The organism is Dechloromonas denitrificans, from assembly GCF_020510665.1.
GTDB lineage: Bacteria > Pseudomonadota > Gammaproteobacteria > Burkholderiales > Rhodocyclaceae > Azonexus > Azonexus denitrificans_B.
The window spans coordinates 3,016,710-3,074,380 of sequence record NZ_CP075187.1 but is presented as its reverse complement, the minus strand read 5'-3'; the positions used below and the strand labels follow the sequence as shown (position 1 = coordinate 3,074,380).

40 protein-coding genes and 2 pseudogenes (2 of these 42 cut by a window edge) are annotated in these 57,671 nt (G+C 55.8%); 20 read left to right on the top strand and 22 right to left on the bottom strand.

The features are described 5' to 3' along the window. Positions 1–1,528, bottom strand: the 5' portion of a protein-coding gene (locus KI614_RS14505; RefSeq protein ID WP_226406510.1) for a hypothetical protein. Its footprint begins 53 nt before the window's first position; only the first 1,528 of its 1,581 coding nucleotides appear in the window; it begins with the start codon at positions 1,526–1,528; its stop codon lies off the left edge, out of view. A 599-nt stretch (positions 1,529–2,127) separates the two neighbouring features. Here KI614_RS14505 and KI614_RS14500 point away from each other — a divergent pair. The 3 genes from KI614_RS14500 to KI614_RS14490 all read left to right on the top strand — a co-directional run bounded on the left by KI614_RS14500 (position 2,128) and on the right by KI614_RS14490 (position 5,089). Then, complete coding sequence (locus KI614_RS14500; RefSeq protein WP_226406509.1) at positions 2,128–3,141, top strand: hypothetical protein; 1,014 nt, start codon at positions 2,128–2,130, stop codon at positions 3,139–3,141. A 155-nt stretch (positions 3,142–3,296) separates the two neighbouring features. Next, positions 3,297–3,452 (top strand): hypothetical protein, encoded by a 156-nt coding sequence (locus tag KI614_RS14495; RefSeq protein ID WP_226406508.1) that lies wholly within the window; start codon positions 3,297–3,299, stop codon positions 3,450–3,452. 56 nt (positions 3,453–3,508) lie between these two features. Further along, positions 3,509–5,089, top strand: a complete 1,581-nt coding sequence (locus tag KI614_RS14490; RefSeq protein WP_226406507.1) for a hypothetical protein — start codon at positions 3,509–3,511, stop codon at positions 5,087–5,089. Positions 5,090–5,269: 180 nt separating this feature from the next. Here the strand turns inward: KI614_RS14490 and KI614_RS14485 are convergent, their stop codons facing one another. Together KI614_RS14485 and KI614_RS14480 are read right to left on the bottom strand one after the other, a co-directional pair. Beyond that, a complete protein-coding gene (locus KI614_RS14485) occupies positions 5,270–6,358 on the bottom strand; it encodes a TniQ family protein (RefSeq protein WP_226406506.1) in 1,089 nt (362 codons plus the stop codon). Continuing rightward, positions 6,327–6,917, bottom strand: coding sequence for a hypothetical protein (locus KI614_RS14480; RefSeq protein ID WP_226406504.1), 591 nt, complete (start codon positions 6,915–6,917; stop codon positions 6,327–6,329). The genes KI614_RS14485 and KI614_RS14480 overlap by 32 nt, the downstream gene beginning before the upstream one ends. Before the next feature lie 106 nt (positions 6,918–7,023). Here KI614_RS14480 and KI614_RS14475 point away from each other — a divergent pair, with 106 nt between their 5' ends. After that, complete coding sequence (locus tag KI614_RS14475; RefSeq protein ID WP_226406502.1) at positions 7,024–8,196, top strand: TniQ family protein; 1,173 nt, start codon at positions 7,024–7,026, stop codon at positions 8,194–8,196. Positions 8,197–8,444: 248 nt separating this feature from the next. Here KI614_RS14475 and KI614_RS14470 read toward each other — a convergent pair whose 3' ends face one another. Both KI614_RS14470 and KI614_RS14465 read right to left on the bottom strand, forming a co-directional pair. Next, positions 8,445–12,242, bottom strand: coding sequence for an ATP-binding protein (locus tag KI614_RS14470; protein WP_226406495.1), 3,798 nt, complete (start codon positions 12,240–12,242; stop codon positions 8,445–8,447). Positions 12,243–12,478: 236 nt separating this feature from the next. Continuing rightward, complete coding sequence (locus tag KI614_RS14465; RefSeq protein ID WP_226406490.1) at positions 12,479–13,219, bottom strand: hypothetical protein; 741 nt, start codon at positions 13,217–13,219, stop codon at positions 12,479–12,481. A 54-nt stretch (positions 13,220–13,273) separates the two neighbouring features. Between KI614_RS14465 and KI614_RS14460 the strand changes: the two genes are divergently transcribed. The 7 genes from KI614_RS14460 (at position 13,274) to KI614_RS14430 (ending at position 25,094) form a co-directional block, all read left to right on the top strand. After that, a complete protein-coding gene (locus KI614_RS14460; RefSeq protein WP_226406488.1) occupies positions 13,274–13,567 on the top strand; it encodes a DNA-binding protein in 294 nt (97 codons plus the stop codon). Positions 13,568–13,661: 94 nt separating this feature from the next. Then, complete coding sequence (locus KI614_RS14455) at positions 13,662–14,363, top strand: hypothetical protein (protein ID WP_226406486.1); 702 nt, start codon at positions 13,662–13,664, stop codon at positions 14,361–14,363. A 356-nt stretch (positions 14,364–14,719) separates the two neighbouring features. Continuing rightward, on the top strand, positions 14,720–18,082 hold the full coding sequence (locus KI614_RS14450) for a hypothetical protein (RefSeq protein WP_226406484.1): 3,363 nt from the start codon (positions 14,720–14,722) through the stop codon (positions 18,080–18,082). Positions 18,083–18,488: 406 nt separating this feature from the next. Next, positions 18,489–18,695, top strand: coding sequence for a helix-turn-helix domain-containing protein (locus KI614_RS16435; RefSeq protein ID WP_226409366.1), 207 nt, complete (start codon positions 18,489–18,491; stop codon positions 18,693–18,695). Between the two features lie 186 nt (positions 18,696–18,881). Beyond that, positions 18,882–19,931, top strand: a complete 1,050-nt coding sequence (locus KI614_RS14440; RefSeq protein WP_226406482.1) for a DNA cytosine methyltransferase — start codon at positions 18,882–18,884, stop codon at positions 19,929–19,931. 148 nt (positions 19,932–20,079) lie between these two features. Beyond that, a complete protein-coding gene (locus KI614_RS14435) occupies positions 20,080–23,049 on the top strand; it encodes an ATP-binding protein (RefSeq protein ID WP_226406480.1) in 2,970 nt (989 codons plus the stop codon). Further along, a complete protein-coding gene (locus KI614_RS14430) occupies positions 23,046–25,094 on the top strand; it encodes a response regulator receiver domain (RefSeq protein ID WP_226406478.1) in 2,049 nt (682 codons plus the stop codon). The genes KI614_RS14435 and KI614_RS14430 overlap by 4 nt, the downstream gene beginning before the upstream one ends. 34 nt (positions 25,095–25,128) lie before the next feature. Here KI614_RS14430 and KI614_RS14425 read toward each other — a convergent pair. Next, positions 25,129–25,443, bottom strand: a pseudogene (locus KI614_RS14425) (transposase); the annotation flags it as partial. A gap of 122 nt (positions 25,444–25,565) precedes the next feature. Between KI614_RS14425 and KI614_RS14420 the strand changes: the two are divergent. After that, positions 25,566–26,919, top strand: a pseudogene (locus KI614_RS14420) (IS5 family transposase). A gap of 94 nt (positions 26,920–27,013) precedes the next feature. Here the strand turns inward: KI614_RS14420 and KI614_RS14415 are convergent. The 4 genes from KI614_RS14415 to KI614_RS14400 form a co-directional block, all read right to left on the bottom strand. Further along, complete coding sequence (locus tag KI614_RS14415) at positions 27,014–27,958, bottom strand: VTT domain-containing protein (RefSeq protein ID WP_226406476.1); 945 nt, start codon at positions 27,956–27,958, stop codon at positions 27,014–27,016. 9 nt (positions 27,959–27,967) lie between these two features. After that, positions 27,968–28,516, bottom strand: a complete 549-nt coding sequence (locus tag KI614_RS14410) for an NADPH-dependent FMN reductase (protein WP_226406474.1) — start codon at positions 28,514–28,516, stop codon at positions 27,968–27,970. 99 nt (positions 28,517–28,615) lie between these two features. Continuing rightward, complete coding sequence (gene ccoG / locus KI614_RS14405; RefSeq protein WP_226406472.1) at positions 28,616–30,022, bottom strand: cytochrome c oxidase accessory protein CcoG; 1,407 nt, start codon at positions 30,020–30,022, stop codon at positions 28,616–28,618. 154 nt (positions 30,023–30,176) lie between these two features. Next, the gene (locus KI614_RS14400) at positions 30,177–30,728 is read right to left on the bottom strand and encodes a DUF1439 domain-containing protein (protein ID WP_226406469.1); all 552 of its coding nucleotides are present in this window, start codon (positions 30,726–30,728) and stop codon (positions 30,177–30,179) included. Positions 30,729–30,959: 231 nt separating this feature from the next. On the opposite strand from KI614_RS14400, the gene KI614_RS14395 reads away from it, so the two are divergent. Beyond that, the gene (locus KI614_RS14395; protein WP_226406467.1) at positions 30,960–31,265 is read left to right on the top strand and encodes an amine oxidase; all 306 of its coding nucleotides are present in this window, start codon (positions 30,960–30,962) and stop codon (positions 31,263–31,265) included. A gap of 118 nt (positions 31,266–31,383) precedes the next feature. After that, positions 31,384–32,292 (top strand): tRNA glutamyl-Q(34) synthetase GluQRS, encoded by a 909-nt coding sequence (gluQRS, locus tag KI614_RS14390; protein WP_226406465.1) that lies wholly within the window; start codon positions 31,384–31,386, stop codon positions 32,290–32,292. Here the strand turns inward: gluQRS and clsB are convergent. The 10 genes from clsB to nadA form a co-directional block, all read right to left on the bottom strand. Next, positions 32,267–33,478 (bottom strand): cardiolipin synthase ClsB, encoded by a 1,212-nt coding sequence (gene clsB, locus KI614_RS14385; protein ID WP_226406463.1) that lies wholly within the window; start codon positions 33,476–33,478, stop codon positions 32,267–32,269. The genes gluQRS and clsB overlap by 26 nt on opposite strands. Beyond that, positions 33,468–34,157 carry an endonuclease/exonuclease/phosphatase family protein gene (locus KI614_RS14380; protein WP_413464160.1) on the bottom strand — a complete coding sequence of 230 codons (690 nt, stop codon included), beginning with the start codon at positions 34,155–34,157 and terminating at the stop codon, positions 33,468–33,470. The genes clsB and KI614_RS14380 overlap by 11 nt, the downstream gene beginning before the upstream one ends. 142 nt (positions 34,158–34,299) lie before the next feature. After that, a complete protein-coding gene (pelG, locus tag KI614_RS14375) occupies positions 34,300–35,673 on the bottom strand; it encodes an exopolysaccharide Pel transporter PelG (protein ID WP_226406461.1) in 1,374 nt (457 codons plus the stop codon). 2 nt (positions 35,674–35,675) lie between these two features. Then, positions 35,676–37,208, bottom strand: a complete 1,533-nt coding sequence (pelF, locus tag KI614_RS14370; protein ID WP_226406459.1) for a GT4 family glycosyltransferase PelF — start codon at positions 37,206–37,208, stop codon at positions 35,676–35,678. Further along, positions 37,205–38,221, bottom strand: coding sequence for a hypothetical protein (locus tag KI614_RS14365; protein ID WP_226406446.1), 1,017 nt, complete (start codon positions 38,219–38,221; stop codon positions 37,205–37,207). The genes pelF and KI614_RS14365 overlap by 4 nt, the downstream gene beginning before the upstream one ends. Continuing rightward, complete coding sequence (locus KI614_RS14360; RefSeq protein ID WP_226406444.1) at positions 38,181–39,620, bottom strand: PelD GGDEF domain-containing protein; 1,440 nt, start codon at positions 39,618–39,620, stop codon at positions 38,181–38,183. The genes KI614_RS14365 and KI614_RS14360 overlap by 41 nt, the downstream gene beginning before the upstream one ends. 7 nt (positions 39,621–39,627) lie before the next feature. Then, positions 39,628–40,161 (bottom strand): hypothetical protein, encoded by a 534-nt coding sequence (locus KI614_RS14355; protein ID WP_226406442.1) that lies wholly within the window; start codon positions 40,159–40,161, stop codon positions 39,628–39,630. A gap of 21 nt (positions 40,162–40,182) precedes the next feature. Then, positions 40,183–44,022 carry a tetratricopeptide repeat protein gene (locus KI614_RS14350; RefSeq protein WP_226406440.1) on the bottom strand — a complete coding sequence of 1,280 codons (3,840 nt, stop codon included), beginning with the start codon at positions 44,020–44,022 and terminating at the stop codon, positions 40,183–40,185. Beyond that, the gene (locus KI614_RS14345; RefSeq protein ID WP_226406438.1) at positions 43,982–46,768 is read right to left on the bottom strand and encodes a bifunctional glycoside hydrolase 114/ polysaccharide deacetylase family protein; all 2,787 of its coding nucleotides are present in this window, start codon (positions 46,766–46,768) and stop codon (positions 43,982–43,984) included. Before KI614_RS14345 ends, KI614_RS14350 begins: the two co-directional genes overlap by 41 nt. Positions 46,769–46,899: 131 nt before the next feature. Next, positions 46,900–48,000 (bottom strand): quinolinate synthase NadA, encoded by a 1,101-nt coding sequence (nadA, locus tag KI614_RS14340; RefSeq protein WP_203467734.1) that lies wholly within the window; start codon positions 47,998–48,000, stop codon positions 46,900–46,902. Positions 48,001–48,054: 54 nt separating this feature from the next. On the opposite strand from nadA, the gene KI614_RS14335 reads away from it, so the two are divergent. Genes KI614_RS14335 through KI614_RS14325 form a run of 3 tightly spaced genes read left to right on the top strand, consistent with a single transcriptional unit; the run spans position 48,055 to position 52,401 of the window. Then, complete coding sequence (locus tag KI614_RS14335; protein ID WP_226406436.1) at positions 48,055–51,189, top strand: CHAT domain-containing protein; 3,135 nt, start codon at positions 48,055–48,057, stop codon at positions 51,187–51,189. A 10-nt stretch (positions 51,190–51,199) separates the two neighbouring features. Then, positions 51,200–51,643, top strand: coding sequence for a hypothetical protein (locus KI614_RS14330; protein ID WP_226406433.1), 444 nt, complete (start codon positions 51,200–51,202; stop codon positions 51,641–51,643). Then, positions 51,643–52,401 (top strand): hypothetical protein, encoded by a 759-nt coding sequence (locus KI614_RS14325; protein WP_226406431.1) that lies wholly within the window; start codon positions 51,643–51,645, stop codon positions 52,399–52,401. The genes KI614_RS14330 and KI614_RS14325 overlap by 1 nt, the downstream gene beginning before the upstream one ends. A 6-nt stretch (positions 52,402–52,407) precedes the next feature. Here the strand turns inward: KI614_RS14325 and KI614_RS14320 are convergent, their stop codons facing one another. Beyond that, positions 52,408–52,860 (bottom strand): rhodanese-like domain-containing protein, encoded by a 453-nt coding sequence (locus tag KI614_RS14320; protein WP_226406429.1) that lies wholly within the window; start codon positions 52,858–52,860, stop codon positions 52,408–52,410. Positions 52,861–52,907: 47 nt separating this feature from the next. Between KI614_RS14320 and KI614_RS14315 the strand changes: the two genes are divergently transcribed. The 3 genes from KI614_RS14315 to KI614_RS14305 all read left to right on the top strand — a co-directional run bounded on the left by KI614_RS14315 (position 52,908) and on the right by KI614_RS14305 (position 56,255). Beyond that, on the top strand, positions 52,908–54,080 hold the full coding sequence (locus KI614_RS14315; protein WP_226406428.1) for a cation diffusion facilitator family transporter: 1,173 nt from the start codon (positions 52,908–52,910) through the stop codon (positions 54,078–54,080). 192 nt (positions 54,081–54,272) lie between these two features. After that, entirely contained in the window at positions 54,273–55,688 is a 1,416-nt protein-coding gene (gene glnA, locus KI614_RS14310) for a type I glutamate--ammonia ligase (protein ID WP_203467728.1), read from the top strand. A gap of 105 nt (positions 55,689–55,793) precedes the next feature. Then, positions 55,794–56,255, top strand: coding sequence for a DUF4124 domain-containing protein (locus tag KI614_RS14305; protein ID WP_226406427.1), 462 nt, complete (start codon positions 55,794–55,796; stop codon positions 56,253–56,255). Here KI614_RS14305 and KI614_RS14300 read toward each other — a convergent pair whose 3' ends face one another. Then, positions 56,256–57,671: the 3' end of an efflux RND transporter permease subunit gene (locus tag KI614_RS14300; RefSeq protein WP_226406426.1), read on the bottom strand. The gene runs 1,731 nt beyond the window's last position; the window shows 1,416 of its 3,147 coding nt (coding positions 1,732–3,147); its start codon lies beyond the right edge, outside the window — the gene reads right to left on this strand; its stop codon occupies positions 56,256–56,258. It abuts the gene before it with no gap.

Below are 57,671 nucleotides of genomic sequence, written 5' to 3'. Positions count from 1 at the left end.
AGCTATAGCGCTCGGAGCACATTCGGAGTGCTATAGCGACCGGTTGATGCTCGGCTCGGCGATCCTCACCGTACCGAAGCACATCCTCCCACTGAGTGCAGCCACAGGATCGCCACTGGGCGTTGTTGGCCGTTGAAACCGGGCCATGCTTCCAGTTATGTGTGTTCGTCTTGCGCGGATAGCTGCTGGCCGCTGTACGCTCAGACGGCGGAGGGATAATGCGTTGCAAGCTCTCCGGGATTTTCCGGAACTTTTCCTGCTCGACTTCTTGTTCCCGGCGTTGCTCGATCTCACGATTGCGCTCCGAGGCCAGTTGGGAAAGCGTGACTGCCGCTCCCTGACGCAGCAAAACCTCGGCGGGATGATAGAGCCAGCGTTTCCCTGCTACTTCATCAACCACGAGCCGGGCATATTCGCCGCGAGATACCTTGCCGCCCAACTGGCGAATGTCGATTTCCAGCGTCGGCAAATTGTTGTGCCGAATCCGCTGCATCCGTTCTTCAGTGATCGCATTCGTGACCGTCACTTCAATCAGGATCGGCCCTGCCTCCCATGGAAATGATTCACGCATCTGGGCGATCACGTCGGGGCGGGTGCGGCCCATATCTTTCTCCAGTGCTACCTCGTCCAGTTGAACCATTGCTCCGGGATAGCTCTTGCTGGCCGTCAAAGATTCGCCATCCTGAAGCGTAGTGCGTGCCGTCCCGGTCAGGTCTGGCAATCGAATCCGCTTCTCTTCTTCCAGAATCTGCTTGGCGATCAGGTGCAGCAATGTTTCCCGGTCGGCTGCGCCCCAGTCCAATGCTTGCCTGGCCTCATCCACTGCTTTGTCTTCGGCTTCCTTGGCCAGCTTCTCGTCATTCCAGTGAGAGCACCACAGTGCATGCTCGGAAATGATCGTGATCCGTTTGCGCAGTTCGTCTGGTGGCATCCCCGCAAGGGCTGGATCGTCGATGGCCATCACAATGGTTGGAATTAGCGAGGTCGTACCAGCGTCTTGCTGCTGGGCGGCAATCGAGCCCTCAAGCACGGCCCTGAAGGTTCTGCCATCTTCTAGCGTGATAATCGCCGCGGTTTTGTCCCGAAACTCGAAGCGGGCGACACGCACCGTTTCAGTTGGGGCAACGGCCCATGCATTGTGGTACTGCCCTGACAAACCCTGAACGGCTCCTTTTATTCGCCGCATCGGTAATCGGAGATTGCCTTCCCGTTGCAGCATTTCCAGTGCAGCGACTCGCGCAGATAGGATCAGGCATTCATCCTTGGCCGCGCCGGCTGGGTGCCGAAATGATGGGCGGCGCTTGTAGTCCGGGTTTCCGGCATTCACCGCCTGCAAGGGCAGGCCGCAGCTATAACACTCACAGTTGCACGCAGCACCTGTCTGGTGAGCCTTTAGTTCGCCGATGTAGCGCGGCTCACCAGTGGAGCGATCCCGCGCCCATGCCATTACCAAATCGTCCAGTAGAGGACGGTGGGGATTCTCTTGACCTGATTCAACCATCCAATTGTCGGAGGTGCTTGTATTCATGTTTGCTGACCAAGTGTGGTGGTGGGCGTTGTATCGGAACTGATAGAGGATTTTGCTGGTTTTGCTTCAAATAAGGCTAAGTACTGGAGTGGGATATGGAAGTTAGTCATGTCAGTTATTCCGTATCGTCCTTTGCCGACGCTTGGCTAATTACCGGTATCCGTCGGCAATGCATCGAATACCGCTCCTTTCCAAGTCGATGCTTAGCTTGATCAGCTTTGATGAGCTTTCCTGCTTGGACGTCTAGCGCCCACGTGATGCAGGCAGGGAGTCGGCTCATGGTGCGCTCCCGATCTTGGCGAGCTCTGCCGATACCAGAGCTACGCAATGCGCTTTAACGATCCAGTTGTTGAATTCGGCTTGCCAATATCCGCGACCACGACATAGCGGCTCAACAATGGCTTGGACTTCCGCGTTAAACGGGTGCCAAACAGCCAAGTCTCCCGATGGGAGGCGTCTTGTGAAGACGGCCACACCCTGTACCAAAAATTTCTGCTGCATAATTCTGACTCCATGGTTTGAACACGAAGTCAGGTTAGAAAATTCATCCTCGAAAATTCACTCAACAACCCTGACATTACCCTTGAGCAGGGAAATTAATGCCAAATAATCAGAATACTAATAGCAGCGCCGAGAGCACTACCGAATGCCACGTACTGGCCATAGCGCACTGTCTACTGGATTACCTTTCAATCCACGGGAAACACGCACAACCCTATCAAATCCTTCGCTTTCTAGCCGAGCAGACAATCTACCGATTATCTGAAGGTAAAGAGCCTCACTTCAACTACCTATCAATTCGGGAAGCTGTCACCGGCGAATCTGAAGGAGATGCCAGTGCCTGGTTTAGTCGTCACTGGAAGGCCTTCAACGGTGATTTCCGTAAAAAATGTGAAGAGGGAATACAAAAATTTGCTGCCGACCAGGGACTCACCGTTTACCCCTGGATCGACAAACGCGAAAGTGATGGTGGAGCGGGGAATCAAGCTTTGATTTCACTCGTCGCGCTGCAGATCCCCGCATGCGCACTCCCAACTCCGCGAAATCTTCCGAAGCACGATATTGATTACATCCCTGCAGAAAACCTCCAGCTTTCGTGGTGGGCGCGTTTGCTGTTTGACAAAGAGCAAGTTGCCCAAGGATGGCGGAAGCACATACTTGTTTGGCCAACACTGCTTTGGTTTGCCGTCGTAGGATTGCTTGGCGCATTTCTGCTGTACGTCCTCAGCCTCAGTGAATCACCCCTGATGACCCGCGACGTTATCATTCTGATCTACATTGGTTTATTAGCGTGGTACGCGCGCTATCTCGTGAATCGATTTAGCCGACTTGTCGATGACCGCATCGTTATGGCCTCGGAGTCGATGGTCGGATTCAAGGAATTTGGCGTATGTCTCGAACTGTACAAGCCTGACGGCGCTACCTCGGACACCCCGAAACGAGCCAGAATGATCAAGTATGCGGCGACATGTCCCAGCTGCGAGGCCCAAGTTCTGCTAGACAGGGGAGAGCCGGATTTTCAGCGTCGAATCGTCGGCCGTTGCCAGGAAAGTCCCCGGGAGCACGTTTTTAGTTTTGACCGTGCAACACTAACTGGCTATCGCCTGCGCTGATCGCTCTGCGCACGGGGGGGTCAAAAGCCGTTCATCGCGAAAGAGGAAATCACTCAACGATTAGTTCCAGAAAAAACTTGTCGCCAAAACTCCAGGTTACTCGGAACGCGTCAAAAAATAGCATGGCTACTCCTTTAATCCTCTTAGGAGCAATCATGGCAAAGCAGTCGCAGCCGCAAGCACGCACCCAGCAACAGCAGAACAACCGCGCAGATGCGCGCAACACCAACCGAGGGACTTCGGGCACCAACCCCGTCAATGCCCAGGTTCATGGCAATCGTGGCAAACAACTGAATCCGAATCAGCGCTGATCGTTCTGCCTCCCTGCTCATGCGGGGAGGCGTTTTCCAAAGAAGAGTAACTGAGTATGGACTACAACTTCCCGACACTGGGCGAACTGGTCAAATTTGCATTCGATGCCACTGGAGTATTACCTCGCAAACGAGGTGAGGATGACGGATTTGACGATGCGGCCAAAAAGCGTATTCAAAAACAGCTAGAACGCCTCACCGATGAAGATGGCAGCCTGACAGAACGCTGTGGCGAACTCATTAGCACGCTCGCCTTTCTGACAGGCGGCGCTATCCCGAATGAAAAGGCAAATCTCGCGGTAGGTGAATGTGCCATGGATCTCTTCGAGGTTTACAACGCGGTCATTCGCGACGAGGGAACTTACCTCAATAAGAAAGACAGCATCCTGTGGTTTTGTCGCGCTCATGCGATCCCCCGCCTGGTCCTATCAATTCAAAAGCACGTTCTGCGTCTGAATCTCTCTTCAGAAGGTTTCACTACCCCTCCGGACCCAGATTGGTTTTTGCCGACGATCAATGGGGATGAAATCACTTGGCCCTTAGCGAAGGCAATGTCTTGGGTTTACGAAGTCTGCACTATTGGTCGCACTCACTTTCACTATCCAGGAAAGAGCACCGAAACTGACCGCCCTGAACAACAGCAGAATTTAGATAATGCGTCAGCATGGTTTAACGGGAAACGCCTCCCTTCCTGGCCAGGCCTTTACTGGAACTTCTCCAGATCAATGGACAGTCTTCAGGAGCAGGCAAATCCAGCTTGCCAACGAATAATTCCGAAAAATCTGCGTGAAAGCATCTATCAAGTGCTCTTCTTGGCGCGCATGAGCACCCATGTTTGCAGCCTGTTGAGGGACGCCTACGGGCCAGCCGCATTACAGCAATTAATCACTCAATTTAAGCAGCACCGCGCTTGGCTATTGCCAGACATTGAGAGCTTTGTCAGCTTAACCACAGCTTACATTGAAGAACGCTGCGTTCCTTCCGTTGCAGTCGACGAGGTCTGGCTACAGTTTTCCGAACGCTACTGGGTTTGGTTCCGGGATAGATTCGATGACCTAGCTTACACGCTAGACACTCTCCTCAAGCATCACGATTACAGACCGCTCCCCGAAGAAACCATCAATGAATTGGTAGAGTACTACGGCGAATACCGTGTACGTACAGCACTTGAAAACATTGGGATCAGCGCGGAGTTCGAGATGCCCCCAAGCTTTCCACAAAGGTTAGGTGAAGGATTCGACCTGAAAAAAAACGGTCATAACTGCACTGACGACGATATTGACCAGTACCTGATTCAAATACAGCGGGATGGCTTAGCCTTACACCTTGCTTGGATGGAGCGTTGGCTGCGCGCAGTGGTTCGCTACCGTAAAGAGGAGTACGAATCCGCTTTTAAGCATATGGAAATTGCGTTTGAGCGGGCGAAGTATTGCGCCGGCAAAAGCCAGTATCTCTTAGTGAATCAGTTTGTCGAATTGGCCGCCAAAACCAATCGATGGAAAAGCTTCAAGAAGGGCGTCGATTGGGCTAAGTATCTTGGCATTCAGATACGCTGGCTTCGAGATGATGAACCAACCGAGGAGGCGCTTCGTTTCGTTTTCTTTATGATGCAAAAAGCCAAGTATTCGCAGTTATAGTCCGAACTTGCCGTTCGCGTGTCCGCCATTTGAGGTCAGCTATCGGTTACCTGCCATCCTGTGTGTCTAGATGCTCAATTGCCATTCCTCAAGGGGGCAAGAGGATGGTATTGATCGATCTATATTTGATCTATGAACAGCGCAGATAAAAGCCAAGCACTATCGACGTTTATTTGCTGCTCAGATTCGATTTTCCAATGCATGTTTTGTCGCGACACGAAGTACCTGCTCTAATGCATGGCGCTCCGTGCCGTGCTGGCTGCATGCCTGATCAACCGGCATTCCTCGCAAAAACTCACTCAGTGCACGTTGAAGCCTCCCTGAGTTTTCAGTTGCAGGTTCCCAATGAATTGGCTGTGGCGACGATTGAATATTGATTGCCAGATTCAATTCTCGATATGCCTCCAAATCGGAGAATGCATCATCAGCCGAGTCGTACAACAAAGCGAGAGCTAGGGCGTAGTAGGTCGTGGCATAAGCGATTTTCTGGCTTGTATAGGTGCGACATAGGGATGAGCTGCTCCCCTTCTTTTCGATGTCGGGGAAATGCGCTGTGAGCCATTCACCAGATGCTTGGCGGCGGGCCATGTCATGAAGATGCAAACCAATAACGCCCGCTCGTGAGCGGACTTGTAACCGGCGTGCGCGTTGCTGCAGGCAACTGACCATTTGAGTCGTTGATATCGATCGTTCTCTACACAAGAATTCCTGACAAATTTCACCGTAGCGTCGGATCGTGGGGTTCTCAATCGCTGATATATGGAGTTCAGGCGAAAGCGCTTCTGCTTTTTCCAAGGACTCTTGGGGTAATAGCTTCATCGGCGAACTCCAACTGGTTCGCAATAGGGCTATTTGGTGTTTTTGGCATGTGTATATGCCGGGGAGTTGGTGCGATCTCCGCCAATACGAAAAGCCCCAGAAAGAGACATCTTCATCGATGCAGAGGGGGCAGATCATTGCCCCTAATGGGTTGGCGCGGTGCGCTACGGTGCGAGCAACGAGATTCTCGTTGAACACCCCCCATTTTTTTGACTCTGCCACTTGGACGGCCCGATAAAAGGGCAGCAGTGTGTGATGAAAAAGATAGTGTGCAAACGATAGGCCTGCTAGCGATGCGAGTGTTTCGGAGTACGCTCGACTTTCATCCCCAACAAGCTTGTGGATCGTGCAGGACACTCGATCCTTCTTGGAAATTCCATTGATCGTGTAAACACGCCCCAAGTGGCCAGCAGCAAGTTCATCTGGTAATGGTTCTGGAACATGGATCATCGACTTTGATCTCCTTGGGCGCGGGCGTTCTATTTCGAATTGCACTGGTGCTCGGATGTAATACCCCGAGGCTACGGATGACTAACGCTAGGGCCTGGGCGTGCTCAGGTGTTCCATCCCAGACTGCTGCCAAGGCTTCATTCAGTTCCTTTGATTCAGCAATGGCTTCGTGTGATGGGACTTGGCCAACCGACAGCACGTATTTACATACTGAATCAAACAACTTTGAACGCCGTCTGGATGCGCCGGAGAGAATCCGGCTAACTTGCGATTGGCTGGCATTCAGTTGGGTTGCAATGATTGATTGGGTCAGCCCGAGCTCACGAGCACGCTTGGCCACCAGTGCTGATTCAGTGCGGAGGGTTGCGTCAAAATTCATGCATATTATTATGCATAATTTATGCGTTTTGTGAAATACTTCTGAGTAGAGCCGATGTGGTGATTCGGAGTGCTTTTCAATGGCGGTAGGATGCCTTTGGGTTATTGTATTTGTTTGGTTGTCTTCGTGATGAACGCCGAATATCGAATATCGAACATTGGCAATGATCTTGGCGGTCAATGCAGTCTGCAGTAGGGTGTGTTTGCCTCCTGCCCTCCGCTCGAAAGCTATTTCACTGTTTCTTGGGATTGGTTGCGCATTTTTGACTGCGGCAAAATTTGCATAAATGCATATTTATGCCAGAGAAAATTATGGGGGTTGTGTGTTGCAGTGGCCGATTCCGTTGCCGGATGAGACGCTCTATTCGCTGATTGCGAGGGTGGCAAAGTTGAATGGCATCGCCGATGCACTGGCGTTGTGCAACCAGTTTTCGCTCTCTCCCTCGTTGTCCGTAATGGATTGCAGGCTCGCCCCGGAAATTTTGTTCAGCAAAAATGATTTGCCAGCGAGCCTCTATTCGATGGTGGCCGAAATGACGGCTGTTCGAGCTGCGGCGCACTTGGCCGAGGCTGAATCGAGTATCAGCAATCAAATACTTGTGCTGTCGGACCCCGCGCAGGGCGGACTCTGTCGCTGGAGAATATGCCCAGTATGCGCGAAGGAGGATATTGCACAGTTCGGCGTTGCCTATTGGCATCGGCAGCATCAGTTGCCGTGTTCGCTAATTTGCGCCAATCATGGTGCGGTGCTTGAGAGATTTGAAATAGGACGAGCAAAGGCACATGAGCGCTTGTTTCTACCCTCGGATCTGAACGGCCATAGGCTAAATCAGCTTCCCGCTGGCGTTCTCGAGCAGCGCGAATTTTGGTTCGTATTAGCGAGGCTTGGAGCTGATGCACTTAACGATAAGGCGATTCCATATTCTCCTGCCGTGGTTCTTCGAGGCTTTAGAACTGGTATGAGACAGGCAGGCCTAATCACGAGTGGGGGATCGATTCGGAAGAAAGGCGCGGCTTATTCGTTCGCGCAAAAACTTTCGGCTATTCGCAGTCAAGGGGCCCTGCCGAGACATGACTCAGTGGCTCGAGCAGAAGGTCTGTTCCATGGAATAGTCGACTCCACGCGTCCACAGCCGCTGGCGAGACTGCTACTGGTCTATTGGCTTTTTGGTTCATGGTCAGTATTCAAGGAGCTATGCCGATGGGAACAGGTGCTCTCTTTGGGGGATGTGGCTATCAAACTCGCACCCGGTGACGTTTCCCTTCCGCTGTTACCGTTGGAAAAACACCGCGCTGTTTGCCTTGAATACAAAGCTACCCATGAGAATCCTGTACGAGCCGATTTTTTAATGAATCATCAGAGAAGCCACCGCTGGTTGCTGAATTACGACCGGCAATGGCTCGACAGCGAGTTGCCACTACCATTGTCTCGAAAAAGCCAACTTAACTTATTTGACTGAGGTTTTACGAGCCTCGTAGTCGCAGGTTGGTGTGAGTGGGTTACGTTAAATTCTGCGCGTAGGTCATACGTCACGATCGCACAACTCTTCTACTTAAAGCTGAGTTACTGGTCCGGTTTACGCCCCCGCTCCTGTGATTCCGTGACGGATGACCTATGGGGCCATCTCATTGGCGCTGGGTGCTATTTATGTATCTCGCTATTATCGGTGGTGGTGCTTCTTGCGGCGTGAGATTTCCTGATGAGTAATTATTCAAAGCTCTGATCGAACCTTCTGTCTCGCTCGGCCTCTTGGCGAATCCGTTCGTCAAGGTATTCGATGGTGGATTGTGCCCACTTCTTCACGTCAGGGTCTTCGCTATCTCTGAATAGCGATGCTAATTTACGGTAGGGTGCTAATACATTGGCAAGCGATCCCGACCAGGCGCTAGGGTGAAAACGAGATGCGAAAGCATTTAGGATAGCTACACGATCCGGAGCAGCATTTAGAATTTCTAGTGCTATTTCTGACCAACCTGTATCAGTGGAGCTACTGCTACAAAATTCAATTTCCTGCGCTAGGCGTGGAAATCGGTCTTTCGGTCGCTTTCTTGCCCACTCCAACAAAATCTCTTTCGAAACCTTGCCCACGGGGCTGCTATGAGTGTGATCGAAGCTCGATTGTAGAGGCAATATACGTTTTTTGTTTTTTCCTCCCAAAAACACATGGAGGGCTATCCAAGGGTGGAGTGAAAAAAGTGTTTCAGCAAGCTCCGCAAAGCGCCATGCTCCAGAGCGGTAGTTTCCCAGGGCACGAGCAAGGTTCCGGCAAACGGTAAGCGCATATGGTTTTGCACCATCGCCAACCAAGCATTGTTGTGCAATCTCATTCAGGGAATAGTCGAGGTTTGCGCAGGCATCACCAAAATCGAAGGAAGATAGTAATTCCCGGCCGGCCATAACAGTTTGAAAATCCAACGTCTTTTTTGCTGTGGAGTAATGGTGAATTCGCATTGAAACGATATCGACAGCGACCAAAAATCCATCGCTCTCCCTTGAAATATCAATTACCAAGCGTCGAAAAATTTCTGCAGGGACGCTATCAGATGCCCCAAAACGGATGCAGGAGTAATTAGCAATGGGTGCTGGACTCCTTCGGATAGCCTCCAGAAGGCGTAAAGCTCCTTTTTCACCGATATCAACGGAGCATTGAAGCTCGGGAAAGCGATGGCCGAGTTTTGGGTGATCGATGGCGTCATCGAGTATTCGCGGTATCGCGGCGGGCGAACGCTTTTCAAGTCCGTTCAAATAGCCGCAAAGCAGAGATACGTTGCGCTGTTCATTTGGTATCCCATTCGATTTGTCGACCAATTCTTGCCAAAATGACTCTGGCTCTGGTGCTCCCAGTGCCAAGCCTTTGCCGAAGGACCACTGCCGGCCATTTTTTTGAGTAAGGAGTTCTTCGATCAAAATATCTAAGGATGCGATGTTCTCCCACGGAGCATTCTTTCCAAGCAGTTCGACTATCTGGAATATTCTTTCGTAGATAGAGGTGGTTTCGGTAACGCTCTCCATCACCTCGATGTCTGCGAAGTCCAGTAGGTTTCCTGAGCCTGTTGCGAACGTGTAAGCCCGGACTTTCGCGATATAGCTCTTGGGGCGCAAGGCCTCTTCCAGATCTTGTAGTCTTGCCAAGTCATCGGGGGCCATAGTTTTGCCATCAAAGGTAAGGGCCGCTCTTACTCCGAGCCATCCTTTGGACCAGCCCTCGTCTCCGGCGATTGTTCTAAATAGGTCTTCCAACTCATTATCGATTCCCGCATTCATCCACAGCGTGCGAAAGCGTGTAGCAATAATTTCTTTCACTCGTTCTTTGTGAGGTGAACCGCCGACAATGAGATTCCGACACAGGGCAAGTGTTAATGAATACCAATTCTGAACATCGGAATGACTCGACGGTTGCCAGCCAAAATCTGTAGGGCGACCATCTGAGCCGCGTAAATGCATCGAGGAAAAATGCCAAGACTCAAGTAACTCATTTAGTGCATTGAGACCTGTTTCCTGGATTTTTGGATTTGAGTCAGAGAGAAGTTGCGTAACCAAGCCTAGCCGTTGGGAAATTAACGCCTTGGTACCAGATAGTTTGAGATGGAAGAGCTCTGCAAAAAAACTTCGTGCCGAGTTGTAGTTGTAATTGGGGGGTTCTGCAGCAAGAAACTGAGCAAGGGCATAGACAGCACTGTCAAACAGTTTTTCATCATATGCCGCAGCCCCCAATACACGCATCCAATGATGTCTGTTGGTCGCCTTTGTGGATAAAATCTGGTCGCAATTCTCCCCCGTAGTTGCCTTTTTGATGGCTGATAACGAAGCTTCAGGGGCAAGAAGCGCAACGTTTTCAAAGATGGCGATTCCGTGGTCGTTAAGCGTAGTAATGTTGCCGAGTGCAGATGGGTCATCCAACCATTGATTTGCAATTTGTTTTGCTGTTTCACTATCGTGAAGGTACCGAAGACGTCGACTGAATGATTTAAGTAAGCGCTCATGCCCTTTCTGCCACATTGCTGCCATTAGATGATTTCGAGGAATCCGATCCAGTGCATTCTTGGCTAAACGATTGGCAATCGCGTGAGGCAGAACAGCACGCCATCTAGAACGGCTTTGCACTAAGTCTCGACGCTTAATTTCTTCGACATATCGGAAGAGGGTCAAGTAATCCAAGGATGCAAGACTGGCCAGAACGCTTAACTCGCTATCCGACCCAATTCCTTCAATATCAAACGAGTAAACGAGGGAGCAAATTTCCGCAGCACGTAGTAAGTCATCCCCGGCTTGATTTCGCTGCTGAAATAGGCGCTTGAACAATTCGTTGTCAGTTAGTCGCGCGAGGTTATCTTGGCGATTACTATTGCGAGCTAAGGCCAATGCAATGCGCGCATTTCCCCCCGAAAATTCGGCAACTCTCGAGCGGTCAATTTGGCCAAGGTGGGGGGCAAGGCGCTCCAGGATATCTTCGATTGTCTTTTCAGATGCAGGCTCGAGCCGGAAGACTGCAGTATCTTCTGGCTCATCCTCTGTGACGTCGTATTCGATAGTGATGAGACTTACTGTCGGTGCCAATTGTCGAACTGCGTGGGTAAGGGTTCGGTGTGTCTCTGGTTTGCAGTTGTCTATGACTAAGATTGTTCGGCGGCGGGCTGCACCAAGCCGACAAATCAATTCTCGTGGTGATGGTGTTGGTTCTGCTCCTTCATCCGTATACATGACGATAGAGGTCGCCAATGGATCTACGCCAATATTTTCCTCGAAGAGGGCTTGAACAAGTCGAGTCTTGCCTACTCCAGATAACCCGACAAGGCGTAGTACCCCATTGCCATCTCGGAGGGCTGAACGCATTGCTTCAACACCTTGTGAAATTGACAGTATCTCTGCATCCTTATTACGACAGTCCGCTAAGCGAGTGCGCTCATCGATGAGATATGTTGAGTTTTGAGCATCGCCATAGGCCCAGTTGGTATAGGGCTGCCAGCCAATCAATGGTTCGCCAACTCGATCTCTTACCCATAGGGCCACGCCAGAGTATTGATTAACCCACTGAGCCAACCTACTTCGGTCATAGAAGTCTAGTTTTAGATTGTCACGAGAGGGGATGTCAGCTAATGCCGCTCCCATCGCTTTTAGTCTCCGACGATAAGATGCGTCCGCCAGGTTTTCGCCGGAGCTGACTATGATGTAAGCGCCACTACGGTCAGCGAGTTCTTTGATTGCCGGTCGAAGGACTCCATCAGGCCTCATCTCACGAGTGATTTCGCTAGCTGCCATGCTTGGCTTTTTGACTTGAAAGCCTGTTTCGGGTGCGGGGATGAAGTCAAATTCACTATCCGATTTAACGCTCGATACTCTGACGTCGATGCCTCCATCTGGCGCATCCTGGCTTCCTCCTGCGATAACAGACGATATCTTTAGTCCATTTCGGAGTGCTTCAGCTTCACACAAAAGCCGAACAAGGCTTCGAAGTTCGGAATCATCCAGCTTCTGGATGTGGCTTTCGGAAATCTCAAACATCATTTGCCGCTTTCTGGCTGCATCGGGGTGCCTAGCATAAATGACAAGCAACTTGCTGCTGAGCTTGCATCCTAAATTCCCAAAAATTTTGGATCTGATAGCTAAAAAATAGAAAGCCCCTCTATGGGAAGTGAGGGGCTTTCTGGAAATAGTGATTTTTGGAGGGAGGTGACCACTTAAGCTATTGGGTTCAGCGCAAGTGTTAGGTTGGGAGAATGCAGAGGAAACTTTTTGACCGGTTATGGCAGCTTCATCCGAGCTTCATAAGCTGCTCTTGCTTTCTCAATCTTATCTCCCTGCTCTCGAAGTATCTCATCGCGGTTCCAATCGCCTTTCAACGGCTCTTCGGTCGGCAAATTTGCATGCTGACGTAGCCGACGTACCAATTCCGATACTTCCAGTCCGAGTACAGAAAATCCATACTGTCGAGCCCAGAAATACTCAGTGTATTCAGGAGGATCGTCAAACTCGCTTACTCCTGATAGGTGATTTGCCAACTGCTCAACTTTATAGGGTAGGTTCAGGATTCCGTACATTAGATCAGCCGGCAAAACCTTCCAATCTACGTCCAATTCTAATGGGGAAAACGCAGGCACTTTCACGGTTGTTGTGTGATAAATGCCGTCGCTTCCTGCTGGCCGTCCCTCGCTCGTGCCGTCATCAAATGAGACTTGTACGCAGCCGTTTATGAAACGATCTAAGTGCGCAATGACGAGGATCGCAAGATAGCTCGATTCCTTATTGATGCGCTCATTCTCTCGTAGCGATTCGCGCTTCCACGTTAGCCGCCCACCCATCCATACCCCAAGCAGGCCCGATGCAGCTGAAATGATACTTGGTACGAAACTCCAATCGCTTGCCATATGGTTTTCCTCCTTGCGCGATATTACCCAAATTAGCACTAGTGACACCTTGTCATAGAGCCTGCTACGAATGCCGTGATCTAAATGACGATTTCCTGAGTTGATGTCTTGGATCATGACAAGTATCTTGATGATTATTAGCAGGGTTCAATTCAGGGCGGGGTGTTACCAATGGGTGAAATGTTGATGGAAGATGTCGTCGCCGCACTTCGTCGTAAGGATTCAAGTCTTGCGGCCCAGGTGTTGAGTGAATTTCTTGAAGAAGGCAATCAAGGGGAGCTGCTTGTGGCTCTACGCGAAATGACTGATGCGTTTGGTGATGCCCAGAATTTGGCGGAGCAAGTTGGGCTCCAACCCAGACAGTTTGACTGTCAGTTATCGAGTGATGGAGACCCATCGGTAAGCGATTTTTCTGCAATTTTGAAGGCCATGGGAATGCAACTTAGGGTTAGGAATCTCCGTTAGTTGAAAATTGTGATCGGTCTAAGGCCCTTAGAATCGCCGTATTTGGGGAAAACGTGACGGATGACCTACGGTTGTACTCGAGGGATATTTGACTATGGATTATGGTGATATCGCTTCATGCGATGCTTTGAGAGCGCCTGACAAAGCTTTGCTCGCGGATGAGCGAATGGAACCATTTGTGATCCTCGGTAAGGATGGGATACGTCAGGTAACGCTTGCGGAACGCCATGCAGAAATTTCCCGATATGAGTTGAGTAAAGAAGTTCCTCTGGATGTGCGAGTGCATTTTGAGAATGCGAGGAACCTCTATCTCTATGCTTGGTTTGTCTACCGGTTCCATGCAGTTTCGGAAGAGCATGCATTGGGATCGCTCGAATATGCACTTCGCTTGCGCTTAATTGCCGGGGCATTCGTTAGCGCAGCCAAGGGGGACAAGATGGGCTTGGCAGACCTCTTGAAGCGAGCAAAAAAGCACGATCTCATTCGCAACGAAGAAACCAAAAGCCGAGTAAGGTGGGCTACTGAACTAGCGAGGGATCGCCATAGCCTTCTCCAGATTGATGCCATGGGTCGTGCTGGATTGACCGAAATGGTAATAGACGATTCGAACGTCGCGCCGACTGAGGATGATTTGGCATGTGACTGGATATCTGTGTTTGTTGAGTCCTTGCCAACAATACGTAACGACTATGCCCATGGAAGTCAGACACTGCGGCCGACTGTGCTTCGGACATTCGATATTGTGTGCGATCTAATAAATCAACTCTTTACTAGCAGCTTCACAAGGGAGCGGTGACCGATATAGGGAGCGAGCTTTGAGCGACACGTCGAAATGAACAAATCATTAACGTCGAGTTGGTACGCTTGCTGTTCCTCTGTTCTTGCCCTGCCGATGGCCTTTGCTTTTCTTCTTCGTGAACTGACCAGCCAAATGTCGGAGGCATTCTGTGACGTGTCTTCTGGCAAATGCAAACAAATCGGCCTTTGCGGCCATTCGCTTGAGGCAATTAAGTCTGCCGAAATTAACGAATTACCTGCCGTTGAGCGTTCATGCAGTAGAACGGCAGGTTTCCGATCCACCGAAGTGGTTGAATGCTGGTGGCAAGCAGCTTCTTAGGAGGGGCTTCAAGAGCCAGAACGATGTAAATTCAAATGGACGAAACCTATGATGACATTTGGTCAATCAGGGCATGCAACCATTCTGATCAACTGATTGCAGAAAATATCGAGGGTTTGGTGTTGACAAAAAAGATGCGTGGTCCGATTGGGGGCAGTGCAAGTACCGCTGGAGCAAAGTATGGGGCCTCAATCGCTGCTTGGGCCGCGACCCGCATGCTGCTCGGGGCGCGTGCCTCTTTGCCTTGGTTGCTCCCACAAGGATCGTTTATTTGCGACCTCTGGTGCGAAAGTGAATCAGAGGTTGATGATCTTGTATTGAAGGTGATGCCACAAGCCAAAGTGTTTATCCAGATGAAACACGGCTTGGCAATAGGAAGTGAATTCGATAAAGCAATCGCGCAGCTTGCCAGGCAGTACGCAGATTTGAAATTTAACAGTAGCACTGATCGTTTAGTGATCGTCTCTGACCCAAGTGCATCAGGAAGCATTCGATGCGATTTTATAAAGGCGTTATCTTGGTTTCATAATCTGCCCGTTTCCCAGCCCCTTACGAACTTTCCACATGGAAAAGGTCCTTCTAGCGTCCTGGCTCGGGTGCAACGAATATTCGACAGCGAATACTCCAAACACCGCCACATTCCAACTGAAGTTGACTGGCGAGGTTTCCTTGGGGCAGTTCATCTGACCATACTTGATCCAATGAGTGGTAATGACTATCACGCATGCGTGGAGTCACTCAACACAATTGTCGCAAGCAGTACAGGTAACTTGGCATGGAAGGTGATCTCCGACCTATGCTTGGAGGCGGGGAGGTTACGACGTCCGATGGATGCGGCGGCGCTGATATCTCAACTTACGTGCGAAGGAATTTCAATTAGGCTCCGAACTGGGCAACAGCCTACGCTCACGGGGGTTTGTGCTGAGTTCAACAAGAGTCAAATAGCAGCACTAATCAAGCAAAAGCGCTACGACAAGAACTCGTATGTCATGCGAGCTGATCTCAACACTCAATTAAATAGGTTTCTTGAGTCGAATGAACACATCTTTCTAGTAGCGGGAGGTTCCGGCCAAGGCAAAACAACCTGGTGTGTTTCTCAGGCAGAGCAAGATGATGAGCAGATTCGTGTCTTAATACCTGCTGAATATATCGGATCTGATGACCTACATCTTCGTGACACTCTGGGTCGCTTTTTGAACCGGCAGGCAGAAGAGCTTCATCTTAGTTCTTTCTCTACTGCGGAAATAATCAACTGGTTTCGTTCGACCTCCTTGCTAATTTTTCTAGATGGCCTAGATCGAGCACTTATTCCTCGGAATACCTTGCAAAAATGGCTTCAAAATACGATGGCAGAGGCTGAAGACTCCGCAGGCCGCTTCGTATTTACAACACGTCCTGAGATTTTTGAAGTAGTTAAGTCGGCATTAGGATCCAAGCTGAAGATTGCCGGATTGGAGGAATTTTCGGAATTTGAAGCCATTCAGGCCGCTGAAAAGCTTGGGATTCCCGAACTTGCTAAGTATAGACACCCTCGCATGATGAGTTTCTGCGCAAACTTGTGGAGTATCGACCTTACGAAGTCCTTCCGCCCAGAGGAAGCCGTCGCTGCTTTCATCAAACACGCCGTTGCCGAGATTGCATTTGAATATAGTCTGTTAAGCGAATTGATAGAGATCGCTCTTGATGATCTTGGAATGGAGCTAGCGAATTCCCCATCCGGCCTCCTTGAAGCCGACAGTCTACGTCGCTTCCTGCTGCAACATAATTCGATATATATCGCTCTAAGAAAGTCCAATTTTTTATCCGTCCATCACGAAAGAGGCCGCTTGGAGGTGGACGAGATTGCAGAGCATTTGGCAGGCAGGCATGTTTGCATAAATGAGGAGTTAACGAACTGGAGTTCGATCAACGAATCCCCGCTAAAAGTGGGGGCACTTAGGTCAGCACTAGAACAGCTCGCGGCACGCGACCCAGCCGCAGCGTTCCCTTTTGTGGAGCAACTGGCAGAGACCTATATCCGCCTTGGAGATAAAACCTGCTTGTCGTTAGTCTGCTCCAGCATTAGTGCGCACACGGATTTGATTCCGTTTACAGATATCGCACTGCGTTTGGCTAATTCTTGGCGAAAATCAAATCTTTTCTCTTCCTGGGGGCCGGGACGTGCATTGCTTGACCTAGTGAGCAATTGCCGATGGAACGCAAACTTTCGGTTAAGTTTGCTCTGGTCACTAGCCAAGAATGAAAGTGGCTACGACTGGCGAACGAAGCATTGGTTAACCCCCAGTTATGCACCCAACTTTCACGTCACAGAATGGCGATCCCGTTTTCTTAAGGTAATAGCTGAAACTCCAGCCGAAAGCTTACGTTTCCTGCTGGACTGGTTCGACTCTGATATACCGCTCCAAGACACAAACGAAGCTGCCATGTGCAATTTGGCACAAGGCTGCTTCTTTCTGACTGCAAAATCGCGCCTAGAAACGGCCCTTGAGCTACTGGCCAACGACAAAAGGCCAAGTTGCCGCTTGATGCTAGATTACCTGGCGCACAGCTACCCTGAGCACATCCATCAAGTACTCTTGAATGGTGCGGATTTCCTTCCATTTCCGACTAAGGTAGGCCTAGCACTCGCTATGACTACTGACGATGGCCCGCATCCTGCAGCAACTCAACTGGCGCAACACTGGCTTCGCGTAGAGCGTCATCAAGCTGAGCAACACCTTCTGCTAAGAATACTGAGCCACGCAGGTGATGCCGCAGCCGCTCAGCAGCTTATTGCTTGTGAGAGCCTGGCATTAGAGGATATATCTGCCTTGTACGGACTAGCTGCTGATAACTTTTCCGAGGTATTGGACGAATTGCTAAAAAGAGAGGCAATTCGAGACCAAGTGCTTCACGGTTTAGCTGTTGGCAGACCTAAGGCTGAGCATGTTCTCCCTCTTAGTAGAGCACTTTTGAAGGTGTTTAATGAAACTCCACCTACAAATGAACTCGGAAGGCTCACTGAAAGCATCTTGTATGCAGCATCTGGCACAAATGAGCCTAAGGAAGAACTGCTAAAGTTGGTTGCTATGGTGATTGCGCGTGGTAATGCTGAAGTTCGAATGAATCTCGTATTTTTTGCTGCCGGGAACAGCGAGGATAGGATGCTCTCCGAGCGGAAACAATCACTTCAGGTTTCAGTCCTAAACATGCTCAAAGATCGTGAGAATGCTCCTGAAAATCTGAAAACACTTGCCCAGTTTCTCATCCTCAAACACTCGGAAGATTCATTTGTGCGATCTTATCTCTTGGAATTGGGACGTCGTCATCCGAACTCAATTTGCTTTTCCGACCTTGGAGGTTGGACAGCTGCGACTGAAAAATTGACGTCGTATCTGGATAAGGCACTTAGGGAATGACGTGCGTAAGAGACTTTTCCTGTCTTTAATAGACATCACGAGGCCTTAGTTGAGCGGCAGATAAGCCGTTGATTGCGGTCTGATTCAGTACCTCAGCTCAACGGTCGCTAAGGCCGAAATTGCGGCTTTGGCGATGGCGTGACGAGTGATAACAGTGTGTCCCAGACTATATTGGGTGCAACCTTCACGGTGGGAGTGGGGTGCTATCCCTGTGTCTCAGACATTGCTTGGCGTTTGGTTCCCTGTAAATGACGTGGATTGGAATCTTGGTGTCTCAGACTTAATTGCCGATGAACAGAATCGTGTTCTTACCAATTAAAGTCGAAAACTGCCTACCTCAAGGGGAGCCATTGCTTGGCTGCCAGCAAAGAACTGCTTTAACAAAGGAAATAATCAATTGATCGGTATGGTCACCAAGGCTCGTGTACTGCGTGCTGCCACAATCTTTCGGGAGCGAGGGATTAGCCAGTCGGAGGTAGCCGAAATTGTTGGGGCAAGTCAGCCTCAAATTAGCCGAATCCTCAAAGGAGACGGGATTCGAAGTCGGAAATCTCTAATTTCGACCGCTCGGTTAGTTGGGAGGAGATCAGCGGCGGCGTGTTGCCCAAAATGAAGCACCAATTAAGTTGGCAAGCCAAAAATCTTCAAATATCGATACTAATGTAATGGTACTTTGCATTTGATCTAGCTGTAGGCTATAAGGTTGACCAAATTTAAACTACGGGCAATCCTTACATGCGCTGTTTAATGAAGGACCGCACATGATCAAACTGATAGAACGACAGCATCTGTACTGCCCATGCAAAGCAACAACGAAACACTCATTGCACTAGACCTTTTTTGTGGTTCAGGGGGGGTCACCCTTGGGCTTAAGGATGCTGGCTTTAAAGTGGTAGGTGCGATCGATCTGAACACTAAAGCATGCGCGACATACCGCGCAAACCATCCAGAAGTACGATTGGTTGAGAGAGACATCCGAGAGGTCTCCCCGTGCGAGTTCGCCGATCTAGTACCCAAAAAACTTGATCTTTTGGCAATTTGTGCCCCCTGCCAGCCATTCAGCACTCAGAATCGCCACAAAAGCAAAGATGACACTCGCAACGATCTTCTTTCCACTGCCATACCATTCATAGAGACATTCACACCCAGCTTGGTGTTTATTGAGAACGTACCGGGGCTACAATCCAGCGATGTCTTTACATTCTTCACAACATGGCTGCATAAAATAGCTGGCTACGCAGTTTCCGAACCAATCAAACTAAACGCAGCCGATCACGGCGTCCCACAACGACGTGCCAGAATGATTCTGGTTGCGGCAAAAGGCGTACCACTGGAAGATGCAGTCAGAATTGCACAGGCAGAAAAGAAGTTTGTCCGAGATGCAATTGGCGACTTGCCCCCGCCATCAGTCGGCCGTACGGAGGCAAATCCTGATCCATTGCACTTTGCCAGAAAACATACCCCGCTCAATATCGTTCGTCTCCAGCACATTCCCAAGGATGGTGGCGGACGCGAATCCCTGCCCGATCATTTACAGCTCGCCTGTCACAAAGGCAAAAAAAGCTCATCGTTCTCGGATACATACGGCCGCATGCGATGGGGCGATGTTGCACCGACATTGACAACCGGCTGCACGGACATTACCCGGGGACGATTTGCTCATCCGGAACAGCACCGTGCCATCACCCTGCGCGAAGCTGCCAGATTACAATCGTTTCCGGATCACTATGTTTTCAAAGGTAATGCCAGCGAAATCGCGACTCAAATTGGGAATGCCGTTCCTCCTCAAATGATGCACTGCATCGCCCAAAGCCTGAAAAAGGCATTGACCCGCCAATCTAAAGACTAATCCCCCAGCAGCCGTGACATTTGCTCGATGGCACGGCTCGCCCTACCAGTAACGATATCCATGTCTCGCAACCACATGACAAAGTATTGCGCATGGTAGACTTCCCTGAATCTACAAAAGACTAATGCACAAGTAATCAGGGGTTGCAATGACACAGCTACGAGTCAGGGCGCGCGCTGTCGACATGCTCGGCAGGCAACAAATTGCAGGCATACCAACCGCTATTCACGAATTGTTCAAAAATGCCCACGACGCCTACGCCGATCGCGTTGAAGTCGATTTCTATCGTCGTACCCGGGTTCTGGTTTTACGTGATGATGGCTATGGCATGACTAGGGAAGATCTGGAAAATCGCTGGTTGACAATCGGCACAGAATCACGGGTAAAAGCGAATAGCACGGCAAATACCGATGAGTGGAGAGGCCTCCGGAATCCGCCCAAACGCATCATTATGGGAGAGAAAGGCATTGGACGACTGGCCATCGCCGTCATCGCCCCCGTCACACTACTCATGACCCGTGCCGCCCGCCCAGATGGCCTGCACAACCTGATCGTCACGCTTGTTCACTGGGGGTTATTTGAACAGCCCGGCATTGACATCAGCGCCATCGACATCCCGATTAAGGAAATCCCCGGTGGCACCTTGCCAAGCAATAGCGACATCATTACGCTGGCCAACCACGTTGCAGCCAACCTTGCCAGCCTTCAGCCCGACATTGCACCCGAGGCCTACGACACCCTCTGCCGTGACTTGGATCGGGTGCGCACGATTAGTCCAGACATCCTCGATACCACGCTGAACCGTGACAGAGAAAAACCGCTCTCTCTCAGTGGAGATGGCTACGGTACCCATTTCATTGTCCTGCCAGTTGCCTCTGAACTGGATGACGATATTGATGGTGGCGCAGATAAGGATGCCTCCAAGCTGGAGCGCAATCTGCTGGGCTTTTCCAACTACATGTCTGATCAGCTCCCTGTTATCACGACAGAATTCCGTGACCACAATGGCAGTGAACCGCGTTCACTGATTGGGCCAAATGAATTTTTCTCTAACAACGATTTTGAAAAAACAGACCAATTTTTCGAAGGCACTTTCGACGCGAATGGCCAATTCACCGGCACAGTCAGCATTTATGGAAAATCACGCCCGTTTGTTTGCAACTGGTTGGATGGCCGTGGTCGACAGCCCCGCTGCGGTAGTTTTTACTTTAAATATGGCTATGTTCAGGGGGCGCAAAAAGACTCAAAGCTCAGCTCTGAAAGTTGGATTGATATTACAAAAAAATTAGATCGCTTAGGCGGACTGTACATTTATAGGGACAGCATAAGGATGCTGCCTTATGGCAACAGCGACATTGATTGGCTGGACATCGAAAAAAGACGAACAAAATCAGCTGGCGATTGGTTTTTCTCTTATCGCCGAGGGTTTGGTTACGTAGAAATTTCGCACGAACATAATAGTGCACTTTCTGAAAAAGCAGGCCGAGAAGGCTTCCGCGAAAACCAAGCTTATCGTGATTTCCGATCCATTCTTATTAATTTTTATCAGCAACTAGCTTATGAATTCTTTCGCGAAACATCTCCCCAAGGTGACTTCTGGGATGTGAAAAAAGAGTTGGATTTGCAATCAAAATTACTGGAAAAACAAAGGAAAAAAGCTGAAGGGAGAAGGGGAGAGCTAAAAAAACAGCTAGATGTTTTCTTCAAAAATTACGAGAACAATTTCTTTGAAAATGAAAACAAGAAAGTCAGAAGTTACATTGAAGAAAGCATAGCCAACCTGACAAACATTCACAGCTTGGGCGACTTGGCACTAAAGCTGCGTAATCTAGATGCTGAGGTACGCGCACAATATAGAAAACTGGCTAGTGCCAGCATCATTTTGGCCCCAAAAGGGCTTTCACTTGGGAAGTCACTTGAGCGTGACTGGAATGCTTACCTGAATACATCGGCCACGCTAAAAGCAGAAATACTTGACCCACTGCGCGTGCATATCGACCAGCAGTTACATAATGCTACCGAAGGGCATATTGCCGAAGCCCAGCGCATTGAAAATGCCTTGCAAGATATAGAGAAGGAACGAACCGAGTCTGTAAAAGCATTAAGTAGTCTTCGCCGGGCCGCATTAATGGCTAGCGACAATATGCAGAAAACCTTGCGTATCACGCTACAGGATGAATTTGCCGGGTTACGCGTCAGTATGGAAAATTTGGTGGGTGACTTTACCAAACGCACAGCAGAGAACCCGGCATATCTGGACGAAGTCCGGCACGACATCGAAAACGCCATGAGTGCGCTGAGTGAAGAGGAAGCCTCGTTGCTCGATGCCTTCAGGCGCCAAATGGACGAACTCACCGAAGGTATTACTGCCCGAGAAACACTGGACGATCGTTTCGCCGCACTGGAAAACCGTAATCAGCAACTGGAAGAGCAGCTCGATTTTTATACGGAATTTGCCCAAATGGGCATGGCTGTCGGCATCCTGCAGCATGAATTCGAACGGGCAGCCAACGGTATACGTGTTGCCCTGAATGACCTCAGGCCATGGGCAGATCGAAACCCCCCGTTAGCTCTGATTTATAAACCGCTGCGCACCCATATCGAGCATCTGGATGACTACCTAAAAGCCATTGATCCTCTCGGCCGAAGACTTTACCGCTCAACCGTCACTCTATCCGGCGAGGAAATTTTGTCTGCTGTACGGCGCATATTTTCCCTAACGCTCGAAGAAGCAAAAATAGAACTGGTACCCACCTCAGCTTTTCGAGAGCTCAAGATCGACTGCAAACCCCCCGCCATCATTGGCGCGTTTGTAAACATTATTGATAACGCGATTTACTGGATCGACAGCCGCGCCCAAGGTGAAAGAAAAGTCGTTCTAGATGCTGATGGACAGGACTTGCTGATATCCAATACCGGTCCAGGCATAGAAGAGCGGATGAAAGAACAGATTTTTGACTTTGGGGTAACCAAAAAGCCCGGTGGCCGCGGCATGGGCTTGGCAGTAAGCCGCAACGCCCTACATCGTGAAGGGTTTGAACTGGAACTGGCACAGGCCGGACTGGACACCCACCCTATTTTCCGCATCAGCGCAAAAGAACAAGTGAGCGAAAAATGAATCGTGAAAATGCCATTCAGGTTGAGCCTGTAGCAGCAAATATTGATGATCAGCCCCCTGTTATCGAAAGCTCCCCGGCACAAGCTGGCGACAAAGCAACCCCGTCCGCACCTACCCCTGAAGAGATCTGGCAACAACACTGCATGAACGCAGTAAAAAGCTTTCTAAAAAATGTGGTCATTGTGGACAACGAACCATATACACCACCAGAAAATGCACAACTCAAAACAATCCAGGCGCCACTCGCCATTCCTGTCGATGTGGGCATGGGTGGAGTGCAAGCAGCGGCTGAACTCAGCCAGCCGGTAACCACCCAAACGCAGGGTGATGCGTTAACAGGAGGGGCAGATTTGACTGCTCACCGCCTGGACATCATTGAGATTTCGGACTCATTTGCCGATGCAGGCTTGTCCTGCGCCTTTGTACTGCCAAAAGATACAGATACTGACAGCGATGCCAAGAAGAAGCGGGCGCTTAAAGCGGCCAAAGCTGCTGATGTGCTGATCATCGATTGGCACCTGGAAAAACAATCGCCAGAGTTAACAAAAGAAATTCTGAAAGAACTAGCTGAGCAAGATATAAATGAGGGCAACAGACTACGCTTGATTTGTATTTACACTGGAAACATGGTGACAGTTGAGATATTGAATGAAGCCGTGTCCGCGCTTGGCAGTGGAGGTATTGACCTGAGCAAGGTTGATGGCGAAACCGCAAAGAGTGCAGCATGCCTACTGGCTATCGTCAATAAATATACTGTTCCCAGTAGCGATTTACCAGAAAAAATCATCACCCTGTTTACAAAATTAAACGATGGACTGATTCCATCATTTGCATTGGCATCAGTTGGCGCAATCAGAAAAAATACGCACCACCTTCTAACTCGTTTCGAAAGTGACCTTGATTCAGCTTATATTGCAAACCGCTTGATCACAGATCCACCAGAAGACATAGCAGAGTTGATGCGTGATTTGTTGGTGGCGGAATTTGAGAACTCGCTTAGCTATGACGCCGTTGCGGATGAATACCTAACACCAAAACCTATAGAAAATTGGCTGCAAACAAAAATCAAAACCCCAAACAGCAATAAAGCAGAATCAACAGAGACATCGCATATAAAACTAGAAACCATAAAAACAAAAATCACAAAAAATAGAAAGGAAGTCGCCAGTGCGTTAGATATAAGAAATGAAGATGTTCAAGCAATAGAGCAAGCTATAGGAGCAAAAATTGATAATATCAAAACAAAAGAAAAAAGAGTCGCCATAAAAAAAGAAGGTGACGTTAACATGGAGTTAATAAATCAGTTACTCAAACATGGAATAAACGACAAAGGTGTAAACAAACCAGCTTCTGAGACGCCGCAAATTGATATCCATGAAAGCAACAGAAAACACATCTCTGCCTTTCTTTCTGGCTCAACACAGGAATCAATAAATCGTGAAAATAAATTTTCACGCATGGTTGCATTACGTCGAGAAGCATTTGGCTCACACAAAGCTCCATGGAACACAAGCTGGGTGCCGTCCATTACTACTGGGACAATACTAAAACTTAAGACCATAGAAAAAGACAAAAAAAATGAGAGCGCAGTAGAGCCAAACGGTGAAAATAACGACAATATCAATAGTGCAGATAGTAAAGAAAAATCCACATACTATATTTGCCTAACACCTGCATGCGACACGCTTCGTCTCGAGGAAAAATCAGCATTCTCTTTCATTAAAGCAGAAGAAAATACCAAAAGCTACAACCTGGTTGTAAAAAACGAGGATGGGCTTGACCTGCATTTAAAGTTCAGTACGAAATCACCAGAAATTTTCACATTTAAATTCGCGCCAGACCCTATAAAAAAAAGAGTAATAGGAGAGCGTGTTGATGATGGGAATAATAAATTTAAATTCCCACGATCAGATGTGCAGGAATTTATCTGGATGGGTGAAATGCGCTACAGCCGTGCGGTGAGTGAAATTGCAAAAATTTCCAGCACCTGGATGCGAATCGGCCTGATAGATTCAGAGCATCTTAGAATTGCAGCAAAAGGCTAAATTACTGTATTAACCCGGCAATCCAATAGGTTCATTAGGCAGCATATTGGATTTTCCGATGTCTAAAATAGGACATAACCCGTTTTGGACGATTCTGTATTTTCATCATTGCGCCTCGCACCTTTGATTCCAGTTCATCCCGATTCTTGGCTGGTTTCCCGCCATGGACCAATGCCTTCAAGTCACAGTTCAGATATTCGTCCGGATTGAGTTCTGGAGAATAGGCGGGCAAAAAGAACACCTCAATGTGTTCGGTGTACTTTTTCAGCCAGTCCCGAACCTTGTTGCTGTGATGCACTCGCAGGTTGTCCAGAATCAAAAATACCTTGCGCCCGGCCTCCCGAACCAGTCCGTCCTGAACAACGCTCAACCTCTTGATTTGATGGGCTAATTTCGTCATTTTGCGGACGATAATTTGCCGGAAATGAGATAATAACGCCTTGATTCCTTGCAAATTTTCGTGAGTTTTCGATGCGTCCCAAAGGTAAACATCCCTCGACCGGCGACTTGTTTCAGCAGCCCCTGGCGGAACTGATCAATCTCAAGCACCCGTTGGTGAAATTGGCCGAGTTGATCGACTGGTCACTCTTCGAAACCCGATGGGCGGAGTTCTTTCCCTCCCGTACCGGGCGCCCGGCCAGTTCGCCGCGATTGATCGCGGGGTTGCTCTACCTGCAACACACGTTCGCCTGCTCGGATGCGGATCTGGTCTGGACATGGGTCGAGAACCCTTACTGGCAGCATTTCTGCGGCGAAACCTACTTCCAGCACGAGCCGCCGATTGATCCCTCGTCGATGACGCGCTGGCGCCAGCGGGTCGGTGAAGAAGGTGTTGAGTGGTTGCTGACTGAAACCATTGAAGCCGCCCGCCGGGGCAAGGTGGTCAAGGCAAAGAGTTTCGAGAAAATTATCATCGACACCACGGTGATGGAAAAAGCCGTGGCTTACCCGACCGATAGTCGCCTGCTCGAACGCGGTCGGCAGCATCTGGTGAAACTGGCAGGCGCCCTGGGCATCACCCTGCGCCAGAACTACAACCGCGAAGCACCCAGGCTGGCTGTGCAGGTCGGACGTTACGCCCATGCCAAGCAATTCCGACGCATGGAAGGCCTGCCTGAAATCCTTGCGCACGGTGGTCGGGCGAGTCTGGCGTGACATTGATCGCAAACTGGATCGCCAGGACGAAGTGCAGTGTGCGAAGGCGGCCAGCATCCTGGCCCGTGTCAAACGGCTGCTGGAGCAAAAGCCCAAAGACAAAAACAAGCTCTACAGCCTGCACGCCCCGGAGGTCGAGTGTATTTCCAAAGGCAAGGCGCGCCAGCCGTATGAATTCGGCGTCAAGGTCACTGTCGCCACCACGCACAAGGAAGGTCTGGTGGTCGGCATGCGCAGTTTGCCCGGCAACCCCTACGACGGCCACACGTTGCCGGAAGCCATCGAGCAGGTGAGCATTCTCACCGCGCAGAAACCGAAGGCGGTGTTTGTCGATAAGGGCTATCGGGGCGTCAGTGTCGAGGGTGTGACGATCTGGCGCAGCGGCCAGAAGCGCGGCGTCACCCCGTCCATCCGGAAAGCCATTCATCGACGAAGTGCCGTTGAACCCGCAATTGGGCACATGAAAAACGAAGGCAAGCTGCGTCGGAATTGGCTCAAGGGCAGCCTCGGTGACGCCCTGAATGCCGTGCTTTGCGGTGCCGGTCACAATCTGCGGATGATTCTCAGGGCCATCCGGCTTTTTTACGTCTGGATGTTGTGTTTCTCCATGGCCGACACCAATCGTCGGCAATCAACCTCTCCCGAATTTCGCCGCTTCGCCGTCCTTTGAAATGGGTTATTCAGGACGGACTAATTATTCAGAACAAATCGTTCTCAGATCATCGAACAAAAATACGGATGCCTTTGCACCATCTGGCCGCTGGTTATCCGGCAGATGTGCTTTGCTGTGCTGGCCGGGTTGCCTGTAACCACGCTTCGTAGCCACCTTTGAGCGGTTTGACCGACAGGTAGCCCTGTTTGAGCAGTTGGCGGGCGGCCTGGATGGCGCCGGCATCTTCCGGGCAGGCGCACAGGGTGACGATGGCCTGTTCCTTGGGCCAGTCGCCGACCGCATCACGCAGGAAGTCGTGCTCGCCGACCCGGGCGCCGATGATCGGGCCGGCATCGGCGATCATTGATGCTCCCCGCAGGTCGAGGAGCAGGGGCGGTTGCTCGGTGGCCAGGGCCTGCAGCAATTCGTCCGGTGAAATATGGGGAACGGCGCAGAATTTACGGAAGCGGTATTTCTGCCAGAGTTTCCAGCCCAGCCAGAACGTCAGTGCGAGCAGCAGCAGGATCAGGGCTCTTCCGGCGTGCCGGTCGAGGGTGGCGATGGCGCTTTGGACGGCATCCTGCAACAGCCAGCCGGCGCCCAGTGCCAAGCCTGCCCACAAACCGGCGCCCATGCCGGCGGCCAACAGGAAACCCGGTTGGCTCATGCGCAGTGCGCCGGCAATCGGTGGCGCGACGGTTGAAAAGCCGGGAATGAACTTGGCGACGACCAGCGACGACAGGCCCCAGCGGACGAAGCGAGCTTCCGTTTGGCTGACGCATGATGACGGATTGATCGAGAGCTTGCACAAACCGGCCAGAACCCGGTAGCCGAAGACCCGGCCGGTGCCGTACCAGACCCAGTCAGCCAGCACCGAGGCGACGATGGCTGCTGCCAGGATGGGAACGATGCCTTCCGGTGCGAGAACCAGGCTGCCAGCCAGTAGCAGGGTGGGCACGGCCGGTACCGGCAGGCCGAGTTGCTGCAACAGCACGTTGAAGAAAACAACGGTCATTGCGTCGTTTCTCAGGGCCTGGCTGATTTGTGCCAATTCCATGGATGCCGCTCAGCGACGTGCTGCCTTGATCCGGCCAATCAGGGCCAGCATTTGTTCGGCAACCAGTTGCGTCAGCTTGGCATCGGTCAGGTTGCCTGCGGCATCGAAGCCGCCAGCAAAGGCGTTGGCGAATACTTCCGGTTTGTTCAGCGGCTGCAGATCGAGGAAAACGCAGACTTGGCGCAGGTGATATTGCGCCCGTGACGATCCCATGCCGCCCGCCGCACCCATGATGGCCACCGGCTTGCCGGCGAGCAGGGCATTGTTCGGCTCGCGCGACGCCCAGTCGAGAATGTTTTTCAAGGCAGGGGCCAGCGAATAGTTGTATTCCGTGCTGCCCAGCACCAGGGCGTCGGCGGCTGCGATCTGGGCGAGAACACGGCTGACGGAAGCCGGTTTTTCGGCGATGTCCTGGTTGTAGAACGGGATGTCCGTCAGGTCGGCGATTTCCATCGTGCTATCGGCCGGCAGATTGGCCTGTGCGGCACGCAACAGGCCGCGATTGGTCGATGCCTGGCGCAGGCTGCCGGCAATGCCGAGGATGTTGATCGTGCTCATGGTGCCTTTCCTTTCGCGTCGAGATTCGTAGAGGGGCAATCTAACATCGAATGCGCCAACTGTTCATCGTTCGGCCGGGTTTTCACCGGCCGCTTGGCTTCAAGGCATCCAGAATTTGGTTTTTTCAGTTACCGCGACATGATTGTCGGCGATGTCGGTGACGCTGAAGGAGAGTGGCATCGCACCGGACGGGATCGAGCCGCTTTCAGCCCGGACAATGGCGCTCTGGATCCCGATTTCGCCACCGGCCACGGTGATTTCCTCGTCGCTGCCCAGGCGCAGGTTGTCGTTGCCGCTGATCGTGATGCGGAAACGTCGTGTCTGGTCGCCGGTATTCATGATCTGCAGGCGATAGATGTTCTCGATGCTGCCATCGTCGGCCTCACGCGACAGACTGCTGCGATCCTTCAGGATGTTGACCTTGAGTGGAATGCGGGTGGCCAGCGACCAGGCGGTAGCCAAGGTCAGTGCGGCAAGGATGGCGGCGTAGATGATGACGCGTGGCCGCACGGCGCGGCGCAGGATATCCATCGCCGAATAGTGGCGGGTCACGGCGTTTTCGGTCGAATAGCGGATCAGGCCGCGCGGGTAGTTCATTTTGTCCATCACCTGGTCGCAGGCATCGATACACGCGGCGCAGCCGATGCATTCGTTTTGCAGACCGTTGCGGATGTCGATGCCGGTCGGGCAAACCTGGACGCAGATGCCGCAATCGACGCAGTCACCCAGTCCTTGCGCCTTGGAATCGGCATTTTTGGCCCGTGGACCGCGCGATTCGCCACGCTTGGCGTCGTAGGCGATGATCAGCGTGTCGGGGTCGAACATGACGAACTGGAAACGGGCGTAGGGGCAGATCTGGCGGCACATCTGGTCGCGCAGGAAACCGGCGTTGCCGTAGGTGGCGAAGGCGTAGAAAACAACCCAGAAGGCTGACCAGGCGCCCGGCGAGAGTGAGACCAGATCGTTGATCAGTTCGTGGATCGGCATGAAATAACCGACGAAGGTGATGCCCGTCCACAGTGAAAACAGGATCCAGACCGAGTGCTTGGCCGTCTTGATGCCCAGTTTTCTGGCTGACCAGGGTTCGGCATCGAGTTTCATGCGTTTCGGGCGCTCGCCTTCGATCACCTTTTCGAACCACAGGAAAATTTCGGTATAGACGGTTTGCGGGCAACTGTAGCCGCACCATAGTCGGCCGGCGACGGCGGTGAACAGGAAGAGCGCCAGCGCGCCGAGAATCATCAGCAGGACGAGATAAATGGTGTCCTGCGGCCACAGGACGAGATCGAAAAAGTAGAACTTGCGCGCATCGATATCGAACAAAACCGCCTGTCGACCGTGCCAGGGCAGCCAGCACAGGCCGTAGAAAACGATCTGTGTCAGCCAGACGAAAATCCAGCGCCAGGTGGTGAACGGGCCGCTGATCGAACGTGGGTAAACCTTGTTGTCCGGATCGGTAATGGCTTTGATGTTGATCGTTTTTCTGGGCGCTGAAGGCTGGGACATGACGATTCCGGACGGTGCTGCGCAGGTGGCGTATGCGGCAGCTGGGCAAAAGGATGCGGGTGAAACGGGGGGCGATGCTATCAACCCCCCTGGCCTTAGGCAATCGGTAAAAAGTCTATTCGCCGATCAACGCCCGGCCGGGTGAGCCGGGCATTCAGAATGGAGCGAGCGTGGCGACGACGCGGCCTGGTTCGATGCGGACTGATTTGAGCAGCCAGCGGGCCGCAATTTCTTCCGGCTTGCCATCTTCACGCAGGACGTAGACCGGTTTGTTGCGGAAATAGTTGCTGATGAAAGCGTTGATGGCCTGTTTGGCCATTGGTTCGCTGTCCCTCGACAGCGCCGGGGACTGAATTGAATGGGCGACCGGGTTTTCCAGGAAAAATGCCTTGCGTTTGTCGTCGTAGCGAATGCCGGCGGTGCCGGCCACATCGACGCCGATGGCCGGGCTGCCCAGCAGGCTGATGTTCAGCCGCGCCGTCACACCGGCCAGGCCGGCCGGTTCGCCCAGCGTTACTTGCGGCGGGGCAGGCAGGGCAACACTGACCAGTCCGCCGTAGTTTTTCTCGCTGCTGCTCGTTTTGGCGAGTGCTTCCTGTACTTCCTGCGTCGAAAAGGAAATTTCCCGCTCCATGAAACCGGCGGCCCAAAGCAGCGGGCTGACGGTCATCAGGCAGCAAAAAACAAGCTTAAATCGGTGGTGCATGGCATTCCTCGAATCGATGGGGCGTGCTGCGGTCAACGCGGCGGCTGGACGATAAATCGTAACGTACAAGTCAGGCTTCGGAGAAACCGTGCGGCAGCCGGGTCACAAATCGATACAGTGAATTACACAACTGATGACATCGGGGCCGTCTGCCAGCGCGTTATTCGCAACAAGGCGCTGCAATATCGCAGCACCGGACAAAGTACCGATTCAACCTCAAGGAGATTCAAAATGTTCAAGACTGTCATCGCTCTCGCTGTTGCCGCTGGTTTTGCTTCTGCTTCCTTTGCCCAGCCGGCCCCAGCCCCTACTGCCGCCCCGGCTGCCAAGGTTGTCGCTCCGGTCGCTGCGGCGGCCGAAAAGAAGGTTGAAGCACCGAAAGCGGTTGAGCCGGCCAAGGTGGTCGAGGCGCCGAAGACCGAGCCGGTCAAGCAAGATGCCGCCAAACCGGTCAAGCACGTGAAGCATGCCAAAGCGGCCGTCAAGGCTGAACCCGCCGCTGCTCCGGCGCCTGCCGCCGCCCCGGCTGGCAAGTAAATCTACGCCGGTCCGCAATCCCGCCAGGAGCGATCCCGGCGGGATTTTTTTTGCCTCTGGTCTGTGCCGGCGTATTTGCTGGCTGCCGCAATCGGGTAATTTGTCCGAAAATGGCGGCATGAATCAGCTATATCGCGGGCGCTTTGCGCCATCACCGACCGGGCCGCTCCATGCCGGCTCATTGGTTGCGGCCGTCGGCAGTTATCTCGATGCCCGTTCGCAGCACGGCGAGTGGTTGCTGCGGATGGAAGATGTCGACACCCCGCGTAACGTGTCGGGGGCGGCCGATGACATCCTGCGCACACTGGAAGCCTTCGGCTTTTGCTGGGATGGTCCGGTGTTGTGGCAGAGCACGCGCAGCGAAGCTTATGCCGAGGCGCTGGCGCAACTCAGGTCGGCCGGGCTGGCGTATGGCTGTGCCTGTTCGCGCAAGGAAATCGCCGACTCGGCCAGCCGTCCGGCGATTGATGGTGGCCTGGCTTATCCCGGCACCTGCCGTGTCGGCTTGCCGGCAGGTCGTCAGGCGCGGGCGTGGCGTCTGCGGGTCGATGGCGATCTGGGTTTTGTCGATCGCTTGCAGGGGCATCTCAGCCAGCAACTGGAAAACGATGTCGGCGACTTCGTTTTGCTGCGGGCCGATGGTTTGTTTGCCTATCAACTGGCCGTCACGGTCGACGATGAATTTCAGGGAATTTCCGATATCGTGCGCGGCGCCGACCTGCTGGCGTCGACGCCGCGTCAGATCTGGCTGCAGCGTTGTCTTGGCTATCGCCAGCCGCGTTACGCGCATTTGCCGGTGGTGAGTAATGCTGCCGGAGAGAAGTTGTCGAAACAGACGCTGGCGCCGGCGCTCGATGCCGGCCGGCCGGTGCCGCAACTGGTGGCGGCCCTGCGTTTTCTCGGCCAGGCCGTGCCGCCCGGCCTGGAGCATGCCCGGCTGGATGAATGCTGGGCCTGGGCGATAGCGCACTGGCAGTTTTCGGCTATTCCTTCCGGACGCGTTATTCCGGGAGCTTCTCCGGCGTGATGCCGGGCATTTCCTCGTCGGCTTGCCAGTGTTTCGGACCGTAGCCGGTCAAACCGACCAATGCCCGGACCAGCCCGTAGCTTAGCCAGCGCAGCAATCGAACCGGCCAGCCGTGTTCGCTTAACTCGTCGGCCCGCATTTCGCGGGCACCTTGTGCGATGGCATCGAGGATGCTGCGGCGCAGGGTTCGGGCGAAATCACGGTCGCGCACTACCAGATTGGCTTCCTTGGCCAGCAGCAGGCTGAAGGGATCGATGTTCGACGAGCCGACAGTGGCCCACTCGCCATCGATCACGGCCACCTTGGCGTGCATGAAGCTTTTTTCGTATTCGAAAACCCGGATGCCGTTGCTCAGTGCCACGGTGTACAGCGCCTGGGCGGCAAAACGCAGCATCGGGTGATCGGTCTTGCCCTGCAGCAGGATGGTGATCCGGACGCCGCGTTTGGCCGCCGCTTGCAGGGCGCGACCGAAACGTACGCCGGGCAGGAAATAGGCGTTGGCGATCAGGATCTCGTCGCGGGCCTCGGCAATCGCATCAAGATAGGCGTGCAGGATGTCGTTGCGGTGGCGAAGGTTGTCGCGAATCAGGAACGCAGCCGTTTGATTGCCCGTCGCCTCGACGGGGGAAGGTCGGCCTGGCTTGAGCCGGAAGCGTCGCTTGAAATTGACCCAGCTGACGATTTCCCAGATACGGCGCGCGGCGTGCAGTGCTTGCTGCACGACGGGGCCATCGACCTGCACGGCGTAGTCGTAGCGCGGGCACATGTCGGGCGGTGCGTTGTCGTCATCGACAATGTTGATGCCGCCGACGAACAGGGTGCGTCCGTCAATCACGGCCAGTTTGCGATGCAGTCGCCGCAGACGATGGCGGCGCAGATGGAAGGTGCTGATTTCGGGCCGGAAGAGCATCGCCCGGACCCCGGCCGCCGTCAGAGTCGGCAGGAAATCGTCGGCGAAATTCCGGCCGCCGAAGCCGTCGACCGTGACATTGACCGTGACACCGCGCCTGGCTGCCTGGCACAGTGCGTGGCAGACGCGCTGGCCGACCGGGTCATTGGCGTAGATGTAGCTTTCGAGAAAAATCTCGTCGCGCGCGGCATCGATTGCCGCAAGCAGCGCCGGGAAATATTCCCGGCCTGAATTGAGTAGCGTGATCCGGTTACCCGGCAGGAAGTCAGGCGCCATGCCGGCCGAGGCATGCCGACAGTGCGGCGTGGTCCGAAATCGCCGACCACGGCTGGCCGTGATGGACTTCGGTGCTGATGATGTTGAAGCCGCGCACGTAAATCCGGTCGAGCCGGAACATCGGCATGGCTGCCGGGAAGCTGCGTACCGGCCGGCCGTCCCGCTGGCTGAACACTTCGATCAGGCCCAGCCGGGCGGCCAGTTGCTGACCGGCCTTGTTGCTCCAGTCGTTGAAATCGCCGGCAATGATGATCGGTGCCGTCGGGTCGGCCATCCGGTCGAGGTAATCGGCCAGGGCATGCATCTGGCGGCGGCGCGAATGGCCGAAAAGCGAGAGATGGACGCAGACACAATGCGCGGCGGGGCCTTCGGGCAGCGCAATCCGGCAATGCAGCAGGCCGCGCTTTTCGAACTGCAGATGCGTGACGTCCTGATTGTGCGAATCGAGAATCGGGAAGCGCGACAAAATGGCGTTGCCATGGTGGCCGTGGTCGTAAATCATGTTGCGACCGTAGGCCGAGGCCTGCCACACCTCGTCGGCCAGGAATTCGTGCTGCGGTGCACTCGGCCAGTTGTGGTGATTTTCGGCATGGCCGAGATGCAGCCCCTGCACTTCCTGCAAGAAGACAATGTCCGGATTCAAATGACGCAGGCGGTCACGCAGTTCGTGCACCATCATGCGCCGGTTGAACTGCGAGAATCCCTTGTGGATATTGAACGTGGTGACGTGAAGGCTGGGAACTGTCAGAAACTGGCCTCTCGAAGCTGCCTTGGTCGCCCGGCTGGGCAACCTGTTCCCCTAGCTTACCAAGGCTGTCCGGCTATTGCAGCATGAACGTTTCGTATTCCAGCCGGTTGAGACTGCGTGACAGCAGATAAAGCCCGGTGATCAGCGTGATCAGGACGGCCAGCGTAAACCCGTAGCCGTAAAGTGCCGCGCCCCAATACAGGGTCAGGGCGGTCAGGGCGATGTTCAGAATGACGAATTCGGCACAGAGAAACAAGACGATGCGTCGCTGATCGAGGTAAAAGAAGACGTTGAGTACCGCCATCAGCCCGACTTGCAGGCCGGCGCCGATGACCTGGACGTAAAGCAGCGGCAGGTACAGTTCGCTGATGTCCAGGCTGTGCAGCAAGGCCGGGCCGGCTACGAAAGTGGCGAGTACTGCCAGGGTCTGGATCTTGCCGATTTCGCTCAGTCCTTGCTGGATCGAATAAACCATTTCATCGCGCATGTTCTCGATGAATTCGAGTGAGCCGCCGCTGCGAACGGCGTTGTAGAACTTGTCGTAGAACTCGACGAAATCGGTTTCGATGCGCACAAGGAAGACCGCCATGCCGGGAATGATCGAGAGATAGGACAGGAAAACCGGCAGGTCGTAGATCAGCGAGGCGCGCAAGCCGCCGATGATTGGGTCCGAGGTGCCGGGGAAATACCAGAACATGAATTTGTCGACCCAGACGCCGAGGTTGTAGAGCAGGCCGACGGCCATCAGGCTGGGGTAGATTTTGTCGCGGTCGGCGAAATCGAAACTGATCAGGCGTTCGCGTGGCAGAAAGTCGCGGGCGGTGAGCAGCCACATGCCGGCAACCAGCACGAAATGGCCGATGACGAATCCGCCGAGCAGGCCTTCCAGCCCGTAGCGCCGGAGAATCAGCGAAAGCCCGACAATAATCGAGTAAGCAATGCCAAACAGGATGACGATGGCGTGGTAACGCTTCATCCCCGAGAGAAAGACAGTCATCACCCAGACGGCGCACATCAGGACGAAACCGGCCAGCATCAATAGCCGGTAAAGCAGGCCCAGACCGGGGAAAACCAGGAACAGGCAGAGGCTGCCGAGGGCGCCGGAAACCAGTACGACGACGAGCAGCAAGCCGTTGAGATTGGGCATGATCCAGTCGTTGCGTTTCTCGAAAAGGCGATCCGAGACGAAGCGGGTAAAGGCGAGCTGGACAAGACCGGTGACGACCAGGCTGACGGCCACGAGGTAGGTGACCGAAGTCTGGAACTGGGTGATCAAGACGGATGGGGTGACGAAGCTGGCACTGATCAGGCCGACCAGCAGGATGCCGAGAATCGAAAAAACCCAGGGGCCGGAGCCAATGATCCCGGCGTAGGTGTAGGCCTCGACCAGGCCGAGCAGGGTGTTCTTGCGCAGCAGGCGACGTAATTCGAAACCGATCCCGGCCATGCTCAGCGCCCTTCCGTCGCGGCGGCCAGCGCCTGTTCGTAAACATCCCGGTAATGGCCGAACATCAAGGTGTCGGTGTAATAGCGTTCGACCCGTGCGATGCCGGCCCGGCTGGCGGCTTGCCATTGTTCCGGTGCGCGCAGCAGGGCAATCGCCGCATCGGCCAGGGCCTGCGGATCGGCAATGCTGACGACTGCGCCCGAAACGCCGAGCGCCTTGTCTTCCGGAGCGAGGCCCTCGATCAACTGGCGGCAGGAGCCAACGTCGGTCGATATGGTCGGCACACCCGCCGCGTAGCCTTCGAGAATGACCAGCGGCAAGGCTTCGCTGATCGACGAGAGGATGGTCAGGCCGATCTTGGGCATCAGGTCGTCAATTTTCTGGAAACCGAGAAATTTGACGTTGTTTTCCAGGCCGAGACTGCGTACCAGATTACGGCATTCTTCGGCGTAGGCCGGGTCTTCATCTTCCGGGCCGGCAATCCAGCCTTCGGCCTGCGGCAGGTGATTGACGACGCGGCGCATGGCCCGGATGAAGGTTTTGATGTCCTTGATCGGGACGACCCGGCCGATCAGGCAGAGCACCTGCGGCACTTCGCTCGGGCGGAGGGCGCGTAGCGGGGCAAAACGCTGGAGACTGATGCCGTTCGGAATGTTGAATGTACGGTCGTCGACCGCGCCATCTGCCACCTGGCGTAGCCGGTTCTGTTCGTAGAGGGCGATGATCGGGTCGGCGGCGTCGTAGCAGAAGCGGCCCAGCCATTCGAAAAAATGGATCCACATCTGGCGGAAGTAGGACAGTTCGGTCGGGTCGCGCTGGAAGACGTTGCGGTTGTCGCGGATCCACTCGCTCTTGAACAGGTCGATCTTGCGTTCCTTGGTGTAGATGCCGTGTTCCGAGAGGATCAGCGGGGTACCGCGCGTCTGGCGGATCAGCGCGCCGAGGAAGCCGGCATAGCCGGTCGATACGGTATGCAGGGCCTTGACCTTGAGCAGGCCGTGGGCAATCCGGGAAAGCTTCCAGAGTGGGGCGTGCATGATGCGCACCGTCCAGAAGAAATCGACGAACGAAGGATCGGTACAGAATTTGCGGTAGCGCTCGCAGACGATCTCCCAGGCGCGTTCGCTGTGCAGAAAATCCTCGAGCGTCAGCTTGCCGCCCGGCATCATGGCATGGGCGACATCGCGGAAGGCGGCCATGGCTTCGCCATGCGGCGTGCCGGGGACGAACTTTTCATGCAGTCTGGCGGCCTGGGCAAACGCCTCGGCGTCGCCGGTGCGTGGCGAAGGCTTTTCGTGCGAGGCAATGTCGTCGTAGAGAAAGTGTTCCTCGAAGTGCACGACATTGGCCGGGAGTTCATATTTGAACCCTTTGTAATCCTCACGCCGGCTGCCGAGGAAAATCAGGGCGAAACGATATTCCGGATACGCCCGGATGATCTGGTTGACCCAGCTTGAGACGCCGCCGCTGACGTAAGGAAACGTGCCTTCCAGCAAGAGGGCGATATCGGCTTCTTCAGCCGTCGGGTAAGTCATTTGCTATTCCAGTATTCAATGATCGGGCGCAGTCTGGGCAGGGCTGACCAGTCGCCTAGTTCGGCCATCAGGGTGCGCGTGCCGGCAAAGTTGCCCTGATCGAAACGCAGCTCGGCCAGGTAGGGCAAGACGCGGGTCGATGGCAGGCCGAGCTTGAGCGCCTTGAGATACGCCGCTTCGGCTTTTTCCGGTTGGCCCAGATCGTGCAGCAGGCGTCCCTGACGCAGGTTCAGGGCCGGATTGTCGGGTTCGTGATCAAGCACGATCTGGCAGTAGCGCGAGGATTCGGACAGGGCATGGATGCGCAAGTCACCCTGTACCAGTTCCTGGTAGATCAACTCCCAATACAGATCGGACAGGCGCCGGGCTGCGGCTTGTGCCTGAGCGCCACTCTCCTGGTCGTTGTCGGCGTTTGTCGCCTCGGCCCAGTGTTTCAGCTCCTCGTCGATCGCCTGGTTGATCCGCTTTTCCTGATTGTCCAGCATGCCATAGGCCAGCAAGCGGATGTCTTCGCTCGGGTCGGCCAGCACGTCGCGCAACAAGGGCGAGGCCACGCGGCCGGAAACATATTGCAGGGCGACCAGGGCGCCGAGCCGCGAGGCCATCGGGGCGCGCGTGTTGCCGAGAAAAGAGCGCAGACCGGATTGCCGGAAGCCGCCGGTGCTGTGCTGATGCGGATCGAATTCGGGCAGTTGCAGGGATTCGAATGGCCTGTTCAGCTCCTTGGGGCGATAGGTGCGCAGGATGACAATGCCGATCAGCACGCCGACAAAGCCGAAAACCGGGATGGCGTAGCTGCAGCCGGCCATCAGCAGGAGGACCGGGCGACGTGGGCGAGCCAGTGCCGGCGGCAGGAACAGAATGCCGAAGCTGGCGAGCATCAGGCTGGCGGCACCGTGAAAGACCAGGTACCAGAGCAACACGCTGTCGCTGTGGCTGGTCAGCAGCGCACCGCCGCTCCAGGCGCTCAGCTCAAGCGTGAGGGCGTAGAGGCCGAGTTTGTGCTGAAGCATGGGCGATTTCGTTTAAACGTTGCAGCAGGGCGAGCGGTGGATCGGTGTCGAGCGGCAGGATGTGGCCGAAGATGCCGAGCTCGGCGAGGGTCTGGCCGCTTTTTTGATGGGCCCACATTTCCAGGCGACTGAGATAGCCTTCGGCCGCCGATTGTCCGGAGAGCGGCATCAGTGTGGCCAGGATGCTGCGGTCGACGTCCTGAATCAGCCAGTTTTCATCAAGCGCACGTTTCTGGCGCTGGATTTGTTGTGCGACATCCGGCATGCCCGGGCGCGACTGGATTTCCAGTGCAACGACGACGCTGCTGACTTGCGAACTTTGACGAATGTGCCAAAGGCGTTGCAGTTCGAAGGCAAACTCTGGCGGGCAGTCCGGTTCTTTGCGGCGAATCTGGGCGGCCAGTGCATGCATCGACAGGCTGTCGGCGTAGTAGCCGAGCAGCAGGTTGATGGTTTGCAGCGTTTCATCCTGCAGTGAAAAAAACGGCATTTGTTCGACGAGCAGCAGGCCGAAACATTCACCGTCGAGGTTGTTCAGGGGCGCAGCGATCAGGTAGCGGCTCGATTGTTCGCTCTGGTTGAGCGACTGGGCAATGTGGCACAGGTGGCCGGTCTGCATGGCATGCTCGATCAGCGGATCGTCGGCCTGTAGCGGCGAGGTGTTGCCCAGCGTGGCAATCGCTGTTGTTTGCAGGCGTTCGTCGACCAGGTAGTGCAGCGCGGCCACCTCCAACTGGCAGTACTGGGCCAACAGCCTGAGCAGGGCTGATGCACCGGCCGAGTCGGAGTCCATCTGCTCGGTGGCGATATGGTTGCGCATGGCGCCAAGCGCATCGCGCATCGCCATCGGGCGGCTGATCAAGTCTTGCTCCAGACGGTCGTGCGAGAGGCGTAGCAGGTAGTACTGGTGGGTCAGGAACTCAAGCCGCTGGTCGAGATAGCGTTGAATGGCTTCGGCTCGACGGGCGCGGGCCAGCCACAAGCTGGAGAATTCGCCGATGACCATGACCAGGATCAGTCCGCCGAGGAAAAACAGCTTGGGGAATTCGGCCGGGTGAACCAGATTCAGTGCCAGCCATACCAGGAGCAGCATCGCTGCGCCGCCAATGCCGGTCAGCGGGCCGTAGCGCAAGGCCAGGACGACAGGGGCGAACCAGGCCCAGGGGAAACTGGCATGGACCCACAGCGGGTCGTCCGGATTCAGCCAGAGCCCGAGGCTGACGGCGATCAACGGAAGCAGGATGGTTTCGCCGACAATGGCCCAAGGGTGAGTGACGGGCGAGGTCAACTGACCGAACACGCTCCATTGCGGCGTGCCGGGATCGAGCGCCGAGCTTTGCCCGGTTGCTTCGGTCATTGTGCCGGCCTGGCTCGGCGCCTTGAGATCAAGTAAGCCCATGGCTGGCTCAGCGGGCGCCGGACAGGCCGCTGCCGAGCAGGCTGCGGATCAGTTGCTGGGCGACGGCGGAGAGGGCTTCACGGCTCCAGCCGCTTTTGCCGCCGGAACCGCTCCACAGTGTATCGCCACTGCCGACATCAATGATTTGCAGGGCGACACCGGCAGCCGGTTCGCCATCGACCCCGACTTTGTAGCGCCATTCGTCGACCGCGCCGGCCAACGCGTAGCGTGCGCCTTGCTGGCGCGCCCAGGCCAGGGCTTCTTCCTGCTGGCGGCGTTCGCCGGCATCGAACAGCGCTTCTTGCTGCAGGTTGCTTGGGTAGCGCTTGACCTTGCTGATCCCGTTGCTGTGCAGGATCGCTTCGGCAATTGCCTCGGCACGCTGGCCGGCCAGCGGCGTTTCGGTGTGATTGGCAAAGGGCAGGACCACCCAGTTGGCCTGGCGTTCGAGCGCCGGGGGTGGGCTGCGGTCAAGCGTCGAGCAGGCGCTGGCCAACAGGGTCAGTGCGGCAAGGAGCAGGGTGCGGAATGTGCTGGTCATATCGGGCTTCCGGTCAAAGTGTCAGTAATGCATGCGGTAATTGAAATTCAGGTCACGCGTCAGGCCGCCGGTTTGCGGCCCGCCGCGTGCTTGTCCCCAGGTCAGGCTGAAATGGTCGGCGCCGAGCAGGCTGCCGGCCAGGCCCAGGCGGACGTCATAGCCGGGGCCCAGTTCGCTGTGCCAGGTTCGGCTCAAGCTGGCGTAAGGCCGGATGGCGCGAGTGTATTCCCGCTCGTAGCGCATGTCTGTCGACAGGCGCAGGCCGTAGAAATTGAAATTTTCCGGCAGGAAGAAATCCGGGCGCAGTTCGCCGAGATTGGCAATGCTGGCCGGGAGGAGCGGGAGTAGTGCGGCGTCGCTGTAGCTGTCTTCGCGGCTGAAGCGGTGGGCTGACCAGAAAGCGCTGAGTTCGAGATCGCGGCTTTCCTGGCGCAGTGCGTGGGCGAAGACGAGGGAGGTGTGCTGCCCGCGACCAATCGCCGAGCCGGTTTGCAGGGCGTAGCGTTCGCTGAATTGTTCCAGGCTGAACCGGTCGAGGCGGCTGAGTTGATAATTCAGTCCGGCAGAAAAGCGGTCTTTCATCCCGGCGATACGTAGCGCGGTACTGTCCTGGCTGGGCAGGTTTTGTCCCAGTCCGATACGCAGCGACAGGCGATCGTCGATGCGATGTTCGTATTCGATTTGCCGCGGCTGGTAGTTGCTCAGGCTGTGACGATCTTCGGCCAGCAGCGAGAATTGTTCGCCCCTTTCCTGCCAGTTCATGCGCAGGCTGGTGAAGCGCTCATCGGGCACGTTGCGGATCACGGCTTCATCGACTTTCTGGCGCTGGATGCGTCCGATTTGAAGATCGAGCGAAAGTCGGGGAGTCAGGGCCAGGTGCCATTCGGCGCTGGCTTGTGCTTCGCTGAAAGCGCCCAGGTCACGGCTGGCCAGCGCGCCGCCGGCGTGATCGCTGAAAGCGAGCAGCGATTCGGTCAATTGCATGTGCAAGGGATCGTCGTCGCTTTGCTGGTCTTGCGTGTCGAATGCGTCGCTCTGGGCGCTGCGCAGGTCACCAATCCGGCGGGCGGCGTTGATCCGGTCATAGCGCGGCAGGCGCTCGCCGGCCTCGTCCAGCATCTGGCCGAGGGCTGCGCCGTCATCATGGGCCAGCGCGACCGAGATTTCAGCCCACAGCGGCCGGTTCGCCGGCTTGCTCAGGCTGCGTGAATATTGTTGCCAGAGATGGCCGCGTTCGGCGTTGTACTCGCCGGCATTCTGCAACCAGCCGAGAATGCTTTCGACGGCTGCGTTCGAGTAGTTTTGTTCGGCTCCGCGGTCGAGGCGGAGCAACTCGCGCAGCGCATCGAGCCCGGTGTCGCCGTCGCGCTGGGTGATCAGCAAGCGGGCGCGGGCGAGCCGGCGGGTGGCGTCGACCTGGTCATTGTCCAGCCATGTCCGACGGGTTGAAATTGCCTTGTTTCTGGCGTCGACCGCGCCATTTGCCGCGGGCTGCGCGGCTTGCCATTCCTGGCTGAGCAGATGGCGGCGCAGGCGCCAGGCGCGGTCGGTTTGCTGGTTCTGGTCGAGCGCGTCGGCATAATTCATCAGCCAGAGAAAATCATCCTGGTGCGCTGCGAGGCGGGGCGTCAGATAGCGCTCCAGGGCCACTTTCGGGCGCGACAAGGCGAGATAGGCCGCAGCCAGCGCGTCGTGCAGCGAACTCTCCGTCCGCAATTCGCTTTCGCGGCTGGCCAGCAGCCGGCGTAGTGCGGGCGCGTCGTTGCTGTCGATCAGGAGCCACAGCATGCTTTGCTGGATATCGCGTACGCCGGGGGCTAGCTGCAGGGCGGCAGAAAGCTCTTTGCGCGCCAGTTCGAGCTGGCCGCTGTTTTGGTGGTAAAGCGCCGAGAGGCGCAAGAAGTCGGGTTGTTTGCGCAAAGTCGCCAGTGCGTTCCGTGTTGCATTCGGGGCCGGATCGAGCTGTTTCAGCAAAGCCCCCATTGCCGCCCATTGCTGTTGTCCGGCATACAGATTGAGTGCCTGCAGCAGTGCTGCTGGCCGGCCGAAACGCTGCCAACCGAGGACGGCCACCTTGGCCGCTTCCAGCGGGTAGCTTTCGGCCAGCAATTGGCGGAGTGTGTCGAAGTCGCCTTCTTCGGCATCCGGACCTGCGGTCAGCTTTGTATAGGCATCGACGGCGAGCCCTTCGCGTTGTTCGAATTCGGCCAGTCGAGCCAGTAGTTGCCAGAATTCCCGATTCAGTCCGGCGTCGGCGCCATCCTGCGTGCGGGCCTTGTCGAGCCAGTCGATAGCCTGTCGGTAGTGGCCGAGGAGTGTCGCCTGAATGGCGGCCCGCAAGGCCCGCTGGGCAGTGATCTGCTGAGGCTTGCCGAGCAGGCGTTGCCAGGTTTCCAGCGAGGCCTTGGGGTCGCCTGCCCGCTCGTACAGATCAGCCTGCATTTCGAGGGCAAACGGTGAGTCGTGCTGGCGGTTCAGTTGAGCCAGGAAAGCGATTGCTTTTTTCGGCTCGCCCTGACGTTCCCAGGCGGCCACGATTTCACGCAGCAGCTTCGCGTCCGAGGGGCGGCGGGCAAGTTCGTATTGCAGGCCGGCGACCAGGGCTTCGTCGTTGAACAGCCCCGGCGCAAGACGCAGGACGGCTTGCCAGGCATCGTCGCGCTGGGTCTGGCGGGCAAGATGCAGCCAGTTGTCGAGCGCCATGGCCGGGCGCTGTGTCCATTCGGCGACCCGGGCCAGGCGCTCACGCCAGAGCAGGTTTTCCGGGACCTGACGAACGGCGGATGCCGCAACTTTCCAGGCATCGTCCAGTTTTCTGTTTTCGAGAAAAACCTCGTAGCCCAGGGTGTAGGTTTTGTCGTCGAACGGAATTTGCGGCCCTTGCCGTTCCGGATTGTCCGTGCTGCGGTCTACCGGCCGAAAAGCCGCTTTTTGTGGCAGGGCGCCACCGTGCTCGGCGGCCAGGCGTATTTGTTCGAGCTGGCGCAAAAGGCTCAAGCGCAGCAGCTTGCGTACGTAACGGTCGGCAATGTCCGGGCGGCCGGCGGCGCGCGCCAGGTTGGTCAGGTAGAACAGCGTTTCGCTGTCATCGGCCAGCTCGCCGATGTCGCGTTCGGCAACAAACAGGGCATCGCTCAACTGGTTGCCCGATTGCAAGGTGGCGAGTGCGCTCAGAAAGCAGCGTTTTGCCTGGGCCGCATTGGTCGTCTTTTTTCGGGCCAGCAAGTACAGCTCGGCGCTGCCCCGGTAATTGCCATTGGCCAAGGCGCTACGGGCTGCATCGATCAGGGTGTTGGCGGTGGCGACGGAGTTTGTGCTGCGCCGAGCCAGTTGGTCGAACAGGGCGATGCCGGCCGTGCTTTCTCCGAAGGTAAAGGCTTTGCCGGCGATTTCAACCAGCCGCTCGTCGGGCCAGTTTTCGTTGGCCAGGGCCTTGAGTTGTCGGGCCAGTTCCTTGCGACGTGCGTTGCGCTGGTCCTGCTGCACCTCGGCGGTATATTCCTGTTCGCCGGCCAGCCAGAGCAGCCACAGGGCTTCGCGATGCAGCTCGGGATCGCCGGCGTTGAGCGCCGGACGCAAGGTCTCGCGCAAGGCCTTCAGGTTGCCTCGTGCCAAATCCTGCCGGGCGAGCAGGAGGCGAAGCTTGGGGTTGTTGGGGTCGGTCCGCAGCAGGTTGAGCAGGTAATCGCGGCTCAGTTCGCTGTCCGGCGCCTGGCTGACCCGCTCGACCAGATTCTTTTGCGGATAGATGATGATCAGGGCGAGCGCGATCAGCCCGCCGAGCAGGAGCAGCAGCCAGAGTGGCGCGAGATAGGGGCGGTCAGGGCGCTGCGCAGCTAATTTCGATCTTGGCAGCAGCATCTTTGAGCCGGAAGCGGGAGACAGGAATGGTCGCCAGGGTTTCTGTGCGGTCTGGCGTGACGGATTTCCCGTTGATTTCAATACGGCAGGCCGTGACATTGGCCAGTCGGAAGTCGAGTGCTTGATGGGCGTTCAGTTGAAAACTCAGGCGCAGTTTCCCTGGGCCGGGTGTTTTTTGCCAGTGACTGATCCGGCCATTGGCATCGAATAAATAAGGCTGTTTGTCCGGCGTGTTGCGACTGGCGAACCAGGCTGAACTGTCCGTCAGATGAAGGTAGTTGCCATCGCGGCCAGGCGTGTGGCCGGCGACGCCTTGTGCTGCTGCCATGTCGGGAAACATGTCCGTCGGCAGGCGCAGCGTGCGCAAGCGGCCATCGCCCCGAACCCGCCAGCCCTGTGCCTCACGGGCGACGGCCAGGGTATGGAAATCCTGGACTTTGGCGATGTATTCGGAGGCAAAAACCGGGTGCAACAACTGTGTCTGCGTCCAGGCAAATGCGCGATGCAAGGCTTTGACGCCGGCCGGCTTGCTGGCTGAATAGGTGTGATAGTAGATATTGACCGGCTTCAGGCGACGCGGACTTTCGGTCATCTCGAAACTTTCGGTCACCCGCTCGAAACCATAGTAGGGGCCGCGCCAGAGATTGGTGTAGATGTTTTCGTTGGTGATCGGTGCGTAGACCTGCAGATAACCATTTTTCTGGATGCCAAGGGCGCCGACAGCGGTCAGTGACGGATTGCTCCGGGTGATCGAAGTGTCGCCGCCATTCATGTTGAGGAAACCCGAGCGTTCGGTAATTTCCAGTGCGTCTGCGCCGGGGGCGGTATCGCCGGACCAGAGCAGGATGCGTACCGGCTTGTCCGGTGGTGCCAGGCGCTGGCGGATGTAGTTCATCGAGCCGACGATTTCCCGGTTAAGGTCGAATCGGTAGCCGGGTACATTCAGATGGTAGTACTCCTCCTTGCCATCCTTGAATATGCCGTGCTTGACGCTGTGGTCCCAGAGAAACGGGTGGGCAAATGTGTGGCTGGCGATCTCGACGTGGGGCAGCCGGAACATGCGCCGGGCAATGTCTTCCAGTTGTGGGCTTTGCTTCGGATGCAGCCCTTCGGGCGAGACTTCCGATTCGATGACCGAGACCGTGGTCGGAATGCGATATTTTTCCAGAATTTCCTTGAGCAAAACCTCTGCGGCCGGCGGGCTGCCCGGGAATTCGGCCAGCGATGGAAAACCGTCGCCGTCGATGTGCGAGAAAAATAGGCGTCGGCCATTTTCCGTAGTGACATCCGGCGCCGGTAAAGCTGGCAGGTGCAGGCTTTCCTGCAAGAAACGGAAGGGGTCGATGACCCAGCGTGCCTGTTCGGTGCCAGGAACTTCGATCAGGGCGAACGGATCGAGAATGAAACCACCCCAGCGAGTCAGTGCGCCGCCTGTGAAAATTTGCTGTTTGGCATCTTGCAGTTCGATCAATGCTTCAGCCTGCTTGTCGGCCAGGCGGATGGGGGGCAGTCCGGTTCGATTGGGCAAGGGCTTTGCCTCGAAACCAAGCATCGGGTGCTGGCGGACAATGCCGAGCGTGCCTGAGACGCTTCCTGATTGCAGTTTCAGGCCAAGACGGCTGGCAAGCGACGGCTCGACAGGAAAACCGAAATCTCCAATGATGGCCAGCCTCAAGCCAGCATCGATGCGGTTGAGCAGCCAGCGGGACAGGGCTCGACCTTGGGTGTCTGGGAGCTGTCCGGATATCCAGGTGACTATGCCGGCGTAGCGATCTGGCCGAATCTGCTCAGGCAGTGGCTTGCGAGCATCGACATAGTCGACGATGTAGCCAAGATGGTTGATTGGCATTTGCAGGAAGCGATGCGCATTGGCGTAGTTAAGCGCTGGTGACTCGGCACTGTCGTAAATCATCGCAATGCGGCGTGGAACGGCTTCGATTGCGCCAATCCCGACACTTTCAAGGTTGCTGTCGGTCACCCAGGGAATAAACCCGAGCGCCTTGATGCGTTCGGCTGTTTCGCGGCTAAGCGCACGGTCGTGGGGGGCGACGTAGTCGATGGCCAGAATGTCCAGGCCGTCGCGCTGGCGAATGGTCTGCAATTGCGTCAGCAACCACTCCCGGTCGGCCGCCTTGACTGGTTCGTAACGCTGGTTGGAGGCATTCCAGCCCTGAAAAATCGACTCGGCAGCGACCATGCGGATTTTGTCGCGGACTTTCGGCACGATCTCGAAACCCCGGTTCAGAATCAGTTGTATGCCCGGAAAGCGTTTGTGCAATGTTTCGATAACCCGAACCAGGCCGGCCTGCTGGGCGGCTTCATCGAACTTTCTGGCCAATCGGTAAGAGTCGAGCGTGTCGAGGAAGAATCCGCGATAGCCTCGCGCCCAGAGCGGGGCAACCACCTGTTCGGCAAAGAACTCGGGCCATTCGGTTGGTGTCTGGTCAATGACGACCGAGTTCCAGTCACCGTTCCGGGCCATTTTCCAGGTTTCAGGGATGGCCTTGTAGTAGGGCCGGCTGGCCTGGACTTCGGCGACCGAAACGTAGGCGTACAAGGCGCTGTCCGGGCGAGCGTAGCGCTTCGGGTCATGTCCGTGATCCGGTTCGACAACGACAATGTCAAAGGCGCGAAAATCGCTGAGCGGCGCTTGTTGACCGTAGTAAAGCGCGACAGCCGGCGTGGCTTCGGCGCATACGGCAGCCGTCAGCGTGGCAAAAAACAGAAGGATACGAGCGAGAAACAAGTTGCGAGGGCTTTATGACAATAGGGTATTAAACCGTAAAAATGCTGTGTCGGCAATGCTCTCCCTCGCTTTTCAAGACCAGGCCCTTGTCCCGGAAATGCTTGTCGGACAAAGGGCTTGGTCTTTTTTGCTCAGGAAATGGCCAGCATCCGGTCAAGTGCCAGCCTGGCCAGTTTGGCCTCGTGCTCGGGAACCTTGATGGCATTCACAATCTTGCCTTCTGCCAGGTTTTCCAGTGTCCAGGCCAGGTGTTGCGGGTCGATGCGCTGCATCGTCGAGCACATGCAGATCGTGGTGGCCATGAACTGGACAATCTTGTTTTGCGGCAGGACTTCGCTGGCCAGGCGATCAACCAGGTTCAACTCGGTGCCGACCAGCCAGCGGGTCCCTTCCGGTGCTTCCTTGATGGTTTTGACAATGTGTTCAGTCGAGCCGACGTAATCGGAGGCGGCACAAACTTCGAAATTGCACTCCGGGTGGGCGATGACCTTGCCTTCCGGGTATTTGGCGCGGAAGGCATCGATATGCGATTTCTGGAACATCTGATGCACCGAGCAGTGGCCTTTCCACAGCAGGATACGGGCTTTCTTGATCTGCGCCGGTGTCAGGCCGCCGTATTCCAGGTCCGGGTCCCAGACGACCATTTCGTCCATCGCAAAGCCCATCTGATGGCCTGTCCAGCGACCCAGGTGCTGGTCGGGGAAGAACAGCACTTTCGGACGACGTTCGAAGGCCCATTTGGCGATGGTGCCGGCATTCGACGAGGTGCATACGATGCCGCCGTGTTCTCCGCAAAAGGCTTTCAGGTCGGCCGCCGAATTGATGTAGGTGACCGGTGTCACTTCCTCTTCGGCATTCAGGATTTCACCCAGTTCGCGCCAGCAGCGTTCAACCTTGGCCAGGTTGGCCATGTCGGCCATCGAACAGCCGGCCGCGAGGTCGGGCAGGATGGCGGTCTGGTTGGCGGCGGTCATGATGTCGGCGACTTCGGCCATGAAATGCACGCCGCAGAAAATGACGTACTCGGAATCTGTCTGGGAGGCCAGGCGCGACAGCTTGAGCGAGTCGCCGGTCAGGTCTGCGTGTTGATAAACGTCGGCCCGTTGATAGTGGTGGCCAAGGATGACCGCCTTCTTGCCAAGCTTGGCACGGGCAACGCGAATGCGTTCCTGGCAGGCTTCATCGGAAAGCTTGTTGAAAGGGGCGAAAACGAGAGGTTGATCGGCTTGCATTGGATTCTTTTCGAAGGTTAAGCTGCCAGAGTGACGGCGCCTAGGAGAGGCAAAATGCTTGGGGAACGATTCTATCATCGCTGTTTGATTGCGACGCTTCTGGCCGTATCCCTCGCTGCTAATGCCGGTGAGCCGTCAGCCAGCGCGGAAATCGACGAGCTTGCCGTGCGCCCGCCGCCCCGCTCGATCAATGACATCACCCGGATGTTGGCCGATTATCGCCAGCACGATGATCTGGTCCGCCAGTTACGAAGCACTGCCGAGGCGCGTCCGCCCGAAACTTCCGAACGTGCCGCCCTGTTCGATTTCTACTGGAAACGCGGTCAGGCTGCCGCGGAGCTGGGGCAGGTTCAGCAACAGATCAGCGATTTTCGGCTGGCCGTCGAATATGGCCAGACGGGGGCGCCGGAATACGCTCGTGCGATGCGGGCGCTGGCGATGGCCGAGCGTCAGGGAGGCAATTTCCTGGCGGCGCAACATTATTCGCTAGAGGCGATCAAGCAAGTGCCTCAATCGTCGCAAGGGCAATTAACGGGAGCCTACGGCCAGATCGTCAGCCTGGCATCGCAATTGGGTGACTTCGAGATGGCCCAGCAAAACCTGGCCAAGCTGGAGTCGGTGCTGCTCGGTTTGCGGAATGGCCGTGGCTGGGCGACCTGGTCGCACTTCTGGTTGTCGTCCTTTGAAAAGGCGCGCGGCGATTATTTTTCGATGGCCGGCAAAATGCGTGAGGCCGAAGGGGCTTACCGGAAAAGTTTGAGCGAAAACCTTCTGGCGTTGCAGGATCTGCCGGCTATTCGCGCCGCAGGTCGCGATGCTCCAACCGCCGAAAACATGAAGCAGGGCAGCGAAGGCGTCGAGCGCGGTCTGGCGCAAGTGTTGCTGGCCCAGGGCAAGCTGGTCGAGGCTGAGTCGATGGCGCGAACAGCCTTGGAGCACACGCTGAAACGGGCAGGTCGTTCGTCGCCCGATGTCGGTCGCGGTTTGCGGGTGCTTTCCGGAATCATTGCCGAGCAGGGTCGTTATGCTGAATCGGCCAAACTCTCCGAGGCCGCCTTGACGTCAGCCCTGGCCAGCGGTGCCGCGCCCCATTCCCTGACCGTGCTCGGTGCTTTGCGTGCCAACCTCGCCGCTCAGGTGTCGCTGGGCAACGATACCGAGGCGCTGGCGCTTTATGAACGTATGCGCAAGGCGGTTGAGGGATCGCCAGAAATGGCAGCCCAGGTTTTACGCGGTGACCTGGATGTGGTTCAGGCATTGCTGCGTACCGGCCAGCCGCTCCCGGCAGAAAAAATGGCGGGAGACATGCTGGAGCGTTTGAGCAAGCAGCTTGGCGAGCGAGCGTTGCGGACTTCCGAGGTCCGGGCGTTTTATGCCATGGCGCTGGCTGATCGGGGGGAACAGGCGGGGGCGCTGGCAGCTTTCCGTCTGGCGCTGCCTGTCCTGGTCGAACGGGTGCGCAGCGATAGCGAAGCAGAGACCGGCAGTATGCGGCGTCAGCAACGACTGGTGGGTATATTGGAGCGCTACATCCGTTTGTTGTCGGACATGCAGGGGCGTCCCGGTTTGCCGTCCGGCTTCGATGCCGCCAACGATGCCTTCGTGATGGCTGATTTGGCGCGAGGCAGTTCCGTTCAGCGGGCATTGACGCGGAGTGCCGCGCGGGCTGCGATCAAGGATACCGATCTGGCTCAATTGGCGCGTGAAGAACAGGACACGCAGCGCCGCGGAAATGCCCTGAACGACTTGCTCAGCCAGTTGCTCTCCGCTCCGCCTGATCAGCAATTGCCGGTGATCCAGGCAAGAATCCGGCAGGATATCGAGGGCTTGAAGCAAAACCGGGAGCGCCTGAAAAAGGAAATCAGCCAGCGGTTTCCCGATTACGCCCGGCTGGTTGATCCTCCCGCGGTCAACATGGCTGATGTGGCCAAAATGCTTCAGCCTGGGGAAGTGCTGCTGTCCTGGTATTTCGGCCGGCGCGATGCTCATGTCTGGGCCATTGCCGCCGATGGCCGCAGTCGGTTTGCTGCCTTGCCGACCGATCGGGCGACGATGGCTGCGGCGGTCGCCAAGTTGCGTCGTGCGCTGGATGCCGAGGCGCCGACGGTTGAGCAGATTCCCGAGTTTGATACGGTGTTGTCGCACCAACTTTATCAGTCGCTGTTTGCCCCTGTGGCTGAGTTGGTCCAGGGCGCAACAACGCTGCTTGCCGTGCCGCATGGCGAATTGGGGCAGTTGCCGCTTTCTTTGCTGGTGACGGCCGAGGCGCCTAAACCCGGCAAGGGCGGGATGATTTTTTCATCCTACCGCCAGACGCCATGGCTGATGCGTCAGTTGGCTATCGCACAACTTCCCTCGGTGACCGCCTTGGCCAGCTTGCGGCGTCTGCCGCCGGGCGCGCCGGACCGACTGCCCTTCATCGGTTTCGGCGATCCCTATTTCAGCGAAGCGCAAGCCAGCGAGGCGGATAAGAAACCAGTATCCAGCCAGGTGGCGATGCGCGGCATGCCCCTGCGTTTGCGCAGTGCGCCGCATACCCAGTCGGTTGATTCGGCCGAGCTGGCCCTGTTGCCACGCCTGCCGGATACTGCGCTGGAAATCCGTGAAATTGCCAAGGCACTTGGCGCCGACCCGGCAACGGATATTTTTCTGCACCAGGGGGCCAGTGAAAAAACGGTCTTTTCAGCCAACCTGGCAAATCGGCGCGTGGTGATGTTTGCGACGCATGGTTTGGTGCCGGGGGAGCTGAATGGCTTGACCCAGCCCGCCCTGGCGCTCAGTGCGCCCGGGGTTAGCGGCGGCAGCGGGGATGGTTTGTTGACCCAGGAGGAAATTCTCTCGCTCAAGCTCAATGCTGACTGGGTGGTTTTGTCCGCCTGCAATACGGCGGCAGGAGAAGGTTCGGGCAGTGAAGCCGTCTCTGGGCTGGGGCGAGCCTTTTTCTATGCCGGCGCGCGCGCCTTGCTGGTTTCGAACTGGCCGGTCGAAACCGAGGCTGCTCGCGGTTTGATGACCGATTTGTTCCGCCGCCAGTCGGCGGATCGAGCCTTGGGCAAGGCCGAGGCTTTGCGTCAGGCAATGCTCGGGATGGTTGATGGGGCGGGCAAGGTTGATGCCAAGACGGGAAAGCCGGTTTTCAGCTATGCTCATCCACTATTCTGGGCACCATTTGTTTTGGTTGGCGATTGAGGAAAAGTGAATGTCTGAATCCAATTTGAAAATGGCCGGGGTTGCCCTGGTCGGTATGTTGCTGGCGTTTTCTGCCGATGCGGTCACCTTGATCAAGGCCGATGAAGCCAAGTTGCCTGCCGGGGCCGGCGTGCTGGCAACGCGAGGAATTACGCGCGGGCCGGCGATCAAGATTCTGACGCCCGATCTGACGAACCTGACTTCACCTTTTGATCTGAAAGTGGCTTTCGAGGCGCGAGGCGGGGCCAAGATCGATGCAGCGGCGACCAAGGTCATTTACCTCAAGGCCAAACCGGTTGACCTGTTGGCCCGAGTTAAGCCGGGTCTGAGCGAAGCCGGCCTCGATCTGCCCGGTGCAGAAACGCCGCCCGGCGAGCACCAGATTCAAATTATCGTTCAGGACAGTGAAGGGCGGAGCAGCCAGGTCGTGATGACGCTGAACGTGGTCAAATAATGAAATGTCCGTACTGCGCTTCGGAAATTGCCGACGAAGCTTTGGTGTGTCCGGTTTGCCACCGTGATCTGTTTCTCGTCAAACCGTTGCTGGAACGGATTTCCCAACTCGAAGCCGAGCTTGCATCCCGTACGCCGGCCGAGGCTGTTTCTCCTGCGCAGGTGGGGGAGACGGTCGTTGCGATGCCGGTTGATGCAGCGTTTTCGGCACCGGACCGGAATCTGTCGCTGGCCGTTGCCTGCCTGCTCCTGCCATTGTTGCTTTTGCTCCTCGGTCAATGGCTGATGGTATTTGTTTATGACGCGAAGGTTCTCTATCTGCGCGTTTTTGCCCTGCTGTTGCCCTTGCCATTCGGCTTCGCATTTGCCCGCGCGGCCCGTGTTCCACTTTTGCCTGGTGTGCTACTGGCTTTTCTGGTGGCAGGGCTTGCCGTATTCGGCATGAGCGGGATTACCGCGTGGCTCGACAAGGTTCCCCTGTGGCCGCAGGATGCGGTTGAAGTGCGCGAGTTTGTCGAGTTTGCAGCCAGTATCGGCCTGAGTTTTATTACCGGGCTGTGGTTGTTCCGCTGGTCGGACAGGCGCTTTCAGAAGCACCAGCAGTTTCTGGCCCGTTTGCGGACGGCCGGGGTTGGCGGCTTGGGGAATAGTGGACTGACCGACTCGATGACTCGCTGGAGTGACTTGGGGAGTGCCGCCGTTGCTTTGTGCACAACGCTCATGTCGATCTATACCGGCCTGAAAGGGCTGACCGGCTAGCTGCGGTCAGCCTTGCGTCCACGGCAGGCCGGCATGGCGCCAGCCGCCAAGCTGCCCGCGATGGCCGCTGGCATCCTTGTCGCCTTCAAAACCTTCCAGGATGTTGTAGCACTGGTCGTAGCCTGCTTCGGTTGCTGCGCTGGCCGCGCCATCGGAGCGCGCTCCGCTGCGGCAGAGAAACAGGATCGGCGAATTGGGGGCAAGCTGGCGCTTGAGTTTCGCCAGGAAGTCTGGATTGCGCGTGCCGCCCGGATACTGATTCCATTCGATTTCGATGGCTTGCGGAACGCGCCCCACCCAATCCCATTCGGCCCGGGTCCGGACGTCGACCAGCCTGGCTTCAGGGGAAAGTGCCAAAAACTCGGCCGCCTCTACGGGCGTCAGGGCGCCCTTGTAGGAAGCGCCCATGGCTTGGGCGCGTTGCTGCGCCAGCAGGATGATCTCAGTTAACTTGCCCATAATATTTGGCTGCTAAAATTCTGGTCCGACAGTATAGGGCAGAGGACATGGCGCACGAACATTCCGAGCATTTTCAGGCGGCAAGTGCCGTCGACCGCGCCAGTGAGGCGCAGCGTGCGACCTGGGTCAGTGTTGCGGTCAACCTCGTCATGACGGTGATTCAGTTGATTGTCGGCTGGTTGGCTCATTCGCAGTCGCTGGTTGCTCATGGCCTGCACTCGTTTTCGGATTTGCTGTCGGACTTTCTGGTGATCTATGCCAGCCGACAAAGTGCCCATCCCGCCGATCAGGCACATCCCTACGGCCATGCACGGGTCGAAACGGCGGCGACCCTGATTCTCGGCGCCTCGCTGGCCCTGATCGGTGGCGGTATCCTGTGGGAGTCCGGGATGCGCTTGCAGCACATTGAGGCCTTGCCGTCGGTTGAGCTATCCGCACTTTGGGTGGCAATCGCCACCGTCGTGGCCAAGGAAGGTTTGTATCGCTACCTGATCCAGGTAGCCGAGCGCCTGCGTTCGCAACTGATGATTGCCAATGCGCTGCATACGCGAGCCGATGCCGCTTCGGCGCTGGTCGTGGTTGTCGGTATTGGCGGTGCCTTGCTGGGCTGGTCTTTCCTCGATTTGCTGGCGGCTGCGCTGATGGGTTTCATGATTTTGCGCATGGGCGGCGAACTGGCCTGGGGGGCGCTCAAGGAGTTGATCGATACCGGTCTGGATCAAGTCCAGGTTGAGGCTATCCGCCAAACCCTGGTGACCACGCCGGGCGTCCTTGGCTTGCATGAGTTGCGTACCCGACGCATGGCCCATCAGGCCTTGGTCGACGCGCACGTCATGGTCAATTCGCGGATCAGCGTTTCGGAAGGGCATCGAATTGCAGAAACGGCCCGCGCCAATGTTCTTCTGGCCCATCCGGAAGTGCTGGATGTGCTTGTGCACATTGATCCCGAGGATGATGTCGATCCGGATCTTTCTGCTTCCCGCTTGCCGGGGCGCGAAGCTTTGCTTGAAGAAGTGATGCCCTTGCTGGACGGCTTGCCGCCACCGCTCAGGGTTTTGCTGCATTATCTGAACGGTCGGGTCGAGGTTGAGGTGTTTTTCGATCACGCCGAATTTGCCGGGCTGGATTCTCTGATCGCGATCGAGCGCTCGTTGGCTGGGCGACTGAAAAGTGGCTCGACCATCAGCCGAATTAGACTGGTGTGCACGGTTGCACCGTGATGGTGCGTTGCGATTTATTTCCGCACCAATTGCGTGCGCGCATTCTTTGCTTAAATCACGCATCTCGTTGTGGCAAAATGTAAAGCTGTTCTGTGAGTCTTTGGCATGCTTTCTGCTAAATCCTCTGCGTTCGACTTATTGTGATTTCTGCCGGATCGTCCGGCAACTTGTTTTCTTAGGAGACTGACGCTTATGGCAACCCCGCAAGACGTACTCAATCTGATCAAGGAAAATGACGCGAAGTTCGTCGATTTCCGTTTCACCGATACCCGTGGCAAAGAACAGCACGTCACCGTGCCGGTTTCCGCCTTCAGCGAAGACAAGTTCGAAAACGGCCACGCTTTCGACGGTTCCTCCATCGCTGGCTGGAAGGGCATTCAAGCCTCCGACATGCAACTGAACCCGGACCCGGCTACCGCCTATATCGATCCGTTCTTCGACGAAACCACCGTCGTCCTGACCTGTGACGTCGTTGATCCGGCCGATGGCCGTGGTTATGACCGTGACCCGCGCTCCATCGCCAAGCGCGCTGAAGCCTACCTGAAGTCCTCCGGTATCGGCGACACCGCCTACTTCGGTCCGGAACCCGAATTCTTCATCTTCGACGGCGTCGAGTGGAATGTCGACATGTCGGGCTGTAATCTGAAGATCCATTCCGCTGAAGCGGCTTGGGGTTCGGGTGAGAAGAACGACGGCAATGGCGCCACCGGCCACCGTCCGACCGTCAAGGGCGGCTACTTCCCGGTTCCCCCGGTCGACAGCCTGCACGACATCCGTTCGGCCATGGTCCTGACCCTGGAAGCCCTCGGCTGCCCGGTTGAAGTTCACCACCACGAAGTCGCCACTGCCGGTCAGTGCGAAATCGGTACCGTGTTCAACACCCTGGTCAAGCGCGCCGACCAGACCCAGATCCTGAAGTACGTGGTGCACAATGTTGCTCACCAGTACGGCAAGACCGCCACCTTCATGCCGAAGCCGATCGTTGGCGACAACGGCTCGGGCATGCACGTTCACCAGTCGATCTGGAAGGACGGCAAGAACCTGTTCGCCGGCGACGGCTATGCAGGTCTGTCTGAACTGGCCCTGTTCTACATCGGCGGTATCATCAAGCACGCCAAGGCCCTGAACGCCATCACCAACCCGGGTACCAACTCCTACAAGCGTCTGGTCCCGCACTACGAAGCACCGGTCAAGCTGGCTTACTCCGCCAAGAACCGTTCTGCTTCCATCCGCATTCCGTACGTTGCTTCGACCAAGGCTCGTCGTATCGAGACCCGTTTCCCGGATCCGATCGCCAATCCGTACCTGTGCTTCGCCGCGCTGCTGATGGCCGGCCTGGATGGTATCCAGAACAAGATCCACCCGGGCGATCCGGCTGACAAGAACCTGTACGACCTGCCGCCGGAAGAAGACGCGCTGATCCCGACCGTTTGTGCTTCCCTCGAAGAAGCGCTGGCCGCTCTGCAAGCTGACCACGAGTTCCTGACTCGTGGTGGTGTCTTCTCCAACGAGTGGATCGAGTCCTTCATCAACCTGAAGATGGACGAAGTCAATCGCGTTCGCATGACCACGCACCCGGTCGAGTTCGATCTGTACTACTCCTGCTAAGCGAGTTCGGTACTCAAGAAAGGGCGGGATTTCCCGCCCTTTTTTTGTCTACAGGATAGAGGTGTCGGACTTAAGTCCGCTACACTAAAGCTTCACTAGGAAATAATGACAATGACACGTTTTGCCTTTGCCCTCCTGGGGCTTGCCTGCGGTTTGCCGGCACATGCCCAGTCGATTTATAAATGCCCGGATGCCAATGGCGGCAGCACCATTATTTCGACGTCACGCCTCGACAAGAATTGCAAAGCTGTCTCGCTCAGCCCGGAAACTGCCGTGCCGGCACCGAAAGCACCACGCGCCTCGGCCAGTCCGACACCTTCCAGCTTCCCCAAGGTGCAGGAAGATACCCAGAAAGCCCGTGATGGCGATCGCCGTCATATCCTTGAACAGGAATTGTCCGGCGAGCAGCGCAGCCTAGATCAGGCGCGCAAGGACCTGGCCGAGCAGGAAGCCGTGCGTCCGGGGGCTACCGATAGCCGCGATCGCGTTGCGCCTTACAAGGATCGCGTGGCGCAGCATGAGCGCAACATCCAGGCGATCCAGAAGGAACTTGCCAACCTGCGCTGATCAGTGCGCGGGAGCCTTGACCTTGTACCAGGTGGCGTAAAGCGCCGGCAGGAAGAGCAGGGTCAGGGCGGTGGCGATGATCAGGCCGCCCATGATGGCCACGGCCATCGGCCCGAAGAAGTCGTTGCGCGATAGCGGAATCATTGCCAGCACCGCCGCGGCCGCAGTCAGCACAATCGGCCGGAAGCGGCGCACCGTCGATTCGACAATCGCCTCCCAGCGGGGCTTGCCGGCCGCCAGATCCTGTTCGATCTGATCAACCAGGATCACCGAATTGCGCATGATCATGCCGAATAGCGCGATGGTGCCGAGCAGGGCCATGAACCCGAAGGGCTGGCGGAAGACGAGCAGGAAGAGCGCAATCCCGATAATGCCCAGCGGCGCGGTCAGCAGCACCATGACGACGCGCGAAACGCTTTGCAGCTGGATCATCAGGATGGTGATCACGGCAAGCAGGAAGAGCGGAATCCCGGCCATGACCGAACTTGAACCCTTGGCCGACTCTTCGACCGAACCGCCGGTTGCAATGCGGTAGCCTTCGGGCAGGGCTGCCTGAATCCTGGCAATTTCCGGATTGATGCGGTCGACCACCGTGGCCGGCTGAATCTTGCCGTACAGGTTGCCGCGCACGGTGATTGTCGGCAGACGGTCGCGACGCCAGATCAGGCCAGGTTCGAAATCATGCTTGAGGCGGGCGATCTGGCTCAACGGGACGCTCTTGCCGCTGCGTGTCGGGACCGAAAGATTGGCCAGCATCGACAGATGGGTGCGTTCTTCACGGTCGCCGCGCAGCACGACATCGATGCTCTTCAGGCCTTCGCGATAGCTGGTCACGGTGTAGCCGTTGAGCGACATATTCAGCAGCGCAGCGAGATCCTGGCTGGAAACGCCGAGCAGTCGTGCCTTGTCCTGGTCGATCTCGATGTCGACCGCCTTCGAGAGCTCGCTCCAGTCGAAATTGACGTTCGAAATTTCCGGATCGCTACGCATGATTTCGGCAACCTTGGCGGCCGTCTTGCGCAAGGTGTCGATATCGTCACCCGAAACGCGGAATTGGACCGGATAACCGACCGGCGGACCATTTTCGATACGGGCAATATTGGCCCGTGCGGCGAATCCGTCATTTTCGAACAAATGGATCAGTCGACCGCGCAAGGCTTCGCGCGCCGCGACATCGCGCGTCACGATGACGAACTGGCTGACATTGCTCGCCGGCAATTGCTGGTCGAGGCCCAGGTAGTAGCGCGGCGAGCCCGAGCCGACGTAAGTGATGTAGTGCTCGAAATGATCGAACTCAGCCTTGTCCTTGTCCAGCCACTGCTCCAGACGGCGCGTTTCGGCATCAGTCGCGGCGATTGACGCGCCTTCCGGCAGGCGTAGCTCGACGTTCAGTTCGAGGCGGGTCGAATTCGGGAA

Bases quoted from the DNA above. Each gene is read 5' to 3' on its own strand.
- KI614_RS14500 (WP_226406509.1), top strand. From the start codon at position 2,128: ATGCCAAATAATCAGAATACTAATAGCAGCGCCGAGAGCACTACCGAA.
- KI614_RS14495 (WP_226406508.1), top strand. From the start codon at position 3,297: ATGGCAAAGCAGTCGCAGCCGCAAGCACGCACCCAGCAACAGCAGAAC.
- KI614_RS14490 (WP_226406507.1), top strand. From the start codon at position 3,509: ATGGACTACAACTTCCCGACACTGGGCGAACTGGTCAAATTTGCATTC.
- KI614_RS14485 (WP_226406506.1), bottom strand. From the start codon at position 6,358: ATGATCCATGTTCCAGAACCATTACCAGATGAACTTGCTGCTGGCCAC.
- KI614_RS14475 (WP_226406502.1), top strand. From the start codon at position 7,024: ATGCATATTTATGCCAGAGAAAATTATGGGGGTTGTGTGTTGCAGTGG.
- KI614_RS14470 (WP_226406495.1), bottom strand. From the start codon at position 12,242: ATGATGTTTGAGATTTCCGAAAGCCACATCCAGAAGCTGGATGATTCC.
- KI614_RS14465 (WP_226406490.1), bottom strand. From the start codon at position 13,219: ATGATCCAAGACATCAACTCAGGAAATCGTCATTTAGATCACGGCATT.
- KI614_RS14460 (WP_226406488.1), top strand. From the start codon at position 13,274: ATGGGTGAAATGTTGATGGAAGATGTCGTCGCCGCACTTCGTCGTAAG.
- KI614_RS14455 (WP_226406486.1), top strand. From the start codon at position 13,662: ATGGATTATGGTGATATCGCTTCATGCGATGCTTTGAGAGCGCCTGAC.
- KI614_RS14450 (WP_226406484.1), top strand. From the start codon at position 14,720: ATGGACGAAACCTATGATGACATTTGGTCAATCAGGGCATGCAACCAT.
- KI614_RS16435 (WP_226409366.1), top strand. From the start codon at position 18,489: ATGGTCACCAAGGCTCGTGTACTGCGTGCTGCCACAATCTTTCGGGAG.
- KI614_RS14440 (WP_226406482.1), top strand. From the start codon at position 18,882: ATGCAAAGCAACAACGAAACACTCATTGCACTAGACCTTTTTTGTGGT.
- KI614_RS14435 (WP_226406480.1), top strand. From the start codon at position 20,080: ATGACACAGCTACGAGTCAGGGCGCGCGCTGTCGACATGCTCGGCAGG.
- KI614_RS14430 (WP_226406478.1), top strand. From the start codon at position 23,046: ATGAATCGTGAAAATGCCATTCAGGTTGAGCCTGTAGCAGCAAATATT.
- KI614_RS14415 (WP_226406476.1), bottom strand. From the start codon at position 27,958: ATGGAATTGGCACAAATCAGCCAGGCCCTGAGAAACGACGCAATGACC.
- KI614_RS14410 (WP_226406474.1), bottom strand. From the start codon at position 28,516: ATGAGCACGATCAACATCCTCGGCATTGCCGGCAGCCTGCGCCAGGCA.
- ccoG (WP_226406472.1), bottom strand. From the start codon at position 30,022: ATGTCCCAGCCTTCAGCGCCCAGAAAAACGATCAACATCAAAGCCATT.
- KI614_RS14400 (WP_226406469.1), bottom strand. From the start codon at position 30,728: ATGCACCACCGATTTAAGCTTGTTTTTTGCTGCCTGATGACCGTCAGC.
- KI614_RS14395 (WP_226406467.1), top strand. From the start codon at position 30,960: ATGTTCAAGACTGTCATCGCTCTCGCTGTTGCCGCTGGTTTTGCTTCT.
- gluQRS (WP_226406465.1), top strand. From the start codon at position 31,384: ATGAATCAGCTATATCGCGGGCGCTTTGCGCCATCACCGACCGGGCCG.
- clsB (WP_226406463.1), bottom strand. From the start codon at position 33,478: ATGGCGCCTGACTTCCTGCCGGGTAACCGGATCACGCTACTCAATTCA.
- KI614_RS14380 (WP_413464160.1), bottom strand. From the start codon at position 34,157: ATGATGGTGCACGAACTGCGTGACCGCCTGCGTCATTTGAATCCGGAC.
- pelG (WP_226406461.1), bottom strand. From the start codon at position 35,673: ATGGCCGGGATCGGTTTCGAATTACGTCGCCTGCTGCGCAAGAACACC.
- pelF (WP_226406459.1), bottom strand. From the start codon at position 37,208: ATGACTTACCCGACGGCTGAAGAAGCCGATATCGCCCTCTTGCTGGAA.
- KI614_RS14365 (WP_226406446.1), bottom strand. From the start codon at position 38,221: ATGCTTCAGCACAAACTCGGCCTCTACGCCCTCACGCTTGAGCTGAGC.
- KI614_RS14360 (WP_226406444.1), bottom strand. From the start codon at position 39,620: ATGGGCTTACTTGATCTCAAGGCGCCGAGCCAGGCCGGCACAATGACC.
- KI614_RS14355 (WP_226406442.1), bottom strand. From the start codon at position 40,161: ATGACCAGCACATTCCGCACCCTGCTCCTTGCCGCACTGACCCTGTTG.
- KI614_RS14350 (WP_226406440.1), bottom strand. From the start codon at position 44,022: ATGCTGCTGCCAAGATCGAAATTAGCTGCGCAGCGCCCTGACCGCCCC.
- nadA (WP_203467734.1), bottom strand. From the start codon at position 48,000: ATGCAAGCCGATCAACCTCTCGTTTTCGCCCCTTTCAACAAGCTTTCC.
- KI614_RS14335 (WP_226406436.1), top strand. From the start codon at position 48,055: ATGCTTGGGGAACGATTCTATCATCGCTGTTTGATTGCGACGCTTCTG.
- KI614_RS14330 (WP_226406433.1), top strand. From the start codon at position 51,200: ATGTCTGAATCCAATTTGAAAATGGCCGGGGTTGCCCTGGTCGGTATG.
- KI614_RS14325 (WP_226406431.1), top strand. From the start codon at position 51,643: ATGAAATGTCCGTACTGCGCTTCGGAAATTGCCGACGAAGCTTTGGTG.
- KI614_RS14320 (WP_226406429.1), bottom strand. From the start codon at position 52,860: ATGGGCAAGTTAACTGAGATCATCCTGCTGGCGCAGCAACGCGCCCAA.
- KI614_RS14315 (WP_226406428.1), top strand. From the start codon at position 52,908: ATGGCGCACGAACATTCCGAGCATTTTCAGGCGGCAAGTGCCGTCGAC.
- glnA (WP_203467728.1), top strand. From the start codon at position 54,273: ATGGCAACCCCGCAAGACGTACTCAATCTGATCAAGGAAAATGACGCG.
- KI614_RS14305 (WP_226406427.1), top strand. From the start codon at position 55,794: ATGACAATGACACGTTTTGCCTTTGCCCTCCTGGGGCTTGCCTGCGGT.